Origin of the sequence: Flavobacterium sp. GSP27, assembly GCF_003970395.1 — a bacterium.
In the GTDB taxonomy this organism is placed as follows: domain Bacteria; phylum Bacteroidota; class Bacteroidia; order Flavobacteriales; family Flavobacteriaceae; genus Flavobacterium.
On sequence record NZ_RYDP01000004.1, the window covers coordinates 115,343 to 173,013 of the forward strand.

51 protein-coding genes (2 of these 51 running past the window's edge) are annotated in these 57,671 nt (G+C 35.7%); 23 read left to right on the forward strand and 28 right to left on the reverse strand.

Annotated features, from left to right (window positions below; genetic code table 11):
• On the reverse strand, window positions 1-134 hold the 5' end (the start) of the coding sequence (locus EKM05_RS05195; protein ID WP_126553947.1) for a DMT family transporter. 733 nt of this gene lie to the left of the window's left edge; the window shows 134 of its 867 coding nt (coding positions 1-134); it begins with the start codon at window positions 132-134; its stop codon lies beyond the left edge, outside the window.
• A 108-nt stretch (window positions 135-242) separates the two neighbouring features.
• Between EKM05_RS05195 and EKM05_RS05200 the strand changes: the two genes are divergently transcribed.
• Window positions 243-620, forward strand: a complete 378-nt coding sequence (locus tag EKM05_RS05200; RefSeq protein WP_126553949.1) for a heavy-metal-associated domain-containing protein — start codon at window positions 243-245, stop codon at window positions 618-620.
• Between the two features lie 193 nt (window positions 621-813).
• On the opposite strand, the gene gldD is transcribed toward EKM05_RS05200, so the two are convergent.
• From gldD to mutY, 4 genes are all read right to left on the reverse strand, one after another.
• Window positions 814-1,377 carry a gliding motility lipoprotein GldD gene (gene gldD, locus EKM05_RS05205; RefSeq protein ID WP_126553951.1) on the reverse strand — a complete coding sequence of 188 codons (564 nt, stop codon included), beginning with the start codon at window positions 1,375-1,377 and terminating at the stop codon, window positions 814-816.
• A gap of 80 nt (window positions 1,378-1,457) precedes the next feature.
• Entirely contained in the window at window positions 1,458-2,753 is a 1,296-nt protein-coding gene (locus EKM05_RS05210) for a gliding motility-associated protein GldE (protein WP_126553953.1), read from the reverse strand.
• A gap of 23 nt (window positions 2,754-2,776) precedes the next feature.
• Entirely contained in the window at window positions 2,777-3,217 is a 441-nt protein-coding gene (locus EKM05_RS05215) for a single-stranded DNA-binding protein (RefSeq protein WP_126553955.1), read from the reverse strand.
• A gap of 44 nt (window positions 3,218-3,261) precedes the next feature.
• On the reverse strand, window positions 3,262-4,299 hold the full coding sequence (gene mutY, locus EKM05_RS05220) for an A/G-specific adenine glycosylase (RefSeq protein WP_126553957.1): 1,038 nt from the start codon (window positions 4,297-4,299) through the stop codon (window positions 3,262-3,264).
• Between the two features lie 132 nt (window positions 4,300-4,431).
• On the opposite strand from mutY, the gene EKM05_RS05225 reads away from it, so the two are divergent.
• Both EKM05_RS05225 and EKM05_RS05230 read left to right on the forward strand, forming a co-directional pair.
• Window positions 4,432-4,722: an HU family DNA-binding protein gene (locus tag EKM05_RS05225; protein ID WP_016989051.1), complete on the forward strand. Its 291-nt coding sequence runs from the start codon at window positions 4,432-4,434 to the stop codon at window positions 4,720-4,722.
• Between the two features lie 315 nt (window positions 4,723-5,037).
• The gene (locus tag EKM05_RS05230) at window positions 5,038-6,582 is read left to right on the forward strand and encodes a ribonuclease E/G (protein WP_126455129.1); all 1,545 of its coding nucleotides are present in this window, start codon (window positions 5,038-5,040) and stop codon (window positions 6,580-6,582) included.
• Window positions 6,583-6,837: 255 nt separating this feature from the next.
• Here the strand turns inward: EKM05_RS05230 and EKM05_RS05235 are convergent, their stop codons facing one another.
• Window positions 6,838-7,281, reverse strand: coding sequence for a nucleoside deaminase (locus EKM05_RS05235; protein ID WP_126553959.1), 444 nt, complete (start codon window positions 7,279-7,281; stop codon window positions 6,838-6,840).
• 123 nt (window positions 7,282-7,404) lie between these two features.
• Here EKM05_RS05235 and EKM05_RS05240 point away from each other — a divergent pair, with 123 nt between their 5' ends.
• Together EKM05_RS05240 and EKM05_RS05245 are read left to right on the forward strand one after the other, a co-directional pair.
• On the forward strand, window positions 7,405-9,186 hold the full coding sequence (locus tag EKM05_RS05240) for a 1-deoxy-D-xylulose-5-phosphate synthase (RefSeq protein WP_126553961.1): 1,782 nt from the start codon (window positions 7,405-7,407) through the stop codon (window positions 9,184-9,186).
• A 39-nt stretch (window positions 9,187-9,225) separates the two neighbouring features.
• A complete protein-coding gene (locus EKM05_RS05245; protein WP_126457575.1) occupies window positions 9,226-10,260 on the forward strand; it encodes a DUF3078 domain-containing protein in 1,035 nt (344 codons plus the stop codon).
• Window positions 10,261-10,303: 43 nt separating this feature from the next.
• Here EKM05_RS05245 and EKM05_RS05250 read toward each other — a convergent pair whose 3' ends face one another.
• The 6 genes from EKM05_RS05250 to EKM05_RS05275 form a co-directional block, all read right to left on the reverse strand.
• Window positions 10,304-12,964: a T9SS-dependent M36 family metallopeptidase gene (locus EKM05_RS05250; protein WP_126553964.1), complete on the reverse strand. Its 2,661-nt coding sequence runs from the start codon at window positions 12,962-12,964 to the stop codon at window positions 10,304-10,306.
• A 90-nt stretch (window positions 12,965-13,054) separates the two neighbouring features.
• The gene (dgt, locus tag EKM05_RS05255; protein WP_126554080.1) at window positions 13,055-14,398 is read right to left on the reverse strand and encodes a dGTP triphosphohydrolase; all 1,344 of its coding nucleotides are present in this window, start codon (window positions 14,396-14,398) and stop codon (window positions 13,055-13,057) included.
• A gap of 104 nt (window positions 14,399-14,502) precedes the next feature.
• Window positions 14,503-14,979: an RDD family protein gene (locus tag EKM05_RS05260; protein WP_126457577.1), complete on the reverse strand. Its 477-nt coding sequence runs from the start codon at window positions 14,977-14,979 to the stop codon at window positions 14,503-14,505.
• Window positions 14,980-15,296: 317 nt separating this feature from the next.
• A complete protein-coding gene (locus tag EKM05_RS05265; protein WP_126553966.1) occupies window positions 15,297-17,711 on the reverse strand; it encodes a ribonucleoside-diphosphate reductase subunit alpha in 2,415 nt (804 codons plus the stop codon).
• Window positions 17,712-18,046: 335 nt separating this feature from the next.
• Complete coding sequence (locus EKM05_RS05270; RefSeq protein ID WP_126457579.1) at window positions 18,047-19,024, reverse strand: ribonucleotide-diphosphate reductase subunit beta; 978 nt, start codon at window positions 19,022-19,024, stop codon at window positions 18,047-18,049.
• Between the two features lie 261 nt (window positions 19,025-19,285).
• Window positions 19,286-19,852: a DUF3109 family protein gene (locus tag EKM05_RS05275; protein ID WP_126456402.1), complete on the reverse strand. Its 567-nt coding sequence runs from the start codon at window positions 19,850-19,852 to the stop codon at window positions 19,286-19,288.
• Window positions 19,853-20,283: 431 nt separating this feature from the next.
• Between EKM05_RS05275 and EKM05_RS05280 the strand changes: the two genes are divergently transcribed.
• The 4 genes from EKM05_RS05280 to EKM05_RS05295 all read left to right on the forward strand — a co-directional run bounded on the left by EKM05_RS05280 (window position 20,284) and on the right by EKM05_RS05295 (window position 22,615).
• Window positions 20,284-20,859, forward strand: a complete 576-nt coding sequence (locus tag EKM05_RS05280; RefSeq protein WP_126457580.1) for a MarC family protein — start codon at window positions 20,284-20,286, stop codon at window positions 20,857-20,859.
• Window positions 20,860-20,986: 127 nt separating this feature from the next.
• A complete protein-coding gene (locus EKM05_RS05285) occupies window positions 20,987-21,187 on the forward strand; it encodes a hypothetical protein (protein ID WP_126456406.1) in 201 nt (66 codons plus the stop codon).
• A 5-nt stretch (window positions 21,188-21,192) separates the two neighbouring features.
• Complete coding sequence (locus EKM05_RS05290) at window positions 21,193-21,798, forward strand: FAD-dependent oxidoreductase (RefSeq protein ID WP_126554082.1); 606 nt, start codon at window positions 21,193-21,195, stop codon at window positions 21,796-21,798.
• 232 nt (window positions 21,799-22,030) lie between these two features.
• Window positions 22,031-22,615, forward strand: coding sequence for a 1-acyl-sn-glycerol-3-phosphate acyltransferase (locus EKM05_RS05295; protein WP_158615136.1), 585 nt, complete (start codon window positions 22,031-22,033; stop codon window positions 22,613-22,615).
• Window positions 22,616-22,659: 44 nt separating this feature from the next.
• Here the strand turns inward: EKM05_RS05295 and EKM05_RS05300 are convergent, their stop codons facing one another.
• The 4 genes from EKM05_RS05300 to EKM05_RS05315 all read right to left on the reverse strand — a co-directional run bounded on the left by EKM05_RS05300 (window position 22,660) and on the right by EKM05_RS05315 (window position 25,531).
• Window positions 22,660-22,842: a hypothetical protein gene (locus EKM05_RS05300; RefSeq protein ID WP_126553971.1), complete on the reverse strand. Its 183-nt coding sequence runs from the start codon at window positions 22,840-22,842 to the stop codon at window positions 22,660-22,662.
• 20 nt (window positions 22,843-22,862) lie between these two features.
• On the reverse strand, window positions 22,863-24,434 hold the full coding sequence (locus EKM05_RS05305) for a S41 family peptidase (protein WP_126553973.1): 1,572 nt from the start codon (window positions 24,432-24,434) through the stop codon (window positions 22,863-22,865).
• A 70-nt stretch (window positions 24,435-24,504) separates the two neighbouring features.
• Window positions 24,505-24,936 carry a dCMP deaminase family protein gene (locus tag EKM05_RS05310; RefSeq protein WP_126457584.1) on the reverse strand — a complete coding sequence of 144 codons (432 nt, stop codon included), beginning with the start codon at window positions 24,934-24,936 and terminating at the stop codon, window positions 24,505-24,507.
• A 1-nt stretch (window position 24,937) separates the two neighbouring features.
• Window positions 24,938-25,531, reverse strand: coding sequence for a HupE/UreJ family protein (locus tag EKM05_RS05315; RefSeq protein ID WP_126457585.1), 594 nt, complete (start codon window positions 25,529-25,531; stop codon window positions 24,938-24,940).
• A gap of 178 nt (window positions 25,532-25,709) precedes the next feature.
• Here EKM05_RS05315 and EKM05_RS05320 point away from each other — a divergent pair, with 178 nt between their 5' ends.
• On the forward strand, window positions 25,710-26,141 hold the full coding sequence (locus EKM05_RS05320; protein WP_126457586.1) for a TerB family tellurite resistance protein: 432 nt from the start codon (window positions 25,710-25,712) through the stop codon (window positions 26,139-26,141).
• Between the two features lie 46 nt (window positions 26,142-26,187).
• On the opposite strand, the gene fbp is transcribed toward EKM05_RS05320, so the two are convergent.
• Window positions 26,188-27,207 (reverse strand): class 1 fructose-bisphosphatase, encoded by a 1,020-nt coding sequence (fbp, locus tag EKM05_RS05325; RefSeq protein ID WP_126457587.1) that lies wholly within the window; start codon window positions 27,205-27,207, stop codon window positions 26,188-26,190.
• Window positions 27,208-27,466: 259 nt separating this feature from the next.
• Here fbp and EKM05_RS05330 point away from each other — a divergent pair, with 259 nt between their 5' ends.
• The 4 genes from EKM05_RS05330 (at window position 27,467) to EKM05_RS05345 (ending at window position 34,033) form a co-directional block, all read left to right on the forward strand.
• Window positions 27,467-27,973 (forward strand): GNAT family N-acetyltransferase, encoded by a 507-nt coding sequence (locus tag EKM05_RS05330; RefSeq protein ID WP_126457588.1) that lies wholly within the window; start codon window positions 27,467-27,469, stop codon window positions 27,971-27,973.
• Window positions 27,974-27,999: 26 nt separating this feature from the next.
• Entirely contained in the window at window positions 28,000-29,256 is a 1,257-nt protein-coding gene (locus EKM05_RS05335; protein ID WP_126553975.1) for an aspartate kinase, read from the forward strand.
• A 159-nt stretch (window positions 29,257-29,415) separates the two neighbouring features.
• Window positions 29,416-32,847, forward strand: a complete 3,432-nt coding sequence (locus EKM05_RS05340; RefSeq protein WP_126553978.1) for a hypothetical protein — start codon at window positions 29,416-29,418, stop codon at window positions 32,845-32,847.
• Between the two features lie 94 nt (window positions 32,848-32,941).
• Complete coding sequence (locus EKM05_RS05345; protein WP_126553980.1) at window positions 32,942-34,033, forward strand: glycosyltransferase; 1,092 nt, start codon at window positions 32,942-32,944, stop codon at window positions 34,031-34,033.
• A gap of 71 nt (window positions 34,034-34,104) precedes the next feature.
• On the opposite strand, the gene EKM05_RS05350 is transcribed toward EKM05_RS05345, so the two are convergent.
• From EKM05_RS05350 to EKM05_RS05360, 3 genes are all read right to left on the reverse strand, one after another.
• The gene (locus tag EKM05_RS05350) at window positions 34,105-36,366 is read right to left on the reverse strand and encodes an inorganic phosphate transporter (RefSeq protein ID WP_126553982.1); all 2,262 of its coding nucleotides are present in this window, start codon (window positions 36,364-36,366) and stop codon (window positions 34,105-34,107) included.
• A gap of 362 nt (window positions 36,367-36,728) precedes the next feature.
• The gene (locus EKM05_RS05355; RefSeq protein ID WP_126457593.1) at window positions 36,729-37,781 is read right to left on the reverse strand and encodes a cell wall metabolism sensor histidine kinase WalK; all 1,053 of its coding nucleotides are present in this window, start codon (window positions 37,779-37,781) and stop codon (window positions 36,729-36,731) included.
• Window positions 37,782-38,465: a response regulator transcription factor gene (locus tag EKM05_RS05360; protein WP_126455532.1), complete on the reverse strand. Its 684-nt coding sequence runs from the start codon at window positions 38,463-38,465 to the stop codon at window positions 37,782-37,784.
• Between the two features lie 175 nt (window positions 38,466-38,640).
• On the opposite strand from EKM05_RS05360, the gene EKM05_RS05365 reads away from it, so the two are divergent.
• From EKM05_RS05365 to EKM05_RS05380, 4 genes are all read left to right on the forward strand, one after another.
• Window positions 38,641-41,421: a TonB-dependent receptor gene (locus EKM05_RS05365; protein WP_126553984.1), complete on the forward strand. Its 2,781-nt coding sequence runs from the start codon at window positions 38,641-38,643 to the stop codon at window positions 41,419-41,421.
• Between the two features lie 177 nt (window positions 41,422-41,598).
• Window positions 41,599-42,810, forward strand: a complete 1,212-nt coding sequence (locus tag EKM05_RS05370) for a hypothetical protein (RefSeq protein WP_126553986.1) — start codon at window positions 41,599-41,601, stop codon at window positions 42,808-42,810.
• 106 nt (window positions 42,811-42,916) lie between these two features.
• The gene (locus EKM05_RS05375; RefSeq protein WP_126457596.1) at window positions 42,917-43,255 is read left to right on the forward strand and encodes a T9SS type A sorting domain-containing protein; all 339 of its coding nucleotides are present in this window, start codon (window positions 42,917-42,919) and stop codon (window positions 43,253-43,255) included.
• A gap of 143 nt (window positions 43,256-43,398) precedes the next feature.
• Window positions 43,399-44,505 carry an acyl transferase gene (locus EKM05_RS05380; protein ID WP_199749577.1) on the forward strand — a complete coding sequence of 369 codons (1,107 nt, stop codon included), beginning with the start codon at window positions 43,399-43,401 and terminating at the stop codon, window positions 44,503-44,505.
• Window positions 44,506-44,556: 51 nt separating this feature from the next.
• Here the strand turns inward: EKM05_RS05380 and EKM05_RS05385 are convergent, their stop codons facing one another.
• Genes EKM05_RS05385 through tyrS form a run of 3 tightly spaced genes read right to left on the reverse strand, consistent with a single transcriptional unit; the run spans window position 44,557 to window position 46,348 of the window.
• The gene (locus tag EKM05_RS05385; RefSeq protein ID WP_126553988.1) at window positions 44,557-44,811 is read right to left on the reverse strand and encodes a type II toxin-antitoxin system RelE/ParE family toxin; all 255 of its coding nucleotides are present in this window, start codon (window positions 44,809-44,811) and stop codon (window positions 44,557-44,559) included.
• Window positions 44,811-45,017, reverse strand: coding sequence for a hypothetical protein (locus EKM05_RS05390; RefSeq protein ID WP_126553991.1), 207 nt, complete (start codon window positions 45,015-45,017; stop codon window positions 44,811-44,813). Before EKM05_RS05390 ends, EKM05_RS05385 begins: the two co-directional genes overlap by 1 nt.
• Before the next feature lie 32 nt (window positions 45,018-45,049).
• Entirely contained in the window at window positions 45,050-46,348 is a 1,299-nt protein-coding gene (gene tyrS / locus EKM05_RS05395) for a tyrosine--tRNA ligase (RefSeq protein ID WP_126553994.1), read from the reverse strand.
• Between the two features lie 96 nt (window positions 46,349-46,444).
• Between tyrS and EKM05_RS05400 the strand changes: the two genes are divergently transcribed.
• The gene (locus tag EKM05_RS05400; RefSeq protein ID WP_126553996.1) at window positions 46,445-47,446 is read left to right on the forward strand and encodes an NAD-dependent epimerase/dehydratase family protein; all 1,002 of its coding nucleotides are present in this window, start codon (window positions 46,445-46,447) and stop codon (window positions 47,444-47,446) included.
• On the opposite strand, the gene EKM05_RS05405 is transcribed toward EKM05_RS05400, so the two are convergent.
• Genes EKM05_RS05405 through EKM05_RS05415 form a run of 3 tightly spaced genes read right to left on the reverse strand, consistent with a single transcriptional unit; the run spans window position 47,443 to window position 49,976 of the window.
• Window positions 47,443-47,886: a DUF4296 domain-containing protein gene (locus EKM05_RS05405; RefSeq protein WP_126553998.1), complete on the reverse strand. Its 444-nt coding sequence runs from the start codon at window positions 47,884-47,886 to the stop codon at window positions 47,443-47,445. The genes EKM05_RS05400 and EKM05_RS05405 overlap by 4 nt on opposite strands.
• 11 nt (window positions 47,887-47,897) lie before the next feature.
• Window positions 47,898-49,238, reverse strand: a complete 1,341-nt coding sequence (locus tag EKM05_RS05410; protein ID WP_126457602.1) for a dihydroorotase — start codon at window positions 49,236-49,238, stop codon at window positions 47,898-47,900.
• Between the two features lie 12 nt (window positions 49,239-49,250).
• The gene (locus EKM05_RS05415) at window positions 49,251-49,976 is read right to left on the reverse strand and encodes a polyprenol monophosphomannose synthase (protein ID WP_126554000.1); all 726 of its coding nucleotides are present in this window, start codon (window positions 49,974-49,976) and stop codon (window positions 49,251-49,253) included.
• 103 nt (window positions 49,977-50,079) lie between these two features.
• On the opposite strand from EKM05_RS05415, the gene EKM05_RS05420 reads away from it, so the two are divergent.
• The 3 genes from EKM05_RS05420 (at window position 50,080) to EKM05_RS05430 (ending at window position 52,265) form a co-directional block, all read left to right on the forward strand.
• Window positions 50,080-50,751, forward strand: a complete 672-nt coding sequence (locus EKM05_RS05420; RefSeq protein ID WP_126457604.1) for a DUF4271 domain-containing protein — start codon at window positions 50,080-50,082, stop codon at window positions 50,749-50,751.
• A 13-nt stretch (window positions 50,752-50,764) separates the two neighbouring features.
• Window positions 50,765-51,514 carry a uroporphyrinogen-III synthase gene (locus EKM05_RS05425; RefSeq protein WP_126457605.1) on the forward strand — a complete coding sequence of 250 codons (750 nt, stop codon included), beginning with the start codon at window positions 50,765-50,767 and terminating at the stop codon, window positions 51,512-51,514.
• A gap of 280 nt (window positions 51,515-51,794) precedes the next feature.
• Window positions 51,795-52,265 carry an Lrp/AsnC ligand binding domain-containing protein gene (locus tag EKM05_RS05430; protein ID WP_126457606.1) on the forward strand — a complete coding sequence of 157 codons (471 nt, stop codon included), beginning with the start codon at window positions 51,795-51,797 and terminating at the stop codon, window positions 52,263-52,265.
• 167 nt (window positions 52,266-52,432) lie between these two features.
• On the opposite strand, the gene EKM05_RS05435 is transcribed toward EKM05_RS05430, so the two are convergent.
• Both EKM05_RS05435 and EKM05_RS05440 read right to left on the reverse strand, forming a co-directional pair.
• Window positions 52,433-53,119, reverse strand: a complete 687-nt coding sequence (locus EKM05_RS05435; protein WP_185964876.1) for a zinc metallopeptidase — start codon at window positions 53,117-53,119, stop codon at window positions 52,433-52,435.
• 161 nt (window positions 53,120-53,280) lie between these two features.
• Complete coding sequence (locus EKM05_RS05440) at window positions 53,281-56,628, reverse strand: class I tRNA ligase family protein (RefSeq protein ID WP_126554002.1); 3,348 nt, start codon at window positions 56,626-56,628, stop codon at window positions 53,281-53,283.
• 413 nt (window positions 56,629-57,041) lie between these two features.
• Here EKM05_RS05440 and EKM05_RS05445 point away from each other — a divergent pair, with 413 nt between their 5' ends.
• Window positions 57,042-57,671, forward strand: the 5' portion of a protein-coding gene (locus EKM05_RS05445; protein WP_126457611.1) for an ABC transporter permease. 246 nt of this gene lie beyond the right edge of the window; only the first 630 of its 876 coding nucleotides appear in the window; the start codon lies at window positions 57,042-57,044; the stop codon falls past the right edge of the window.

Consider the following 57,671-nt stretch of genomic DNA (forward strand, 5'->3'; position numbering starts at 1 on the left):
GCAAAAATAATTCGCAACGATCCCAATTGTAACGCTGTCAAACCTATTAATCCTTTTTTTATCAGTATAAAGGAACTTCCCCAAACCAAGGCAAGAACCAACAAATACACCCATTTTAACTGCTTCGATTCCATAAAAATAATTTTGCCCAAAATTGTAATTATTTTATGAATTAGTCCTTCTTTTTTTAATTAATTTTGTAATTCATAAAAAAGTAGTTAATCTTCAAAATATACATTATAATGAATTTCAAAAAATCAATCGCAACACTGGTACTTACATGTCTTTTATTTGTAGGTTGCAAAGAAAAAGAAACAGACATAGCTTCAAAAGAAACGGCTGAAACAACTGCTCCAAAAGTTAAAAAGGAAATTGCAGCTGCTAATCTTCAAACAGCGAGTTTCTCTGTAGAAGGAATGACGTGCGCTGTAGGCTGCGCCAAAACGATTCAAGAAGATCTAACCGCACAGGATGGTGTTCAAAAAGCAACAGTAGATTTTGATACTAAAATGGCCACTGTAACTTTTGACAAAACAGTTCAAACACCAGAAAAATTGACAACAGTGGTTGAAGCCGCTGCTGATGGCAAAACATACAAGGTTTCTAAAATGAAGTCCTAAATAGAACTTTACCTTTATCGCAACAAAACATTCTCTTTACGGGGATGTTTTTTTTTGAACCACACAAGGATGTTGAAGGTCATTAAAAAAAGCGTACAGTTAGTGTTAACAGGCTAATTTAAACTTAAAAGCCTTATTTATTCTAAAAAGAGTATTGCTTATTTTGTACTATTCCGGTAAATGGCTATTGTTGTTATTTCCACTTCAAGGTTTCCATTAGCCGCTGCATATCATTTTTGATATAACTTGCCGCTGGCATAATCGAGTCATAATTGGGTTTCGCATAAAAATAAACGGATCCCGTCAAAAAATGACTAGTGCTGTCCGTCGCATAAAACTGGGAATTCGTTGCTGCATTTCCTTCTACCTGATAAAACATACCGTACACTTTTTTATCGGGATTAAAATACGGTTGTTCCAGGATATCATCTGCTTTTATCACGTGTTCATAAGTCAATTTTTGTGCATCCCGCAACAGTTCATTAATGTTTTTAGTGACTGGTTTATAGGTGAGATAAATAGTCGCTTTCATTTTTGGATAGGTAATCGTGAAACCACAATTGGGCTCTTTCTGGATAACGGCCTCTGAATTCATATCGAAAACAAAAGGACATTCGTTTTCAAAATTCATATAACTGGCTTGCGGATAATCCAACCGCAAATAAGCGGATGGTTTTGGGATCACGGCGTCTTTGCAACTAAAACTCAACAATGATGTTAGTGCTATTACCAGAAAAGGGATTGTTTTTTTAAACATTTCTATTTTTTTTAATCTTACAAATTTTAAGAAAACGTATTCCAATGGCTCTCTTTCCTTCGCAGAGGACCATGGAAGGATTATTCAATCGTTACTTTTATCTGTTTAACTCGTTTTTTATCCACTGCTTCTATAGTAAACAGACAGTTTTCGAATACAATTTTTTGATCTTTTTTAGGGAAATTGCCTAAAATTTCCAGAATAAATCCGGCTAATGTTTCGGCTTCTCCTTTTTTAATTTCGAATAATTCTTCATTAACATCAATAATCCGATAAAAATCTCTCAGGTTTATTTTTCCTTCAAAAAGGTAATTTTTTTCATCAATTTGAGAAAAACTAATCTGCTCATCATCAAATTCATCACTGATATCCCCAACAATTTCTTCAATAACATCCTCAAGAGAAACTAACCCTGAGGTTCCTCCATATTCATCTACCACGATCGCTAAATGACTTTTCTTGTTCTGAAAATCTTTCAGCAAATTATCCAGCTTTTTGTTTTCAGGGACAAAAAAAGGTTCTCGCAGCAATGCTTTCCAGTCAAATTCATTTGTATTAATATGCGGAAGCAAGTCTTTGACAAACAAAACGCCTTCTATCTGGTCTATATTGTCTCGATATACCGGAATTCTGGAATATCCTTTTTCTATAATTTTGGGACAAATAGCAGCAAAAGATTCTTCTATTTCTAAAGCAAAAATATCGATTCGCGGACTCATTACTTGTCTGGTATCCGTATTTCCAAAACTCACAATTCCTTCTAATATTTTTTGCTCTTCGGAAGAGGTTTCATCCGAAGCCGTAAGCTCTAAAGCCTGTGATAATTGATCAACAGAAAAATTTGTTTTTTGTTTTCCTAATTTGTTATGCAAATAAATCGTTGCTGCACGCATTGGTAAACTAATAGGCGTCAAAAGCTTATCTAAAAAGAAAATAGGGTAAGCAATAAGTTTGGCAAACTTGGTATTATTTCGACTGGCATATACTTTAGGCAAGACTTCCCCAAAGAGCAAAATCAAAAAAGTGACTACCAATACTTCCAAGATGAATTTCAATACCGGTTGGGTTATCGCTGCAAACATGCTTTTTCCAGCGTATGAAAACAATATTACTATCGCTATGTTGACAAAATTATTAGCAACCAGAAGTGTGGCCAGCAGTTTTTTGGGTTTTTCTAAAAGCGCGGCAATGATTTTTCCTTTAGAATCATTCTCTTGAATGATTTCATCAATCTCTTTTTGTGACAACGAAAACAAGGCTACTTCGGCACCTGAAATTAATGCGGAACAAAACAGCAATATGATTATTACTGTAAAACCAAATGCTAAATTAGTATCTATTGCGTAAGCAAAAAGCAAACTGGGCTCTGAGTCCAAATTGGTAAGGATTAGTTAAACACTCAAAATGGCAAGTCGTTTATAGGCATGACATTCTTATCGGTGTCAAAATTAGTGTTTTTCGGGACATCAGGTACAGGAATTTGTTTATTACTTTCAGTGTCTTTCTTAGTTGACAGAAAAGTAAATTCGGTTACCTGAATTTCAGTGGTGTGTTTTGTACTTCCATCCTCTGACTGCCATTGACGGGATTTAATGCGTCCTTCCACGTAAATTTTATCGCCTTTAGAAAGGTATTTTTCACAAAGTTCCGCCGCTTTGTTGCGAACAACTAAATTGTGCCACTCCGTAGAAGTGATTTTTTCATTGGTGGTTTTGTTGATATACACTTCGTTTGTGGCCAACTGAAATCTTCCAATACAATTGCCTCCATCAAAATAATGCATTTTGATGTCGTCGCCAAGAAAACCAATTAGCATAACCTTGTTTAATGTTCCGTTCATTTTAGAATATGGTATTTTATCAAAGATACATTTTTTTAGAAACTCTATAAATCCTTTTCAATAAAATTATGAATCACAATTGGGAACGGAAAAGTTCTCAAAGTTTCAACGTCAATTCCGTTTTCAATTGTTCCTTCAATTTTCACTTTCCAAAACTTAATATGTAAATGCTGGTGTGACAATTTATGAAGGATACTTTTTTCGTTGTATTCTAACATACTTACGACAGTATTTTCTTTAAAATAATCCGCTTGAATAGCTTCGCTAACACAATCAAAATCTTCCTCTTTTTCGGTTTCTATCAAAGGGAATTCATAGAGATTGTGCCAAATTCCTTTGTCTGTTCGTTTTTGAATTATGGTGTTGTCATTTTCATCTGCAACAACCAGATAATTAAAGTAACGGCTTCTCACTTTTAGTTTTTTAGTCTTAACAGGCAACTGATTAACTTTGTTTTTTTGCAAAGCAGCGCAACTTTCGTTAAAAACACAAATACCGCAATTTGGACTTTTAGGAACACATTGCAAAGCCCCAAATTCCATAATGGCTTGATTGAAGGTTGCCGGGTTATCTTTTGGCATCAGTTCGAATGCCAAAGCAGCGAATTCTTTTTTGGCAGAAGCCTGAGCAATATCTGTATCTATATCGAAATAACGCGATAAAACTCGGAATACATTTCCATCAACAACCGGAACGGCTTCGTTATAAGAAAAAGAAGCGATGGCCGCAGCGGTATATTCCCCAATGCCTTTTAATTTTAGTAAATCCGCATAGTTATCCGGAAAACTTCCCCCTAAATCTGAGGCCACATATTGCGCCGTTTTATGCAAATTTCGCGCTCTGGAATAATATCCTAATCCCTGCCAAAGTTTCAAAACATGTTCTTCATTGGCTTTTGCTAAATCAAAAACAGTAGGAAAAGCGGCAGTAAAAGACATAAAATAAGGCATTCCTTGGGCAACGCGTGTCTGCTGCAACATGATTTCGGAGAGCCAAATAGGATACGGATCCGTAGTGTTTCGCCATGGCAAATCCCGTTTATTTTGTAAATACCATTTTATCAGCAGGTTAGAAAAATTCATTTTTAAATATTAGACTGCAAAAGTAAAAGTTTATGTGATTAAAATTTAATGAATTAGCTTGAATAATTGTTTTTTAAATTCCTATATTTGCAAACTCAAAAAAATAGTACAACATTATAAATAGGAAAGAAAATGACGAAAGCAGATATCGTAGCAAAAATTTCAGAAAAATTAGGTCTTGAAAAGGGAGATGTACAGGCAACTGTAGAGACTTTTATGAATGAAGTAAAAAATTCATTAGAAACTGGAGACAATGTTTATTTAAGAGGTTTTGGAAGCTTTATAGTGAAAACCAGAGCAGAGAAAACTGGAAGAAACATTTCTAAAAATACTACAATAAAAATTCCTGCACACAACATTCCTGCATTCAAACCTGCAAAAGTTTTTGTTGAAGGGGTGAAAATAAATAACGAAGCAAAATAATAATATTAATTAATCATAAAATCATAAGATATGCCAAGTGGTAAAAAAAGAAAGAGACATAAGGTAGCAACTCACAAACGTAAAAAAAGAGCGAGAGCTAATCGTCACAAAAAGAAAAAGTAGTTTTAAACTACTTTTTTCTTTTTAAATGTTCATTGAAATTGAAAGTTAGTAATCAGTATTCAGTTTTTAGTAGTCAGTCAACTGCGAACTTAACACTGCAAACTGCCAGCTAATTTTCCCCGGGTTCAATACCTGTTAAAAATATTGTTTAATCCATTTGTTCGCCACAGCGAATAGATAAAAATGTACAGCGTGAATAAAGAATTAATCATCCGATCTAGTTCTGAAGCCGTAGATTTTGCCTTATTAAAAGATGGAAAACTAATTGAATTACACAAAGAAGAAGAAAAAAGCAACTTCCAAGTTGGCGATATTTTTATTGCCAAAATCAGGAAACCCGTTGCCGGACTAAATGCTGCTTTTGTAAATGTTGGCTTTGAAAAAGATGCCTTTTTACATTATCATGATTTAGGACCCAATTTAGCTTCCCAACTGAAATTCATAAAACTTGTAAGCGCAGGTAAATTAAAAGATTTCTCCCTAAAAAACTTTCAGTTTGAAAAAGAAATAGACAAAGATGGTACCATTACTGATGTTTTGAGTGCCAATCAATCTGTTTTAGTACAAGTTGTCAAAGAACCTATATCTACAAAAGGACCAAGGATTAGCGCTGAGCTTTCTCTTGCCGGAAGATTTATAGTTTTGGTTCCGTTTTCTGATCGTGTTTCTATTTCTCAAAAAATAGAAGACAAAAAAGAAAAAGAACGCTTGAAACGATTAGTACAATCCATCAAACCAAAAGGATTTGGTGTTATTGTTCGCACAGTAGCCGAAGGCAAAAATACAGCCGAATTAGAAAAAGATTTGCAGAACCTGCTCAGCAGATGGACTGCAATGTGTAAAAAATTACCAACTGCTCATCATCCTTCAAAAGTATTAGGAGAACTCAATAGAGCCTCTTCGATATTAAGAGATGTATTTAATGATACCTTTAGTGGTATTCAAATTGATGATGAAGAGTTGTACAACCAAACGAAGGATTATTTGCAAGAAATTGCCCCTTCGAAACAATCAATAGTGAAGTTTTATCAATCAAATGACACACCTATTTTTGAGAAATACAACATAGAGAGACAAATCAAAACTTCTTTTGGAAAAACAGTATCCATGAGTAAAGGGGCGTATCTTATTATCGAACATACTGAAGCCTTGCACGTTATAGACGTAAACAGCGGAAACCGTTCTAATAAAGCTACCAACCAGGAAGATACAGCCATGGAAGTCAACATGATAGCAGCAGCCGAAATTGCAAGACAACTGCGTCTTCGTGATATGGGCGGAATCATTGTGGTTGATTTTATCGACATGTCGAATCCTGAAAATCGCAAAGTGTTGTTCGACTTCCTCAGGGAAGAAATGAGCGATGATAAAGCAAAACATAAGATCTTACCCCCTAGTAAATTTGGACTAGTTCAAATTACAAGACAAAGAGTAAGACCAGAAGTAAATATTAAGACCAGAGAAGAAGATCCAAACAATGAAAGTGCCGAAATTGAAGCACCAATTCAAATCATTGATAAAATCGCTTTTGATCTGGAAAGAGTATTAAAAAACCACAAAGATGTTGTGCTTAATGTACATCCGTTTGTGGCCGCATACCTTACCAAAGGTTTTCCATCATTACGTTCAAAATGGTTTCTTGAACATAAAAAGTGGGTGAAAATCATACCTCGTGATGCTTACACGTATTTAGAATATCATTTCTACGACAAAAAAGAAAATGCTGTCATAGAATAAATTATAAACCGCCTTTCGTAAGATTGGCGGTTTTTTTGTGCGTCATTGCGAGATTTTTCGAAGCAATCTGTAATTTATAATTTATTTGATTTTAGGAGCTAATCCAGCTATCCGCTCTATCTTTTGCAAAGCTTTCACCCTTCAAAAGGCTGGAAGCTTTGCAAAAGGATGCCACTACAAACGAAGTTCACTGAACTCCTATAAAAAACAAACATTAAGTGAAGTAATCTGGGCTAGGGATTTGTGTAAATAGAATTATTTTCTTCTCTCCACAAAAAACCGCTTCATCAACTCCGAAGCTTCATTAGCCAAGATACCTTTTACAACAGTTGTTTTAGGATGCAATTGTGTTCCCATTTTAACAAAACCCCTATTTTCATCAGTGGCTCCATAGACAATTCTCGAAATCTGACTCCAGTACAAAGCGCCGGCGCACATCTGGCAAGGTTCCAGTGTGACGTACAGCGTACAACCCATTAAATATTTTCCGCCAAGATAATTAGCTGCGGCAGTTATGGATTGCATTTCCGCATGAGCCGTAACATCATGAAGTAATTCGGTTAAATTATGACTTCTGGCAATAACTTTATTATCAATGACAATAATGGCACCAACCGGAATTTCGCCTTTTTCAAAAGCCATTTCGGCTTCCTGCAAAGCCTTTTTCATAAAATATTCGTCGGTGAAAGGATTTATCATAGTATAAGTCCGCGAATTCGCATATTTAAGTTCTTTGCAAATCTTCGCTTTATTTTGTGATTCTTTATAAAACAAGTTTTTTATCAAATGTAAAAATACAATTTCAAATCGTACCTTTGCTTTATGTCAGATAATTTACTTTCAACCATAAACAATCCAACCGATTTACGCCTGCTTGATGAAACCCAACTTCCTCAGGTCGCTCAAGAATTACGCAATTTCATAATTGATATTGTAGCCGCAAAAGAAGGCCATCTTGGGGCCAGTTTGGGCGTTGTTGAACTCACCATCGCTTTGCATTATGTGTTTGACACACCAAATGATTTGTTGGTCTGGGATGTAGGCCATCAGGCCTATGGACATAAAATACTCACCGGCCGAAGAGAAAATTTTCATACCAACAGGCAACTCGGCGGTATTTCCGGTTTCCCAAAAAGAAGTGAAAGTATTTACGATGCTTTTGGCGTAGGACATTCTTCGACTTCCATTTCGGCAGCATTAGGAATGGCGATTGCTTCTAATTTGAAAGGCGAATACGATAAACAACATATTGCAGTGATTGGAGATGCCTCCATCGCATCAGGAATGGCTTTTGAAGGATTAAATCACGCCGGAGTTACTGATGCTAATTTACTGGTGATCCTTAATGATAACGCCATCGGCATTGACCCGAGCGTTGGTGCGTTAAAAAAGTATCTTACTGCCGTAAAAGAAGGGAAAAATCCGAGGCAGAACAACATGATTAAATCATTGAATTTTGATTATTCGGGTCCTATTGACGGGCATAATCTTTTTGCGGTTATCAAGGAACTCAAACGCTTGCAAAAAGTAAAAGGACCAAAATTTCTCCATATCATCACCACCAAAGGTAAAGGACTGCAACAAGCCGAAGAAAATCAGGTTAAATACCATGCGCCGGGGAAATTTGACGCTACAACTGGGGAAATTCACATCAAATCAGAAGAGAATTTACCGCCGAAATACCAGGATGTTTTTGGCTTGACCGTATTGGATTTGGCCCGAAAAAATGAAAAAATAATAGGGATTACACCTGCAATGCCTTCGGGAAGTTCCCTCAAATTCATGATGGAAGCTTTCCCAAAACGCGCCTTTGATGTAGGAATCGCCGAGCAACATGCCGTTACCTTAGCGGCCGGAATGGCGGCACAAGGAATGATCGTATTTTGCAATATTTATTCTACTTTTTTGCAAAGAGCATACGACCAAGTCATTCATGACGTTGCACTGCAAAACTTACCGGTAATTTTCTGTTTAGACAGAGCGGGATTAGTGGGAGAAGACGGCGCAACGCATCACGGTGTTTTTGATCTTGCTTATTTGCGCTGTATTCCTAATATAATTATTTATTCCCCAATGAACGAAATAGCGCTTCAAAACATTCTCTATACTGCACAACTGGGATTGAATCAGCCCATCGCTATCCGTTATCCAAGAGGTCGCGGTGTGATTCAGAATTGGCAAGATCAACATCTGGGAAAGTATAAAAAAATAGCAATTGGAGAAAGCATTTGTATTAAAAAAGGAACACATATCGCAGTATTATCAAATGGAACTATTGGTCACAATGTCACTTTGGCTATAGCCAAGACAGACCATCAGGAAACCATTGCCCATTATGATTTTTCATTTGTCAAACCATTAGACGAAAAAGCACTACATACCATTTTTACTAAATTTTCAACTATAATCACGCTAGAAGACGGCGTTGTAAATGGCGGTTTTGGGAGTGCTATACTTGAATTTGCTTCCCAAAATAATTACACTTCAAAAATAAAAATATTAGGCATTCCTGACGAATTTATTGAACAGGGAACAGTGGCTGAATTACAACAATATTGCAAAATTGACGTTAAAAGTCTTGAAATCCTTTTTTCAAGCTATTAAAATAATTATTTTGCACGTTTAAATTTAATCTCCCCCGTAATGAAATTACTCCCTACTGCATTTTTACTTTTTTTATTTTCAGTTTCTATAAATAGTTTTTCCCAAGAAGCAACAGTCAGTACTATGAAAACTGCACTTGAACCTGTAACAACACTCACAAAAGTAAAGAAACCGCTGACCGTAGTAGTCAATATACGAACTAAGAAACCACATGTCCCTTTATCGTATTGGACAAAAAAAAATAGTTTAGGATTTGACATATCTGAAGTCGCTTTTATCAACTGGAGTCCCGGAGGAACAAGCTCCGTTTCCGGGTTGTTCAACGGAAAATTTCTGAGAACGTACAACCGAAGCAATTACAATTGGACCAATGAACTTTTAATCCGATATGGTTTAAACAAACAAGACCGCATCGAAGTAAGAAAAACGGATGATGCCCTTTTATTAAACTCAACATTTGGTTATCGAAAAGACACCCTTTCGAATTGGTACCATTCCGCAAAATTAAATTTCAATACGCAGTTCACTAATGGTTATTCTTATCCAAATACTCAAACTGCAATATCAAAGCCCTTTGCACCCGCTTATGCCTTCATGGGAATAGGAGCTGAGAATATAAATAAAGAGAAAAAAAGAACGTTTTATATTTCCCCATTTACATTTAAAACAACCTTGGTTTTAGATCAAAGATTAGCGAATCAAGGTGCTTTTGGTGTCACTAAAGCCATTTACGATCTGAACGGAAATTTGATCGAAAAAGGCGAAAAATCCAGAACAGAGCTCGGATTTTTATTTACGGGTCATCTGAAAAAAGAAATTTTTAAAAATATTCATTTAGAAAATCGCCTCAGTTTATATTCTGATTATGTGAATCATTTTGGCAACATAGATATCGATTACGACCTCCAATTTGAATTAGTGGTAAACCAATACGTAAAAGCGAATATTGGCGCACATATTATTTATGATGATGACATTAAATCAAAAAGAGAAATAGCGGGAATTCAAGTCACTGAAGGCCCAAAAGTACAAGTACGGCAAGCTATAGGTGTTGGAATACAATATTTGTTTTAAAAAAATCCTGAAAAATTTTTTCAGGGCTTTAAAATTTATGCTATTAATTTTTAATTATTTTTTCAACGTAATGTAAATTTTCTCCTTTTATATCCAATATATAAATCCCGGTTGCCAATGCACTTAAATCAATTGATTTTGCTCTACTGAATTCTTGGTTTTTAACATCATAAAGCACTCGTCCGTTAAGATCTATTACTTGGATATTTACCCTACCAGAATATTGATCAATTTTAATTGTTATTGGCCCTTTGGATGGGTTTGGAAATACGCGCATCACATCACTCTCAAAGTTGTCTACCGCTAAGGCGCAATTTGGTCCTGATGCAGGTCTTGTAAAATCTTCAGCTTGATCATTCCCGACATTATTGTCTCCAGCAGATGCGTTTACTCCTAGTCCTCTGGCAGCAAAAACTTCCCAAATCAAACAGAAATCCTTACCGCCTGTTATTGCCTGATCTGCAGCTATAATAGCATTTCTTGCATCTACAAAAGTAGGACTGCAAACTTGTAATTTGATTCCATCTAATACAATTCGCATGATTCTATTATTCCCGCCTGATCCTGTATATTTATTATTATCAAAATCATATTTATTGATATAAGCCCACGTTAAATCCCACAGCATAGTAGCCCAAACGGAACCTACCCCGTGTACGGAGGTTTTTGATACCATATCTGCTGCGTCAATAAACTGATAATTATTGGTAGAGGCGTATGTCATTGGATTAATCGCCCTGTCCGTAGAATACTGAAAATCTCGTATTCCCCTGCCATCTATGGCTTGTGAAGAAACAAAAGTCCCTATTCCTCTTTTGGCACCACCAGAATCTCCAGGTTTAATTTGCATCATTAATGCAAACCAATCAGACCAACCTTCTCCCATTTGATCCGCATTATTCAAACAACTGGAGTTATTGCTCCCGCCGGCCAGACGAGTAGAAATCCCATGACCATATTCGTGTGCAATAATCCCATTATCGAAATCACCATCTGAATTTATGAAAGGAGAAGCCTCTAATTGAATTTTTATATTTACGGCTTGAGTCTGCATTTGGGTTATAATATTCTCCCCAACGGACTGAGTAACACTTATGGCAGGTATGGTAATCGATTCATCAGCTCCCGACATAATTAAATCTCCATCAGCATTATTAACAACAATTACAGCAATAGCCCCAGCATTTTGCGCCGCTTTTACTTTTACTACAAACGTACAGCTCCCTCTTCTCAGCACAACGATTTTTCCACTCATTGCCGCAGCATTAGAAGGTGCTACACACCCTTGGGAGGTGCCGCCCGTACTATCTAAGTAGAGCACTACATCAGATTGCAGGAAATTGGGAGCCACAGGCAAATCAACACGTCCTGGGTTAAAGGAGTTTTGCCTTGCTACATAACTTCCAGCAATACTTGCAGGCGAATTAATTATTATTGGCTTAATTTCTGGACCTCGATCCCACAGAAACATCTGCATTCTTCCGCTACTCCCATCCACCGGAGTTGAAAAATTAGCATTATTTAAACTCATTGGTACCACTAATGATCCATCTTGTGCATCAGCATTAACATGATCCGTATCTTTCCCGCCACGATTGTAGTTATTCACTTGGAAATTTCCATTTGCTTCATCAAAACCATATTGATACCAAACATCATGCATGACATTATTCATATAAAAAAGGTTCGTAATTGCCGCATCTATATAGGTTGATGCCTGTACATTTGTACCACCATAAGGAAAATCAAAAAGTAGTGATGCTCCACCTGAAGGGCTAAAACCCGAAGTTGAATTAGTGCTGACAAAATCCTCTTTAGCCCATACATTATTTCCTCTGGTTATCGTAAATTCATGTCCCGCCACACCATCAACATCATGCCAGCCAAAAGGAGATGCATGGCTGTTCGCTGGGTTCGAAACAAGTTGAAAAGCAGAGTGGTTGGGACTTTCAAAATTGAATGGTATCACTCGGTAGGACCCACTAGTTGTTTGCGTTGGAGAGGCCGAAAAAATTTGTTTGTAACTGGAGTCAAATGAATTTGCCCAAGACTCATGAGAATGACTGATTGCTTTACTATGATCAAAACTGCAAGAAATAACAAAATCATTTTTTTCTAACAGTCCCCCATCAGTGGCATCAATTCTCACGCTCCATATATGGTCCTGAGTTGGTGTATAAATGGTAAAATCCCACGCCAAAATTAATTTACCATTACTGGCTTGATGAAAAACTAAATTAGCAGTGACTGGCTCCTGAATGCCTAACCCATTGCTTATTTTAAATTTATGAGCTTCTTTATTTTCTATAACAGTGAAAATTTCATCGGCTTTCATGCCTAAGAGCGAATACGCTTTAGTCAAAGCATCTACTGCTGATAATGAGGGTTTGGTTGTATTTACTTTTTTAGAAACACCATCCACTATTCGTTTTTGAACATCAATAACTTCACTATTCTGTATTGAAAAATTAGAAACTGCCCTAAAGATTTCAATACCTTTATAACGTTGCACTACATAACAATTTTGTATTCCGGAGCTGGTCGCTCCACCATCGCTTTGTATTACCCAATCCTTAAAATCGCTTTTCGAAACATTAATTTTAGCATTAGGAGTATTTAAATAATGTTGAATAATTAAATCGTTCGATTGTCCTAAAGCAAAAAAATGCGTTAAAAAAACTAAAAAAAGTATAATTTTTTTCATAAAAATCTAATAATTCATCAATCATAAAAGCTGAAAACAAATCTAATTTTTTTAATCTACAATAACAAATTAATGATTAGTACACAATTGTTAATTTTTAACAGCAGTAATTGTTTTATAAAACAACAACGCATTTCCATCTGTCAGTAATGAGATAAAATGACAAATATGAAGTAATCTTCCGTATAAATTTTCTTTTTCCAAATGATGCTTTTCAGGCAACATTTTCAGAATTAAAGAGTCGTAATTTGATGCATTCCCATCGAATTTATTATTGAAAGCCGTTATGAATTTATCTAACAAGGTTTGAATAATCTGGTAGCCTACAATTTCTTTCTCAATGACTTCCCGACTTTGGTAAATATTATCCACACTTATTTTGATAATATCGTCCATCTGCGCTTTGTATTTGCTCTTATCCATTATGGCATACGGGAATTTTCCGTTCAGGATCAGCACTTCATTTTCGACAAATACTTTTACGGCATCATTGATTAAACTTCCAATTGCCAAAGCGCGCAAATAACTTATTCTATCTTCTTTGGTTTCTAAGGTCTTGTATTTTGAAGTATCAATGCTGTCTTTCACCAATTTTATCAAATATTCTAAAGCAAAATCTTCGGAAACTAATCCTAAATTGATTCCGTCTTCAAAATCAATAATGGTATAACAAATATCATCAGCCGCTTCGACTAAATACGCTAAAGGATGTCTTTCAAAACCAATATCGATCCCTGTTTTATTTGGAATCAATCCCATATCAGAAGCCACATCTTGAAAAAAAGTTTTATCCGTTTGAAAGAAACCGTATTTTTTGTCGGCAATAGCTGCGGTTGGTTTCTTCGGCAAGCTTTCTTTTGGATACTTCATAAAAGCACCCAGAGTTGCAAACGAAATTCTAAGTCCTCCTTCAATTCCGGGACGACTGGCCGTCAATACCGAAAATCCATTCGCATTTCCTTCGAAATCAATTAAATCCTGCCATTCTTTTGCCGTAAGCTGGTCCTTGTATTGTTGTCCTTTCCCAATGGAAAAATATTCACCAATTGCTTTCTCACCGGAATGCCCAAAAGGCGGATTCCCAATATCATGAGCCAATGATGCAGCGGCAACTATAGCCCCAAAATCATTCATGTGATAGCCATGCACTTCTTGTAGATGCGGATATTTCTCGATGATTTTTTTACCCACCAATCGCCCTAAAGAACGCCCCACGACAGAAACTTCTAAACTGTGCGTCAATCTGGTGTGTACAAAATCAGTTTTTGATAACGGAATAACCTGCGTTTTATCTTGTAAACTTCTAAAGGCAGCCGAGAAGATAATACGGTCATAATCCACCTCAAAACCCAAACGGGTGTCGTCTTGTTCTATCCGCAATCGTTTGCCTTTGTCTCCTTGTCGTTTTAGTGATAAAAGTTGTTCCCAGTGCATCATTATATTTTTGGTTTTTACAAGGAGCGAATATAAAGAAAAGGTTGTGTTTATAAACAAAAAAGCAGTCTAAAATGACTGCTTTTTTTATCTTATCTACTGTCTTATTCTTCCGTAAATAATTTTTTCTTGGCTATAAACTCATGCTTTTTCACCACATACGTAACCGATAAAGTATCGTGCCATCCTCGCTCAGCAGTTAAAAAAGAAAAAGGCTCCAAAGGAATTAATCTGGATACCGTTCGTACAATAATGCTTTTCATATTTGGTTTTGAACCGTCATGCTTAATAACCACTGTTTTCGTGAAATACTTCCCGAAAGTTCTGGAAAAATACATTTCACTAAGTCCATAGTAAAAAAAGAGTATTACTAATCCAAAGAAAAAACTTTCAACGATCCTTAATGATGTAACCCAATTTGATGCAGTATCACTATTCGTTAAATCTCCAATTAGAATTATGGTCGTACCAATACTGATTTCGATAACATAAATTATAAATAGATCGATACTGAAATTCAGTAGACGCTGGCTTTTGGAAGCTAATAAATCATCTGTAATAGTAAATTTTTTATTTTCCATTTTTTATCGTTTTGATTATTATAAAAAAGTCTTTAAGGCTAATAACTATCTCAAATATAGTGAATTGTTTACAAATATTACTGTTAAATCTTGGTGTTTTAGCCCCGATTAAAGTGAAAATCCTTTTTATTCGCCTTTTTTTGGTGAATAAAAAGATTGCAACGGAAAGCGGGACACGAGCGAAGCGAACTGACGAAGTAGATAGCTCCAAAAAAAAAGCAGTTATCATTACAATAACTGCTTTTTTGTTTTAAAACCATTTCGTTGATGTCAACAAAATGGTTTCAAAATGAGTTTGTTTCGTTCCTCGCAATGGCCTACGACCCACACATTTCACACTCGTCCGGACCTGCATTTTTAGACAATTCGAGCATGGCTCTGTATTCATCCGAAGTCATTTCTACTGCTTCAGCGACTGCAGGAATAACGATTGATTGCTCCTTGATTTCGATTGGCTCCGCTTTTTTATCATTGTTTAATGTAAATTTAATCGCATCCACCGCAGCTTTTGTTCTTAAATAATACATTCCCGTTTTTAATCCGGATTGCCAAGCATAGAAATGCATCGATGTCAATTTAGAATAATTGGCATTTTGCATAAACAAGTTCAACGATTGTGATTGATCCACAAAATAACCACGCTGACGGGACATGTCGATAATGTCTTTCATAGACATTTCCCAAACTGTTTTGTACAATTCTTTCAGGTCTTGCGGAATATTCAGGTCTTGAACAGAACCGTTATTTCGCATTAATTCTTGTTTCAATGTTTCGTTCCACAAACCACGTTCCACTAAATCGTGTAATAAGTGTTTGTTTACCACAATAAATTCCCCCGAAAGGACTCTTCGGGTGTAAATATTAGAAGTATAAGGTTCGAATGCTTCGTTGTTCCCCAAAATTTGTGAGGTCGAAGCTGTTGGCATTGGTGCCACTAACAACGAGTTTCTCACTCCGTGTTCCATCACTTCTTTTCGTAATGAAGCCCAGTCCCAACGTCCTGACAATTCCTCATCTTTCATTCCCCACAAATTGTATTGGAATTCTCCTTGAGATATTGGCGAGCCTTTAAATGTCGAATAAGGACCTTCTTCTTTGGCCATTTCCATTGAAGCGGTTACCGCAGCAAAGTATAATGTTTCAAAAATTTCCTGATTTAGTTTTTTAGCTTCGTCGCTCGTAAACGGCAAACGCAACATAATGAAAGCATCGGCTAATCCTTGTACTCCAAGACCAATTGGCCTGTGGCGTTTATTAGAATTCTCTCCCTCGATTACCGGATAATAATTCCTATCAATTACTTTATTTAAGTTTCTAGTTACCCGTTTTGTAACGGTATACATCAATTCATGGTCAAACTTTCCATTAGAAACAAACATCGGCAAGGAAAGAGAAGCTAGATTACAAACTGCAATTTCATCTTTGGATGTAAATTCCATAATCTCGGTACACAAATTCGAAGAACGAATGGTCCCTAAATTTTTCTGGTTTGACTTTCTATTGACGGCATCTTTATACAACATGTAAGGCGTTCCAGTTTCGATTTGCGATTCCAGAATTTTCTCCCACAGTTCATGTGCTTTAATTGTTTTTCTACCTTTTCCACGTTTCTCGTAATCAATGTACATGGTTTCAAATTCTTCGCCATACACATCATACAATCCCGGACATTCATTAGGACACATCAATGTCCAATAACTGTCTTCTTGAACTCGTTTCATAAATAAATCAGACGTCCACATGGCAAAGAACAAATCTCTAGCACGCATTTCTTCTTTTCCGGTATTCTTTTTTAAGTCTAGGAATTCGAAAATATCCGCATGCCACGTTTCGATGTATATTGCAAAACTTCCTTTACGTTTTCCACCACCTTGATCTACATAACGTGCTGTATCATTAAAAACACGTAACATCGGAACAATTCCGTTTGACGTTCCATTGGTTCCACGAATATAAGAACCAGTTGCTCTTACATTGTGAATAGAAAGCCCAACACCACCTGCTGACTGAGAGATTTTTGCCGTTTGTTTCAACGTATCGTAAATCCCGTCAATACTATCGTCTTGCATCGCCAGAAGGAAACAAGAAGACATCTGAGGTTTTGGAGTACCCGCATTGAATAATGTAGGCGTTGCATGCGTAAAGAATTTTTTCGACATTAAGTCGTACGTCTCAATCACCGATTCTAAATCATCTAAGTGAATCCCAACTGAAACACGCATCAACATGTGTTGCGGACGCTCCACTATTTTGCCGTTTATTTTAAGCAAATATGATCTTTCCAAGGTTTTAAACCCAAAATAATCATAATTAAAATCTCTGTTGTATATCACATGTGAATCCAAAAATTCAGCATTTTTCATAATCACCTGGTGCACTTCTTCAGATAATAAAGGTGCATCTTGTCCATTTCTCGGGTTTACATAATGAAACATATCGTTCATTGTTTCCGAAAATGATTTTTTAGTATTGGAATGCAAATTCGAAATTGCAATTCGCGCCGCCAATTGTGCATAATCAGGATGCGCAATAGTCATTGAAGCCGCAGTTTCGGCTGCTAAATTATCTAATTCTGACGTAGAAACTCCATCATAAAGCCCTTCAATTACTCGCATTGCGACTTTCACGGCATCAACCAAATCATTCAAACCATAACATAGTTTTTTAATTCTATCTGTGATTTTGTCGAACATTACCGGCTCTTTGTGGCCGTCTCTTTTTACTACGTACATACTTTTGTTTGTTTTTTAAAACAGGAAATCCCTTTGCTGTTTTTCGTTATTTGTTAGTCATTGCGAGGAACGAAACAATCTCAATTATTGTTTCATTTGCTCAATTTTTTTTGGAGCCATATCCAGCTATCCATTTCAATCTTTCTAGTCCTGAAAAAAGTTCAGGACTAGAAAGGATTTCCATTACTATCTGGGTTAATCAGTATTAGAAACAAAAAGAAATCAGTAAATCATTTAAGATTTAAAAAATCAAAATATTTCTTTAACATTAAAATATTTAGAAAAATTAAGACAAAACTTAATCGATCTTAATTCCTTCATGGTTTGATAAAAATCTAAAAATCGGCGTCAAAAGATATTTTTTGAGCATCACCATCTGTGTTCATTACACCTGCTTTTTGATATTCAGCCACTTTCTTTTCAAAGAAATTTGTTTTCCCTTGAAGCGAAATCATATCCATAAAATCAAATGGGTTTGTAGTATTATATTCTCTGTCGCAACCTAATTCCACTAACAATCTGTCAGCAACAAATTCTAAATATTGTGTCATCAATACGGCATTCATTCCTATCAAACTTACCGGAAGTGACTCGGTGATAAATTCTCTTTCAATGTTTAAAGCATCTACAATAATGCTTCTGATTCTTTCTTTTGGCACTTTATTCACCAAGTGATGGTTGTGCAAATGCACGGCAAAATCACAGTGTACTCCTTCATCACGAGAAATCAATTCGTTAGAAAACGTCAATCCTGGCATTAAGCCACGTTTTTTTAACCAATAAATCGAGCAAAATGCTCCCGAAAAGAAAATTCCTTCCACTGCTGCAAAAGCGATCAATCGTTCTGCAAATGAATCCGATTCAATCCATTGCAAAGCCCAGTCCGCTTTTTTCTTAATCGCCGGAAAAACCTCTAAAGCATTGAATAATTCATCTTTCTCCACTTCATCTTTTACATAGGTATCAATCAATAACGAATAGGTTTCGCTGTGAATGTTTTCCATCATAATTTGAAAACCGTAAAAGAATTTCGCTTCCGCATATTGCACTTCGTTTACAAAATTTTCTGCCAGATTTTCATTTACAATGCCATCTGAAGCAGCAAAAAACGCCAAAATGTGCTTCACAAAATAACGCTCATCATCCGAGAGTTTGTTGTTCCAGTCATTTAAATCCTGTGACAAATCGATTTCTTCAGCCGTCCAGAAACTGGCTTCCATACTTTTATAAAATTCCCAAATGTCATGGTGTTTGATAGGAAAAATTACGAAACGATTTTTATTTTCTTGTAAAATTGGTTCAACTTGAGTCATTATAATTGTTTGTTTTTTTGAGGTTTTAACAAATTTTTAAGCTTTTTGAGAGATACAAAGATTGTAAAATATTGCGGTTAATAAAAGCCAAACTTATTCACAATCCCCTATAGTTTTTAACAAATAGAAAAATTAAGATATTTTTCATACAAATTTTAAAACACTTAAATTCAGTATTTTAAATAATAATTAAAGGAATGAAGCACCGTAAAATATAGTTTTTTTAAATAATTAAACAAGAAAAACAGAATTCTTATTTACTTATTTTTTCATGTCTTGCGCCACCTTTTCAAGTTCAGCATACCAGTCTTCGCCAAATTTACGAATCAGGGCTTCTTTGACAAATTTGTATACCGGAACTTCAAGTTCCTGACCTAAAGAGCAGGCGGGATCACAAATATCCCATTTGTCATAATTAACAGCGGCAAACTCCGTAAAATCTTTCACCCGAACTGGATACAAATGACAAGAAACTGGTTTTTTCCAACTAATTGCTCCTTGATTATAGGCTTGTTCAATACCACACAGAGCGGTCTTACCGTCAAATATTGCGTAGGCACAATCTTTGTCGTCAATCAGTGGCGTTTCAAGATCACCATCGGTACCTTTTACCCAAGTTCCTTGCGCTTCAATTGCAGCAATTCCTTGTTTGCGTAAAAAAGGCTTGATCTTTGGATAAATAGATTCGAGGATTTGAGTCTCCTCAAAACTCAATGGTGCACCAGCGTCACCATCTACGCAACAAGCGCCTTTACAAGCAGTCAAATTACAAACAAAATCTTTTTCGAGTAAGTCTTCTGAGACTATGGTTTTTCCTAGTTGAAACATTCTGCAAAGATATTCAAGAAATTTGAAAAAAGCACCTCAGCAACTCATAAATTCGAAAACAAAACCAAATAAAATTAAAACGAATTTACCTAATTTTATACTCCTGATTTTTTAACTTCGTTTACTTTTGTTTTCAAACTTATACAAACAATCGCATTTTTTATTTCTTTACAGTTCATCCTCTTTCACCAACCAAAAACACAGAACCATTTGAAATGGTTTTAAAAAATATTGAGTATTAATTGCCTTAGTTGTGCCCTAAAAACGATAAAAATCAAACTGTTACTTTTTTAGGACTATGAAATACAGGTCAACTATTCCCTCCTAGAAAAAAAAATCTTCTCAAAAAAAAAGGCATTAAAATTAAAAAATCTACTCCTCCAATAATCAGGGAAATTATCTACTTTTACCATAAATAAAAAAAGTCTGTTATGGAATTCGATATTCGAGAAATAATCACCGTAGGAATGGTACTTTTTGCCGTAATTGACATCGTGGGATCCATCCCGATTATCATTGATTTAAGAGCAAAACACGGACATATTGAATCCGAAAAAGCATCCATTGTAGCCGCCGTCATCATGATTGTTTTTCTTTTTGCCGGAGAAGAACTCTTAAAACTAATTGGAATCGATGTCAATTCTTTTGCTGTAGCCGGATCCTTTGTGTTGTTTTTCTTGGCATTAGAGATGATTTTAGGAATTCGGATTTACCGGGACGAAGAAGCCAGCTCTGCCTCAATTGTTCCCCTTGCCTTCCCTTTGATTGCTGGAGCCGGAACAATGACCACTTTACTCTCTTTACGCTCCCAATTTTATACCATAAATATTGTAATTGCCATTTTATTAAATATCATTTTGGTCTATATCGTTTTAAAATCATCCTCAAAAATAGAAAAATTATTAGGCGAAAACGGACTTGGTGTAATCAGAAAGACTTTTGGCGTAGTACTTCTGGCGATTGCTGTTAAATTATTCGCTGCGAATGTTAAAGGTTTGTTTGTCTAAAATATAATTTCCTAAATTTACCCTTAAATTATTGTAAAATAAAAAATCTGATTTTTTTGGAGCATTTTATTCTAAATAAATAACCCCTCCAAACATCTGCATTTTTTACCAAAAACAAAAACATCTTATGAAAATTTTCACTAACATCTTGGTATTTTTAGCAATAGCGCTAATCCTATTTAATGTTACTTTACTGGATTTCAAAAATCCATTTCAAGGAGATAGCGTAGTTGCATTTATCGGAATGGCAGCCTCTTTTTGTGCTGTATTGATTCTTCTAATATTCAGAATGTCAAAGAAAATAGAAGAAAAAACAAACGAAAAATAGCCTTGATCTTTGATGTACTTATCCTTGGCGGTGGCGTATCTAGCATGTCATGCGCTCTAGTTTTGGGTTCTGCAAACAACAAACCCTTTGTGTCTAATAAAAAAATCGGGGTGTTTACCCATCAAAAAACCTCTGCCCTTAAGGAAGCGCTATTCAATAATGTCTACGGAATCCCTGCAGGCACATTAGGCGCTGATTTATTGAAAGAAAGTACAGGACATCTTTTAGAAAAATATCCGCACATTACACAAATTCCCAACGAAAAAGTACTAAAAATTGAGGGCACCGCTCCTGAGTTTGCTGTAACTACAAATAAAAAAACCTACAAGACCCGCATAATTGTTGTAGGTGTCGGATCTGCAAATACTTTTGCTATTGAAGGTTTAATGCCATCTGTAGAACCACATCAAAAATCCCTTCCCGAAAAACAACGAATCCAACTCAAAAACAGCGATCACAAAGTCAAGGAAGGCATTTACGTGATAGGCACTTTAGCCGGATGGAGAAGCCAACTGGCCATTGCTGCAGGCAGTGGAGCTGCAGTAGCAACAGATATTCTAACTTTATGGAATGGCGGAATTCAGACTCATGCTCATGATAGCATTAGATAAATAGAATTTCATTCTGGAAAATCTCTCAAAAAATAGTGTTAGGTTTACACCTTCAATTCACTGTTTTATGGGATCATTTTTTTTGGGACTGGCAAGACTTCTGATTTTTATCGGATTTGTTTCTTTTTTTTCGATTGTGTTTTTTCTTTTTTCTTTTTTTCGAAGCAACGAAATTAACGCCCAAAAAGCTCTTATCCTGCGGGACTTTATAATTCGCACCTCAAATACCCTTTTGGGCATACGCACTATTATCTATGGCGACAAGCCGAAAGTTCAAGGACTAATCGTAGCCAATCACCGTTCCTATTTTGACCCAATTGTTATCGTAAACCAAATACATGCTTTTCCTGTAGGGAAAAAAGAAGTTGCCTCATGGCCTATGATTGGCTACATCTGCAAAATATCCGGCGTTTTATTTGTAGATAGAAAGTGTCCAAAAAGCCGACAAGAAACCGCCGAAAATATCCGAGAAGTTCTTGCCAAAGGATATTCGATCATTAATTTTCCAGAGGGAACAACAGCGGATTTGCCAACAACTCTTGATTTCAATTACGGCTCTTTTGTAATGGCTACTAAGATTAAAGCCGCCGTAATTCCTATTGCAATAGATTATAAAGAAAAAACAGACGCTTTTATTGGTGACGACACTTTCATTCCGCATTTTTTAAAATGCTTTGGAAAACGGACCACTGAAATTAAAATAACTTATTTTCCGGCTATTTATTCTGAAGATGCAGCCTGTTTATTAAGTACGTCAAAGAAAATGATAGATAACGAACTCATTCGATATAGAAAAGATTGGGACAATCAAAATTAGTTTTCTTTTTAAGGGCAAACAAAATCAAGAGTGAAATTTTCTAATTAAGCATCAAGTCCTAAGCTAATAAGCATCTCAAAAATAGAATCTTCATTTAGTGCCACTTTCTTTAAAACAGCTTTAATTTCTTCCACATTTTTTTGTTCCAGAGCATTATCAAAGTCATTTATAAGACCTCCAACATACAAACGCTCATTAACTGTCATTCCAGAAAACTTATTTTCCATACTGTGAAATATAGTGATTATTATTTTTTCAAAATTGCCTTAATCATGGCATCCTCTTTCAATATAATCTCATAATAAGACCGTTCCCCATACAATTGCCGAGCAAATTCAGCAGCCAGGTATCGTTTTACCAATGATTTGCTTTTTCCAAATTTCAAATCCAATCCGTTGCCAAAAATAAATTTCTGAAATGAATTGAAATATGCCTCTGTTTGATTCATTTTAGATTGGAACTGAGCAAAAGTGAGTCCTTTAAAGGCGCTCCGATTTTTATCCAATTGTTCGAAAACAAAATTCCCTACGATTCCCGATTGCAATAAATAAGCGGTACTTCCATTTCCATGTTCCACCTCAAGCGGTACAAAAACATCAGGAACAATACCGCCACCGCCATATACAATTTTACCTTTTTTAGTTTTGAATTGCAAGGTGTCTGAAACTTTTATACTGTCTTTTTGATATAGTTCCCCATTTTCAAAACGCGTTTCTGATTCTTTAAAATACGCTTCATTCCCTTTTGAATAGGGTTTTTGAATCGACCGGCCTGTTGGCGTATAATATCTGGCAACAGTCAAGCGAACTGCTGAACCGTCAGCAAAATCCATTTCTCGTTGCACCAATCCCTTTCCAAAAGAACGGCGGCCTACAATAGTCCCCCTATCATTATCCTGAACGGCTCCTGCAAGAATTTCACTTGCTGAAGCGCTGTTTTCATTAATTAGAATAAAAACATTTCCTTTTTCAAAACTACCTTTTTGGGTTGCAAATGTCTTGTCTATAGTACCTTTTTTGTTTTTGGTAAAAACAATCAGTTGTTTGTTTGGCAACAATTCATCCGCGATAGCAATTGCTTCTTCCATATAACCGCCACCGTTATCTCGGACATCAATAATAAGTGACTTCGCACCTCGTTGCTTAAGTGCAGACAAATTTTGCATAAACTCCTTGTAAGTAGTTTCGGCAAAACGATTTATTTTTATGTATCCTGTCGCATTACTCAAGAGCAAAGCGGCATCAACACTTTTTAAGGGAATAACATCGCGTTTTAGTTTTAGCTTGAGTTTTTTACGTTCTGATTTTCTATATATTGTAAGCTCAATATTAGAACCTACGGCCCCTTTTAATTTAGAAAACAAACTGTCTGTGGGCAACTTACGTCCGAACAATTTGGTTTTATCAGCATATAGAATCCGATCACCTGATTTTATTCCTGCTTTTGCCGAAGGTCCGTTTTCTACAGGTTTTATGACCGCTACAGAATCTTTATACATATAAAAATTCACTCCTATTCCCACAAAATTACCCTTCATGCTTTCCATTACCTGTTGCTGCTCGCTAGCGGGAATATATACGGAATGCGGATCAAGTTGCGCAAGAATATTATCAACGGTAAGATTTACAATAGAATCCGTATCAACCGCATCAACGTATTCAGTATCAATAAAATCAATGAGTGTATTCAGCTTAGTTTTAGAATTATTTTTAGCTGTGAAATCAGCTCTACCGGGAAAATGCAACATCCCGCCCAACACAACGCCAAAAGCAAGTGTTGAGAAAAGGAGTAGTGGTAAATATTTTGTATTAAATTTCATATAAAGTTATCATTAAAAAAATAATATAACCTGACGTGCATCATCGTTTTAATTTTTTTTGCACGTTCTTTTATTCCTCCAAAACTGGAATATGCTCAACCTCTACTCCGGCTTTTATCAAAAACTGAATGCCGGAATCATCGCGATAGCCATTGTGATAGACCACTCTTTTTATTCCCGACTGGTGAATCAATTTACTGCACTCCTTACAAGGTGAAAGTGTGATATACAAGGTGGCTCCTTCACAGGACTGTGTGGATCGCGCTACCTTGAGGATCGCATTTGCCTCAGCATGTAAAACATCCCAGCGGGTTAATCCTTGCTCATCTTCACAACAGTTTTCAAAACCGGAGGGCGTTCCGTTATACCCATCTGAGATTATCATTCTGTCACGCACAATAATTGCACCAACTTGTTTTCGTTTACAATAGGACAGCAAGCTCCATTCTTTGGCAATTCTAAGGTATGCTTTGTCGTATTTATTTAATTTTTTTTCGTTCATTTTATCTTATCCAGATTTCACTTTCCACAATCATTGGTATCACTACTCCTATTATAAATGCTGACATTACTAATGTCCAGTCGCGTTTTGAAAATCTAAAAACAGTCTGAACAATGTAGGCTAAAATCAAAACCAAAAAAACCACTACAATCTGGGCGGCTTCTATACCTAGTGCAAATTCTGACAGTGGCAAGACTTTAGACATAGCATTTCCTCCAAGAATCGATTTGAAATAATTTGAAAAACCCAACCCATGAATTATCCCAAAGAAAAGCGTGATAAAAAACATCAGATTGAGGCTTTCTTTCTTGCTCGATTTTCCTGCCGTAAAAAGATTAAACAATGCGGTTATCACAATTGTAATTGGGATTAACAACTCAACAATATTTACTTTTATGGCAATTATACCAAAAACAGAAAGCAGTAAAGCCATGGTATGACCAATGGTAAAAAGGGAAACCAAAAGTACAATTCGCTTCCAGTCCTTGAAAGAAAAAGGAACCGCTAGGGCGATTAAAAATAAAACATGATCATAAGCGTGAATATCCAAAACGTGTTTTAATCCTATTTGAAAGTAAATCCAAAATTCTGACATCAGTAAAGTATTAAGTTGATAAAGGGTTGTAAACTTACGATTAATTTTGAAAATGATTCATTTGAACATTCAAATAAATACAAATCAAAAGCAGGTATGTCGAAAGAAAAAATATAAAAAAAATAAAAATTAATACTTTAAAATAGATATATCTTTGTACGATACAAAAACCACAATTATGTCATTTTCAGATTTATTTGATAGCGAATTCAAACAAAGAAATAGAGGTCATTTTTCATCTATTGTCCGCGTAGCACTAACTGACGAGAAGATTTCTCCAGAAGAAAAAGCATTTGTAGATAAATTAGCCGTTCGATTAGAAATTTCTCCTGCAGAATATGAAGAAATTTTACAGGATCCGCTAAAATACCCTATCAATCCTCCTTATTTATATGAACAAAGGATAGAGCGACTGTATGATTTAGCCAGAATCGTTCATGTTGACCACCATTTAGGAGACAAACAAGAGCTGATGTTACGAAAAATTGGCATTGGAATAGGATTTGACCCTGAAAATATAAATCAAATTGTAGAAAATGCTCTTCTGCTTGTAGAAAAAGAAGTAGATTTGGATACGTTCATTACTGAAATACAAAATATCAATACGTAGATTATACCTATAAAAAAGCTTCCGCCAAGACGGAAGCTTTTTGTTTTTAGTACTTGCTTAGTTTTGCTTTAAGCATAAATTCTTCCGATTTTTCAACCATATTGTAGCTTCCACAGAAAAAAGGAACACGCTGATGCAGTTCCGTTGGTTCAATTTCCATCACCCGATCAAATCCATCCGATGCTTTTCCTCCAGCCTGTTCTGCGATAAAAGCTAATGGGTTGCATTCATACAACAATCGTAATTTCCCTTTGGATGCTTTTGAACTTGTAGGATATAAATAAATCCCTCCTTTAATCATATTGCGATGAAAGTCAGAAACTAAACTTCCGATGTATCGAGAAGTATAAGGCCTGTCTCCTTCTTCCAGCTGACAATATTTGATATAATCCTTTACTCCTTGCGGAAAATGGACATAATTACCTTCATTGATGGAATAAATATGGCCATCGGTTGGGAATTTCATTTTAGGATGAGACAAGTAAAAAGTACCAATAGCAGGATTCAGCGTAAATCCGTTCACACCGTGCCCAGTTGTATAAACTAACATAGTCGAAGTCCCGTAAATCACATAGCCTGCAGCAACCTGATTGATCCCCGGCTGTAAAAAATCTTCCAACGTAACTGGAGTTCCTATTGGGGTAATTCTCCTGTAAACCGAAAATATTGTCCCTACAGAAACATTAACATCAATATTAGACGAGCCGTCAAGGGGATCCATCAACACTACATATTTATTATTGTGGCTGTGGTCACTTCCTTCCACAGTAATGAAATCATCATTTTCTTCAGAAGCGATTCCGCATACGATCTCGCGATTAATTAATGTTTGAATAAAAACTTCATTGGCATATACATCTAGTTTTTGCTGATCTTCCCCCTGTATGTTTTGCTCTCCGGCAGCACCCACAATATCAACCAGTCCAGCTTTGTTTACTTTATAATTGACTACCTTGGCAGCCAATCGGATGGAGTTGATAATTCGAGATAATTCGCCGGACGAATATTGAAAAGCATTCTGGTTTTCAATGATAAATTCTCCAAGTGTTTTGTTGCGTTCTTCCATTAAGAAATCGTTGTAGTTGTTTTGAAGTCACAAATATCGTTTTTTTTGTGAAATTGATTTGAAAAATAGTTGCTTAGTTTAACCGTATTGTATATTTGCTGATTAAAACATAAAATTAATACGTAAAAATCTAATTTTATTGCGATATTGAAGCATTAAAATAAAAAATTATGAAATGAGCCGTATTGGAGATTGATCCAATAGCCAATCGAAAAAGCAAATTTCTTATTCAACTAAAAAACACAAATACATCCCGCACATGACGATCAGAAAAGGAAATCCTGAAGATATGGAAGCTGTTTTAGGGCTCATTCAAGAATTAGCAACATTCGAGAAAGAACCCGATGCCGTCCTTGTAACTGTTGCCGATTTAATTCGAGATGGTTTTGGCCCGGTGCCACTATTTCATGTTTTTGTTGCCGAGGTTCAAGCGGACCCGAGCAATAGCGAACAGGCAAAGCAAATCGTAGGTATCGCCTTGTACTACTACCGATTTTCTACTTGGAAAGGAAAAACAATTCACCTGGAAGATTTAGTGGTAAAAGAGACAATGCGTGGCACCGGATTAGGATATGCTTTATATTCTGAAATTATAAAACAGGGTAAAAAAGATCAGGTTCGAAGAGTAGAATGGAATGTATTGGACTGGAATACTCCAGCAATAGAATTTTATGAAAAATCAGGCGCCAAAGTACTCCGTGATTGGTATGTTGTTCACATGGACGAATTGGGAATCACCAATTTTGTAGAGAATAAATTGAAATAAAATAAAGAACAATTTTTGTTTAAAATATGAGAGTATTCAAATTTGGAGGAGCTTCTGTAAAAGATGCTGAAGGAATTAAAAACGTGTATGACGTTTTACAAAAAGTGGGCTATGAAGACGTATTGTTGGTCGTTTCTGCAATGGGAAAAACCACAAACGCGCTCGAGGTTGTCATAAAAAATTATTTCGATAAATCCGCTGAATTAAATTCATCTGTTCAAGAAGTAAAAAAGTACCACAATCAAATTTTGATAGATTTATTTGAGGACGAGAAAAACGAAGTCTTCAAAGCTGTTAACACTCAATTTTCAGATTTAGAGTATTTCCTGACCCACAATAAATCACCCAATTATAATTTTGTCTACGATCAAATTGTCAGTTATGGCGAATTAATTTCGACCACAATCCTAAGTCATTTCATGAATTTCATGGGCATAAAAACACAATGGCTGGATGTTCGGAATTTCATAAAAACCAATGCTACATATAGAGATGCAGAAGTAGATTGGGAATTGACACAGAAAAACATTGCCAAAAACGTAAAACGTAAAACACTAAACATTACACAAGGATTCTTAGGTTCTGACGAAAATAACTTTACCACCACTTTAGGCCGAGAAGGATCTGATTATACGGCTGCAATTTTTGCGTATTGCTTAAATGCCGAAAGCGTGACCATCTGGAAAGATGTTCCCGGAGTAATGAATGCCGATCCACGATATTTTGAAAATGCGAGTTTATTGAATCAGATTTCGTACCGTGAAGCCATAGAACTGGCTTTTTATGGGGCAACGGTTATTCACCCAAAAACACTACAACCCTTGCAAAAAAAGGAAATTCCGTTGTATGTAAAATCCTTTATAAATCCGTTACTAAAAGGAACGAGCGTTTCCAAAGGAGTCGACTTAGAACCTTATTTACCGTGTTTCATCGTCAAAAGAAACCAACTTTTGATTTCGCTTTCCTCTATCGATTTCTCTTTTATCATGGAAGAAAACATCAGCGAAATTTTTGCATTATTCCATCAATTCAAAATAAAAGTGAACTTGATTCAGAATTCAGCAATTAGTTTCTCCGTATGTGTAGAAGATAAATTTGACAATTTCAAAGCCCTGAATGCTATCTTGTCTAAAAAGTTTAAAGTAGAGTTTAATGAAAACGTCACCTTATACACCATCCGACATTTTAACGAAACAGCAGCCGAAACCGTTGAAAAAAACAAAGTTGTGTTATTGAAACAGGTCAGTCGGGAAACCATACAAGTGATCACAAAAGAAGTGTAACCCTTAAAAAACATGCGCAACCCAAAATATAAATGGAGATCAGAAATTGATTCTGATCTCCATTCTTTTAATACTTTAAAACCCAAACGCTAAAATCAAAACCTTTTGTAATTATCAAATTATAAATACTACTTTTGACACTTTCGAGTTATAGTATTTATGTTGAAAAAATTACTTTTTTGGACTGTAATAAGCTGTATTTCTGGGCTCCACGCACAGGAAATAAATTCGTTGTACAAAACCAAAAAAATCCCTTTTTCCCGTGACACCATTCATCTTGAAAAAGAAAGCATTAATTCCAGTTTTTTCAAATTGCTTGACGCCAATGGCAAACCCATCGAAATCACTTTTTATACGGTAAATTTCAGTGAAGGGACTTTGTTTTTAAAAGAAAACAGCGCCCAATACAACGATTCAATAACCGTACACTATTTGAAATTTCCGGAGATCCTTACTAAAGAATACCGCATTTATGATTCTGCCAAAGTAGTAAGCAACGAAGCCGGATCAGGTGATTTATATACCCTCAAAAATAAAAACCCAAATAAAAATGTGCCTTTTGACGGCTTGAACACATCCGGAAGTATTACCCGTGGCATTACCATAGGAAACAATCAAAATGCCGTTTTGAACTCCAATTTAGACTTACAAATCACAGGAAAAATCTCTGAAAAAGTAAGCTTAAGAGCCTCCATTCAAGACAGTAACATTCCGCTGCAGGATGGCGGTTATTCCCAAAAATTAGACCAGTTCGATAATGTATTCATGGAATTATTCAGTGCCGATTGGAACATTCGAGCGGGTGATATTTTTCTAGAGAACAAGAAATCCCAATTCCTGAATTTCAATAAAAAAGTGCAGGGACTCGCCACCACCTTCACCTTTGGAACCGAAGAAAACAAAACAAATGTATTTGCCTCAGCAGCGCTGGTCCGAGGACAATATGCAAAAAGCGATATCGCGGGCCAAGAAGGCAATCAGGGTCCCTATAAATTAAAAGGGCAAAATGGAGAGCTGTATGTACTCGTTATTTCAGGATCAGAGCGGGTGTATGTAAATGGCGTTTTATTAAAACGAGGCGAAAACAATGATTATACGATTGATTATAATGCGGGTGAAATCGTGTTTACCCCGCTTTTCACGATTACTTCCGAAATGCGAATTGCCATAGAATACCAATATTCAGATCGAAATTACACTCGATTTATAACCTATGCAGGCGCCACGCACGAAAATAAAAACTGGAGTTTTGGAGGCTATTTATATTCGGAAAACGACCTGAAAAACCAACCTTTACAACAAAATTTATCCCAAGAACAAGCCCAGATACTAGTTAATTCAGGAGACAATCCAGATTTAATGGTTGCCCCGTCAGCATTTGCAGATTCCTATTCTGAAAACAAGGTGCTGTACCGAAAAACAATCCTCAATGCTGTGGAAATTTTTGAGTACTCAAATGAAGCACAGCAGGAATTATTCAATGTACGATTTACTTTAGTAGGACTGAATAATGGAAATTATATTTTGACAAATTCAGCCACGATCACCCGGGTTTATGAGTATATAGCTCCCATTAACGGCGTTCCGCAAGGAAATTATGAACCCATCATACAATTGATTGCTCCTACAAAAATCCAAGTGGCCACCTTTTTAGGGAAATACAATCCCACTGAAAAAACGGTACTCGATTTTGAAATTGGTCTCAGCAATAACGACAGCAATTTATTTTCGCCCGTTGACGATGCAAACAATCAGGGCCTGGCTGCAAAAATCAATGCCAAGCAACGGCTTTTTTCAAAAAAATGGCACGTAGATGCTTTTGCGAATTATCAATTTATTCAGCGAAATTTCAGGGCTGTAGAACGGTTGTACAACATCGAATTTGACCGGGATTGGAACTTAGGAACTGCGGCTATAGGAAATCAAAGTTTGTTAATTTCCGGACTGCAATTGGATTTAAACCCTAAACCCAACTCAACAAACAAAGGACTATTGATGTATCAGTTTGAAAAACTGGATTTTTCGGGAAATTTTTCGGGAAATCGACATGTTTTAAATGGCTTGTTTCAAATAAAAAACTGGACTTTTCAAAATCAAGGCAGTTCCCTAAAAAGTGACGGAACGATTTCATCCTCTGAATTTTTAAGAAACCAATCCCAAATCCGTTTTCATTTTGACAAAAACTGGATTGGCTCTCGCTTGCGCTTAGAGGACAATCAGGAGAAAAATAAAATTTCAAATGAATTTTCGGCTTTGAGTCAAAAATTTACAGAGTCCGGATTTTTTACCGGTCGCGGAGACAGCACCAAAGTTTTTGTAGAATTGGGATACCTAAGAAGATCCAATGACAGTTTACAAAATGGACTGATCCAAAGGGTCAATTCGTCTCAGACTTTCCTTTTGAAATCAAAATTGATTCAAACTAATAAAAGCGATTTATCCCTATATGCTAATTACAGAATCTTGGATTTTGTGGATGCAACAAGAAAAAGAGAACCTACGTTAAATTCCAGAATAATTTATACGGATCGTTTTTTCAATCAATTGATACAAAGCACAACGGTTTATGAAACGAATTCCGGGACCATTCCCCAACAGGAATTCACGTATCTGGAAGTTCCTGCGGGCCAGGGAATTTACACCTGGAACGACTATAACGGCAATGGAATTCAGGAATTACAGGAGTTTGAAGTCGCCACGTTTATTGACCAGGCAAAATTCATCCGCATCTTTCTTCCCAACAGGGTTTACATAAAAACACATCAAAACAAATTCTCGCAATCCGTGACCCTGAATCCCAATCAATGGCAGAACGAAAAAGGTTTTAAGAAAATACTTTCGTATTTCTACAATCAAACCGCTTTTATAATCGACCGAAAAACTAGAAGTGAGGGTGATAATTTCGAATTAAATCCGTTCAGCAGTTCTACTGAAAATGTGTTGGGATTAAACTCGAGTTTAAGGAACAGTTTGTTTTACAATAGAGGAAAACAAAACCACTCCGCCACGTATTCCTATCTGCAAAATAAAACTAAAAACTTGTTGTCTATAGGTTCTCAAGAGGCTACCAACAATTCGCATCAATTGCAGTACAATCATTTGTACCAGAAAAGCTGGCTGCTAGGTTTTTTTGCCAAAACGATACAAACAACCATTGAATCAGAAAATTTCCCGGAGAAAAACTATGCTATAAACGGTTATCAATTAGCTCCTAAAATCAGTTATCTATTTTCTAAAAGCACGAGCTGGGACCTCTTTTATGAATTACAGAATAAAAAAAACCAAATTGGGGTTTCAGAAACGCTGCTGCAAAACCGTTTTGGAACTGCCTTTTCGTATGCAGGTACAAAAAAATTCACGATGAACGGCGAAGTCTCTTTTTACCAAAATAAATTCGAAGGAAATGAATTCTCTTCGGTTGGATTTCAAATGCTGGAAGGGCTACAAACCGGACAAAACATCACTTGGAGGCTTCTTTTACAAAAAAATATCACCCAGTTTTTAGATGTTAATTTTAATTATCAGGGTCGGAAAAGTGAAACAACCCAGGCCATACATACTGGAAATATTCAATTGAGAGCCTATTTTTAATACCACAATTTAATAGTTTGGTAATGCCCTCGCAATATTAAATACACGTTCATTGTCTATCTTTCAAATTTAAACCACTAAACTACAGAGCCACATGGATTTGAATGCCAACCAACAAACTATTTTGATTGCGCCATTAAACTGGGGCTTAGGCCATGCTACACGTTGTATTCCAATTATTAAGGCCTTATTAGAGAACAACTACATTCCTATAATTGCTTCTGATGGAATTGCATTGGCTTTGCTAAAAAAGGAATTCCCTACTGTACAAACGCTGGAACTGCCATCCTACCAGATAGAATATGCAAAAAATGGAGCTCACTTTAAATGGAAATTATTAAAAAATAGCCCAAAAATGCTTGAAGCAATTTGGGAAGAAAAAAAAATAATTAAAAAATGGATCTCAAAATATAGGATTGACGGGATTATATCCGACAACCGACTGGGTGTGTTCAGCAAAAAAATTCCTTCGGTATTTATTACCCATCAATTGAATGTAATGACTGGCAATACCACTTGGATTACCAGTAAGATCCACCAACATATTATAAAAAAATACACAGAATGCTGGGTTCCAGATCTTGCCGGATCAATTAATCTAACCGGAAAAATGGGACATGTTGACGATCCAAATCTCAAAATTAGATACATTGGTCCTTTGAGTCGATTGCAAAAAAAATTAGTCCCAAAAAAATATGATTTAATGATTATTCTTTCCGGACCAGAACCTCAGCGCGGCTTGCTGGAGGATTCCCTGAAAAAAGAAATCGCACGATACCGCGGGAATGTCATATTTATTGAAGGAAAGATTGAAGCTGAACAAATAGTAACACAAATCAATCCTGTTACCTATTATAATTACATGAATTCTTTCCAGTTAGAGCAGGCTTTTAACGAAAGTGAAATGGTGCTGTGCCGTTCCGGATACACCACAATTATGGATCTAGCCCAACTCCGTAAAAAGGCTTTTTTTATTCCAACTCCAGGCCAATACGAACAGGAATATTTAGCCAGAAAGCTAAAAAAAGAAGGGTTAGTTCCCTATGCAAATCAAGACGATTTCAAAATTGAAAATCTTAGTGAAGTAGCGTCCTACCGTGGTTTACAAACCTTGCATTGCAATATTGACTGGAAATCGCTTTTTGATATTTTCCAAAACACAAAAATAAGTACCCTTAACCCCTAAAAACCCATTCTCTCAAATGGTTTTTTTAAGATTAGTATTGAATGTTTACCAAAAAAAGAAGCACTCCTGAATTACAGATTTGTACCTTTTGAATTAGCATGGTTATTGAATTCTTTGAATAATTCGAGTAAGTGCATCGTTGCTTTTATCAAATCATTAGTTTCTAAAAGTAACGCGAAATACAACTTGCTGTTTTTAGGACTGGTTTCTACCGTTCTAATTCTTTCAATTTGTTTTTTAATTAATTTAGATACTTGATCGTAAATCTCCATTTTGGTTTCTAAAAGAACATCAATTTTGTCAAACGAACCTTCTTGAAAAATAACAATAATATCTTCAAATAATTTTTCAAGCTTATTGTCTAAGCTTTTCAAATCCCTAATTTGATTGAATTTTAATTGTTTGTGATTGTTATTGATATGTGCATAGCTGTTTTGTGAGATGAATCCAAGGGACTGAATCATGTCTTGAAGATAACCCAAAATCATGACATAAAACATACTGCCCTCGGCCGAGGTTTCATCCAGATTCTTTATAAAATAGTATACATTACTCTTTAATTCATCGACTTCTTTTTCGAGTTTTTTGAGGTCTTTTTTATTCTCCTTTAACTTCCCTAAATCCTGAAGGCTAAGATTTTCGATAACCTCTCTATAAATCGTGTTTGAACCGCTTATCACTCTGGAAATCTGAATGGTACACTCCCTAATAACTTCATTTATGGTAACAATATCTTCTCTTTTCAAGAGCAATAATTCTTGCTGGGCTTTTATGGTTTTAGTATGCTTTCTTGAACTTCGATACAAAAGAATTCCTAATCCAACCAGCAATCCGATGAAAGCATATACTTGACCTACTTTGAGGAAATACGCAAAGATAAAGGCCGAAACAAATGCAACAATTGCTGTTACAAACCATCCCCCAATCACATTAAAAACCCCTGCAATACGATACACTGCGCTTTCGCGGTCCCAAGCTCGATCTGCAAATGAAGTTCCCATGGCCACCATAAAAGTAACATAAGTTGTAGAAAGTGGCAACTTTAAAGAAGTCCCTATCGATATCAAAATACTGGCTACCATCAAATTTACAGCCGCACGAACCATATCAAAAGCAGGTTCGTCTTTTCGTTTTTTTCCTTTGACTTCCGGTTTCTCAAATTGCTTATCAATTTTGATTTGGATTGATTTTGGTAAAAAATAATTAATTCCCAGTCCGATATAAACACCAAATCGCACAATATATCTGGATAACATATTGGGTGAAAAACGCTCTACGCCATCACCCTGTCTGGATAAATTAAGGCCGGTCTCGATGACAGTTTTGGCTTTTTTTGAAGTCCAAAGTGTTATAACCATAACCACTCCTGCAAAAACTAAAAAATAAAATGGCGCCACAATATTATCATTAGCCAAAGCTCCCATCATAAATTGATCTCCAGAAATTCCTGAACCATTGAAAATTTCATAGGAATTATAGGCCGCAATAGGAACGCCGATAAAGTTAACCAAATCATTCCCGGCAAAAGCTAAAGCCAAAGCAAAAGTCCCCACTATGATGATTACTCGGAGAATATTTATTTTGAAGAAAGTCATCAACACTTGAGAAAGCAGTGTAAAAAAAACAAAATTTACTCCTATTATCAGTAATTGATTGCTTTTTATCCAGACATGAGTAGCTTGATCGATGAAAGAAACTCCTTTCAATCCTTTAATCAGGATAAAAAAAGTAATCGCAGTAATGGCTAATCCTCCAAAAACTGCACCTATATATTTGACTCTTTTTTCATATTGAAAAGTAAAAATTAGTCGAGAAACATATTGCACAAAACTTCCAAGAGTGAAAGAAAGAATGACAGACAGTAGGATACTAAAAACAATTTGTGATGCTTTTTCAGTGTTGATATAATCACTTAAAGTATCAAAACTATCATCCAAAACATAAATTTTATAGACTGCCAAACAGAGCGCTGCCCCTAAAAGTTCAAAAATAATGGATACTGTTGTCGAAGTTGGTAATCCTATTGAGTTAAAAACATCTAATAATATAATATCTGAGATCATTACGGCCAGGAAAATAATCATAACATCATTAAAACTAAACATGCCGGGAACAAAAATACCACTTCGGGCAATTTCCATCATACCACTGGAAAATAGCGCTCCTACTAAAATACCTAGACTGGCCACAATCATAATAGTACGAAACGACACTGCTTTAGAACCAATTGCCGAATTTAAGAAATTTACTGCGTCATTACTAACCCCGACAACTAGATCAATTATTGCCAAAATGCCTAAAACCACAAGCATTACTATATATATTTGTTCCATATCTGTATTTAAAGTGAAAGGTGAAATTTTGTTTGCTCTGATGGAATTAGTTGGCCTTCAAAACAACTGTCTCATTGTACGACAACCTCATGATGATTTATGCCTGAGTGTTGCTTTATACTTAAAAAAAGAGTCGTGATGGTACGGTTACAATTGGATGTCATCATAAATATACCACAACAAACTTCCGGTGTCTTTTGCAAATATGACCCTCGAAAGTAAGACTGCCGTTACTAAATTATTATTTTGACATCAACTTAATAACATCAATAACACAAGTGAATGATCCTAAAATAATTGTGCTTATTAGGTAAAGGATATTATTAATTCTATTTGACCTGAAGGAATTTAGATGGCCGTACTTATTCCCCTGACTTGGATTTTTCCAGGGTAAATGAAAACTCAGATCCAACATGATACGTGCTGTCTACATAAATTTTCTCGTCATGTGCTTCGATAATATGTTTTACTATGGACAATCCCAGCCCAGAGCCTCCCTCTGTTCTTGCTCCGCTTTTATCTACTCTATAAAAACGTTCAAAAAGTCTTGGGATATTTTTTTTCTCAATTCCTTCTCCGTTATCGGTGACACGAACGATGACTTTTTCTGCTGTCAAATCCTCAATACTTACTTCGGTAGAACCCTTTAATTTTCCGTATTTGATTGAGTTTACAATAAGGTTCATCACCACTTGTTGTATTTTTTCCTGATCTCCAATGACCATAACGGGTTTGTTGTATTTCATGTCAAACATCAACAAAATATCTTTTTTAGATGCTTTCATTTCGAGCAAATCAAATACATTCTGAACGAGTTTAACGATGTCAAACTCGACAATTTCCAGATGCAAATCCCCTATTTCGAGTTTGGTAATCATGTCCAGATCCTGCACAATGTAGATCAGTCTTTCGACTCCTTTTTCGGCGCGTTCCAGGTATTTTTTTCGGATTGTTTTGTCATTCATGGCTCCGTCAAGTAAGGTTGACAGATAGCCCTGAACCATAAAAAGAGGTGTTTTTAGTTCGTGAGAGACATTGCCTAGAAATTCTCTCCGGTATTCCTCCCGAACTTTTAAGGTTTCAATTTCCAGCTTTTTGTCAGTAGCAAACTTCTTGACTTCCCTTGTAAGAGTCGCCATGTCCGTTGTTATGGGCTGGTTTCTGAAGGTGCTAGATTCTAATAAAGAAACGTCATCGTATATTTTTTTTACCTTTTTATAAATAAAACGCTCCACCCGATATTGAATCACTATAAATGAAAAAGTAGCAATTGAAATGGCAAAAATCAGGCTAAACTGGTAGGAAAAAGTAAAAAAAAGGTAAATCAGCAAACTAACCAATGCAGTAGAAAAAAGGGTAATATACAGGGCCGACTTTACGGCAAAACGATATGTTTTTTTAAAATTTATTGTCATTTATACTTCAAACTTATATCCCACTCCTTTTATTGTTTTGAACAACTCTTCGCCAATTTTTTCACGTAATTTTCTGATGTGAACATCTATAGTTCTACCACCAACAACTACTTCATTGCCCCACACTTTATCCAGAATTTCATCTCTTTTGAAAACTTTTCCCGGTTTTGAAGCCAATAAATAAAACAATTCAAATTCTTTTCTGGGTAAGGCAATTTCGATATTATCTTTTACAATTTTGTATTCCTCCCGATTGATTTCGATTCCACCAACATTAAGAGTTTCGCTATTTTGTTCTTTTTCTTTTAATCGGCGCAGTAAGGCTTTTACTTTACTGACTAATAATTTAGGCTTTATTGGTTTAGTGATGTAATCATCAGCTCCGGCATCAAAGCCCGCAACTTGAGAGTAATCTTCGCTTCTGGCGGTTAAAAAAGTTATGATTACATTACTGAGTTCCGGTATTTTTCTGATGTTCTCGCAAGCTTCCATGCCATCCATTTCCGGCATCATTACATCCATTATAATTAGGTCCGGCAATTCTTTTTTAGCGATTGCTATAGCCTCTTTCCCGTTTGTGGCAGTACTGATTTGATATCCCTCTTGAGCGAGATTATACCCTACAATTTCTAAGATATCCGGTTCATCGTCTACTAGTAGAATTTTAGTATTTTTTTTCTTCATAAAGCACCAAAAATTATTTTGAATTGTAAATGTAATCATAAATGAGCTATTGAAAAGCTGTTAACGGTAATTTAATATTGAGGCCTCTTTATGATGTAAAATAAAACATAATCATAACAAACCAATAACTTACATTTTACATTTCGGCTGTTACTTTGCAAAAAATTTAAACCAGATGAAATTCAAATTATTATTTTTAACGTTATTTATAACCGCTGTTTCTTTTTCACAGAGCAAAGGAACTATAGCAGGTGTCTTGACAGATAAGGATACTAACAACCAATCATTACCATTTGCTAACGTTCTCATTAAAGGAACTAATATAGGAACAAATACTGATATTGATGGTAAATATGCCATAACAATACTTCCCGGAAAATATACTTTACAGTTTAGTTTTGTAGGATATGAATCTGTAGAAGTTCCTGTAACAGTAGTTGCTAATCAAACTGTAACATTAAACAAAACTTTAGGTTCCGGAAGCTACAAACTAGAAGATGTAGTGGTGCGATCTACTGTAAATAGAGAAAAGGAAACCGCTCTTTTATTAGATCAAAAACAAGCGGTCGTGATAAAACAAAGTATCGGTTCACAAGAAATGGCTCGTAAAGGGGTAAGCGATGTTGAGGAAGGATTAACGAAAATTACCGGAATTACAAAAGTAGACGGAAGAGGTTTATTTATTAGAGGTTTAGAAGACCGTTATAATAACTTGTTGATAAACGATCTACAATCCCCTTCTAATAGTCCTTTCAAAAAAATTATTCCTTTGGATTTATTTCCTACTGACGTTGTAGGAGTTTTAAATGTATACAAAACATTCAATCCTAATATTTCAGGAGATTTTGCTGGAGCGACTGTCAATATTGAAACACCTCAGCCGAAAAATATCACAAAATTGAATATTGGTTTTGGTTATACCACAAACAACAATCTTGAAGCATTTTTGCTGTCCAATGATGCAAATTCTACTAAAGGGTCTTTAGGAATGCTTGGGAATGACAGAGCACTTCCTAGTGCTTTTGGTTCTGTTCCTAACGGTGCAGAACTTTCTCCTTCAGAATATGAAAATGGTTTTGGTAAAAAATCATGGGACGTTAACAATACTAAAAGCCCCTTGAATTCAAGCATTGGATTTTTACATGCTCAAAAATTCAATCTTAAAAACGAAAGTAATATAAGTTACATTATGTCTTTCAATTTTGATAATAAATACTCTTACAGAGAAGGTGTAGACAGAACCTTCAACCTTGGACAGAGTAATTACGATAATAATTTATACAACAAGCAATATAGTTATCAGACTACTTTTTCTGGATTAGCTGGAATGAAATACAAAACAAACCGATTCAACTTAAACTTCAATACTTTTTTAATTAAAGCGACTGACAGTAAAATTCAAGATCAAATAGGATATGTTAATAGTGCTGCCAATATTACTGATAATCTAATACGAATGAACCAATATGAGGAATCTAAGTATTGGAATACACAATTATTTGGAGACTATAAGTTAACTGAAGATGGCAAACATTCCCTTAAAGCTGGAGGTTCTTATGTAAAGACTTCATTCCAACAGCCCGACCGAAAATTCATTACAGGACGAATAAATGACAATCAAATTGACATGATATACGGTGGTAATAATTTAAACCGTCAATATCTAGACGTAAAAGGAAACTTTTATTATTCGTCTCTCTTAGAATATAATTTAAAATTTGGAAATGAAGAAGAATCCAATAAATTATCAATAGGATATAATAGCTCCCTAAATGACATGCAGTCTACTTATCGCTTCTTTTCAGGGAAAAGCAGAACTAATACACAACCTTACACTGCAAATGTCAACACTGTTAGTGAGAATATTAATCAAGACATAAACAATGGAATTGTATATGTTAAAGAGGAATCCAATGGTGATTATAAAGTCAAATTAAATCAGTTCGTTAATGCGGGATACTTCAATTTGTTCATGAATATTGGAGAAAAATGGGATTTAAATGCTGGAATTAGAGCAGAAAGCTCTACTCGTGAAATAAAATATAGAGAGCAAGGCGATCCTTTTGGAAGCGCTTATCGCAAAAAAACTGATGATAAACTTGATATCTTACCGTCAGTAAATGCAAAACGTATTTTGAATGAAAACAGCAACCTTAGACTTTCATTAGCAAAAACAATCACTAGACCTGTAGCTGTGGAATTGTTACCAATAAATTACATTAATGCTGACGGAACCTCTGAAAGTGGAAATAAAGATTTGAAGGATAGCGAAAACTACAACGTAGATTTTAAATACGAATTATTTCCTAATAATAAAGAAATGTTTGCAATAGGAGTATTTGGAAAAATGATTAATAATCCAATTGAAAGAGTATTCAAACCTACTGCGAATAGTGGTGGTCAGATTACTACTTTTAAAAACTCGCAGCAAGCCGTTATTTATGGTGCCGAAATAGAAATGCTAATCCAATTGAGCAGAATAAACGAATCGCTTTCTAATTTCTCTCTAGGTTTCAACACATCATTAATGAGTACTGATGTTAAAATTGATCTTAAAAAACAAGGAAATGAATTAGAAAACAGTACCAACCGTAAATTACAAGGTGCTTCAAGCTGGTTAATTAATTCTGATTTAAAGTATGATTTCATTCTTAACAAAGATTGGAAAAACTCTATGACCTTAGTGTATAACGTTTATGGAGATAGAATCTTTGCTGTAGGTTCTTCAGGAATTGATCATATCTACGAGAAATCTTTTAGTAAATTAGATTTTGTCTGGACAAATTCTATTTCTAAAAGTATTGAACTTAAATTTGGAATAGACAATATACTAAATCCAAGCTATAAAAAAGAGTTAGGAAGGAAAAGCACTTTGAACATTACTGAAGACTCTCTAGTTTTAAGAGAATTCAAAAAGGGTGTTGGGTTCTCCTTTACTATAGGGTATACGTTTTAAAAACCAAAAAAAGAGCTGTAACGGCTCTTTTTTTGGTTTTTATATAACGTAAACTTTACATCAAATTGATTGTTATATAATACTTTAGTAACAATTACATAACTAAATTACAAAAACTCTAGAGTAATTTTGATTAAAATAATAAACAAAAAAACTTATAATTTTAAATTATTAAAAATGAAAAAATTAGTATTTAGTCTTGCATTACTTACCTTGGTTTTTACAAGTTGCACATCAAGTGATAATGAAACAGTAACAACTACACCAACTGCAACAGGCGATATCACAGGTGACGTTACAACATCAAAAACCTACACTAAAGGTACTTACAAATTGATTGGAGCCGTAAGAATTAAAAGTGGTGCAACACTAACTTTTGAAGCGGGCTCAGTAATTACTGCTGACGTTACGGATGGTTCTGATGTTCTATTAGTAGAAAATGGAGGGAAATTAAATATTTCAGGTACAGCTGCAGAGCCTGTTGTCTTTACTGAAAAATCAAAAACTGCAGGTTCTTGGGGTGGTATTATCATGTTTGGTGATGCTCCAATTGTATCAGGAAAAACAAGTGATGGAACTCCGATTACAACAGCAACTTCTGAAGATGGTACAAATATTGTTTACGGAGGTACAAATGCATCACATAATGGTGGTTCATTAAAATATGTACGAGTAGAATACGCTGGTAAAAAGATTCTTGATGGAAATTCTGAGATGAATGGATTTTCATTTTATTCAGTAGGTTCCGGAACAGTTTTAGAAAATCTTGTAGCTTATAAAGGAGCCGATGACGGTTTTGAGTTTTATGGAGGAACTGTAAGCGCTAAAAATCTTATTTCATACGGTAATACAGATGATTCTTTTGACTGGCAAGATGGATGGCAAGGTCAAGCAAATACTAACTGGTATGCTTATCAAACTGGAGCTGGAAATTACGGAATGGAAATCGAATCGAAAAGTGTAAATAATTCATTTGGTCCTAAAGTATCAAACATCACTTTAAGAAGAGCCGCTGGAACTGTAACAGAGTCTGGCAATCCTACAGAAATAGATGCATTCCAATTTAAAAAAGAGGGAAATGGAGAATATTCTAATGTCGTAATTTCAGGATATACAAATACTGTAACTTCTGGAACTACAACAACAAATGCCGTTGCCGTTAGAATTCAAGATGCCAATACGAACACAAATCAAGTTCTTTCAGGTAAAATAAAAATGTTGAATGTTAAAATTTCTGATAATACTCCATTATCTGGAGCTGGTGCAAGTACATTTACTGTAGCTTTCCCATCTGCAAACTACACAACAAGCACTTCAGCAACTGGAGCGGCATTAACTCCTGGAACATGGGCAATTGTTGATGGCGTTAATTTGTTAGGGAATTTGTAATTAACAATCCAATCGATTTATATCAAACATCCTGAAAATTCAGGATGTTTTTTTTTGGTATGCTTTTTGAAATATATTTTGTATATTTACTATTCAAATTAATCTAATGGCAAAAAACTACTTTTATACTATTACTTTATTGGTTTTTTTATTTTCCCTTGGCATTAGTGCTCAGGAAACTAAGCAACAATCAAAGACACAAGAAAACGTCTCAATTGAAGGATTAAGCTTGTACCCGAACCCTGTGAGTAATGGTAGAGTGTACATTTCTACAAAAAACGATTTTGATAAAGAAATTATCATCTTTGATGTTTTAGGAAAAAAAGTACTTCAAACCATATTGAGCTCAAAAGAACTAAATGTCTCTAATCTAACCTCTGGTGTTTACATCATCAAGATCAATGAAAAAGAAGCATCAGCGACCAGAAAATTAATCATCCGATAATTTCAAAAATACATCATAAAAGCTCCAATCCTGTTGGGGCTTTTTTGTATAATGCTTAAACCAAATCAACTCCCAGATTCAAGTTTATACCATTCCGTTATTGGTTTGCCTTTAAATTTTTGATTACTTTTGCAAAAAAAATATTGATCACATCTTCCGATATATTTGCCATTTCCAGTCAAAAACAGTTTGAGAAAATTGCTTTGAAAGTGTTTCGTTTCCAATACGAAAACAACTTGGTCTATCAGGAATTTTGCGATTTTTTAAAAACAGATCCTCACAAAGTAAAATCGCTACAACAAATTCCATTTTTACCGATTCAGTTTTTTAAGAGTCATGAAGTGGTTTCGAATACCAATCCCATTCAGGAAACTTTTACCAGCAGCGGAACCACAAGCCCCGTAGCCCATAAAGGGGGAAATTTGGATAAAAAAGTAATTCCCATAACTAGCAAACATTTAGTTACGGACGTCACTCTGTATGAAGAAAGTTACCGCAAAGGGTTTTCCGAATTTTATGGCAATATTGAAGATTATGTTGTTTTGGCCTTGCTTCCTTCCTATCTGGAACGGGAAGGATCTTCCTTAATTTACATGGTCAAGGATTTAATTGAACTTTCCAATCATCCTGAGAGTGGTTTTTACCTGCACAATCACGACGAACTGATTGCCAAGCTTATCGCTTTAGATCTAGCGGGTCAAAATGTAATCCTGATTGGGGTTACTTTTGCTTTATTGGACTTAATTGAAACCTTCAACGAAAAAAGTTCTTTTTTAGATAAAAAAAAGAAGGTTCGTGATGACCTTGGGCAAACAACTGAACTTTCAGAAAAAAAACATTCGTTTCAACTGCAGCACACCATTATCATGGAAACAGGCGGCATGAAAGGAAAACGTAAAGAAATGATTCGAGAAGAACTACACGAACAATTGTGTAAAGGATTTGGCGTTTCAGCCATACATTCTGAATATGGAATGACCGAGTTGCTTTCGCAAGCGTATTCCTTAGGAAACGGCGTATTTGAATGCCCATCTTGGATGCAAATCCTAGTTCGCGATACTGAAGATGCGTTGACTTACATTCCAGACGGAAAAACGGGCGGTATCAACGTGATTGATTTAGCTAACATCAATTCCTGTTCCTTTATTGCTACGCAGGATTTGGGCAAAAAAAATCCCAACAACTCTTTTGAAGTATTGGGACGTTTTGATAATTCTGATATTCGAGGTTGTAATTTGATGATCTTGTAAAAAGGTTAATCGTTAATTTATTTCATCGGTTAACCAAATTAACGAGCAAAATTATTCATAAATATCTTTTCTGTGACCTAAGTCGATAACATCAATTAGCAAAATATCATCGAAAATTTCATAAATAATTCTGTAATCTCCAACGCGAATTCTATATCCTTTTCTTCCTTTCAATTTTCTATACCCTTGCGGCCGTGGATTTTCAGCTAAATCATAGATTTGCTTTTTGATTGCTGAATAGTGAGGCTCATTAATTTTGATTAAAGCTTTCAAAACTTTATTTCGAAATTCGATAGCATAAGCCATTACTTCGCTAATTTGCGCTTTTCTTCAATAATTTTAAAAGCTTCGTCTATAGAAATTCGATAACCGTCATCCTCTTTTTTGGCTTCATCATAAAGACGTACACCTTCTAAATCTTCCAATTTTTCAATCAATTTATTATATTTCTTGATAGGCAATACAACTGCGGTTCTATTTCCTTTTTCGTCAGTTAAAAATTGAGTTTCCATAGCTTTTCGTTATTTCAAGTAAAGTTATACAATTATTTAACCCGAAGCACAAAATAATTTTTCTTACCGCTTTGCAATAATACAAATTGATTGTTGATTAAATCTTTGTTCGAAAGCGAGAATTCTTCGGTTACTTTTTCTTTATTTACTGAAATAGAATTAGCTGTCAAAGCGCGTCTTGCTTCGCCATTCGATTTTAGAAATCCTGTTTTTTCGTTTAGAACATCAACAATATTAATTCCAGCCTCAATCTCGGCTCTGCTGATTTCTGCTTGAGGAACACCGTCAAAAACATCTAAGAAAGTAGCTTCGTTCAATTGCTTCAAATCATCTGAAGTAGAATTTCCGAACAAAATATTCGATGCTTTTATGGCGTTTTCTAAGTCTTCTTTGGAATGCACAAAAACGGTAAGCTCTTCGGCCAATCTTCTTTGCAAGACTCTTAAATGCGGTGCCGTTTTATGCTCTACTATTAATGTGTCTATTGTTGCTGCATCTAAAAAAGTAAAAATCTTAATGTATTTTTCCGCATCCACATCGGTGGTATTCAACCAAAACTGATAAAATTTATAAACCGATGTTTTATCAGCCGTCAACCAAACATTTCCTCCTTCGGATTTTCCAAACTTGGTTCCGTCCGCTTTTGTGATTAACGGACAAGTCATCGCGTATGCTTTGGCCTCTTCACCTACATTCATCCGACGCACTAATTCAGTTCCAGTTGTAATATTTCCCCATTGATCAGAACCTCCCATTTGCAACAAACAATTGTATTCTTTGTGCAAATGGTAAAAATCATATCCTTGAATTAATTGGTACGTAAACTCCGTAAAAGACATTCCTTCGCCTTCACCGGACAATCTTTTCTTTACAGAATCTTTGGCCATCATGTAATTCACCGTGATTCGTTTGCCCACGTCACGAGCAAAATTAATGAATGACAAATTCTTCATCCAATCGTAATTATTTACCAGAACTGGCGCATTTATTTCGCTTGAATTAAAATCTAAAAAACGGGATAAAACACTTTTTATCCCCTCCACATTATAATTTAAAGTCGCTTCATCCAAGAGATTTCTCTCATCCGATTTCCCAGATGGATCCCCTATCATTCCTGTTGCTCCACCCACTAATGCAATTGGTTTATGTCCGAAATTTTTCAAGTGAACCAAAAGAATTATAGGTACTAAGCTTCCAATATGTAAGGAATCCGATGTTGGATCAAATCCTATATATGTAGTTGTCATTTCTTTTAGAAGTTGCTCTTCGGTTCCAGGCATGATGTCGTGAACTAAGCCGCGCCATTGTAATTCGGAAATAATATTTTTCATTGTATAAAAATCAATTTCCACAAAGATAAAATTTATTGTGGATTCGGTTATTTGTTTAATAGGTTATTCAAAAAAAATTATTCGTATTTTCGTAGCATGATTTTAGTCACAGGAGGAACGGGTTTAGTAGGCACGCATTTATTGCTTCATTTAATTGAAAATGGAGAAAAAGTACGTGCTATTTATCGAAGCATTGCTTCAATGGAGAAAACGAAATCCCTATTTGTCATCTACAAAAAGGAATCGTTATTCGAGCAAATCGAATGGATTCCCGCAGATATTACCGAAATCCCTTCGTTAGAAATCGCCTTCCAGAATATTAATTCCGTCTACCATTGTGCCGCTTTGATTTCTTTTGATCCAAAAGATGAAGATGCTTTGCGAAAAACAAACATTGAAGGCACCGCAAATATTGTGAATTTTTGTATCGCTTATAAAATAAAAAAACTGTGTTTTGTAAGTTCCATTGCCACTTTGGGTGATTTGCTGCCTCATGAAAAATTCATCACCGAAGAAACCGAATGGAATCCGGAAAAGTACCATACTGATTATGCTATTTCTAAATATGGTGCCGAAATGGAAATCTGGCGCGGACAACAAGAAGGTTTAGATGTGATAATTGTAAATCCAGGCATCATTCTCGGGCCTGTCCCGAAGTTTCGGGATTGGGAGCAAGGAAGCGGACAACTTTTTACGAAAGTAAAAAAGGGACTGCAATTTTACACGCTAGGTTCAACCGGATTTGTTGCCGTTACTGATGTGGTCCGAATTGCACATCAATTGATGCAAAGCGAAATCAAGAATGAACGCTTTACCTTGATTGCAGAAAACAGTGTTTACCGGGACATCCTGAATACTATGGCGGATGCATTGGGCGTGAAACGACCTGAAACTCATGCAAAACCCTTTTTCATGGAAATTCTCTGGAGATTGGATTGGTGCGTTTCTACTATTTTTCAACAAAAGAGAAAATTATCGCACGCTACCGCAAAAGCTTCCTACTCGAAAAACAGGTATTCCAATGAAAAGATTAAAAACAGATTAAAAACAGATTTTACAAATATCACCGACTACATAAAAGACATTTCAGCGCTTTAAAAGGGCGCTTCATTCTGTTTTAATCGCGAAGTATCCTTAACAATTACAGGCGTTTTTTTCTTTTTCAAAAGAAGGGATTTCTTTTTCTTTTTATCTATGGTAAGTAAAGAATCAACTTGTTTTTTGTTATCCTCCAATCGTTGGGTCATTTGCTCAAACATCACTTTGTAACCCTCATAATCGGACGCATAATAAATATTACTTTTGGCAAACTGCAGGCTGTCAATTTTATATTTTTTATAAATATATTGTGTAGGATTTATTTTGAACGTGTCCAGGGAGGCTGGATTTTGGTATTTTATCGCTTCTAAAACAGACAAATCATACATCACATTTATCATAACGTCTTTATCAATAAGCCGTTTCGGTTTTTTGACTACTTCCTCTTTACAACCTAATAAGAGAGTCCCGATCGCTAAAAATGCTATAATTTTTTTCATTTATCAAAAATTTATCTTTCAAACAACAACCGTTTGCCCACACGAATGTCTTTTACCTTAAATGCGTTATATACTAATTGTCCATTTACAAAAGTATGGGTAATTCTGGACTTAAAAGTAAAACCTTCAAATGGTGACCACCCACATTTAGCCATAATATTTTCTTTCTTAACACTCCACGGCAAACCTGAATTTACGATCACTAAATCCGCATAATAGCCTTCTTTAATGAAACCACGTTTTTCTATTTTGAAAATCTTTGCCGGATTATGACACATTTTTTCCACAATTTTCTCCACGCTAATTTTACCTTGATGAAAGGCTTCAAACATAGCCACAACAGCGTGTTGAACCAGAGGCCCACCGGAAGGCGCATTCAAATACGATTGTTTTTTTTCTTTTAATGTGTGTGGCGCATGATCTGTGGCAATCACATCGATTCTATCATCCAGCAAGGCTTCCCAAAGTACTTTCCGGTCATTCGCAGTTTTTACCGCGGGATTCCACTTGATCAGATTGCCTTTGGTTGCATAATCATCATTGGTAAACCACAAATGATGGATACAAACCTCAGCTGTGATTTTCTTGTCTTCCAATGGAATTTTATTGGTAAACAAATCCATTTCTTTAGCAGTTGAAAGGTGAAAAACATGCAAACGCGCTCCTGTTTTCTTCGCCAGCGCAACCGCTTTGGAAGACGAAATATAACACGCTTCCTCACTGCGGATCAGGTGATGTGCGGTAATGGGAACATCTTCTCCATACTCTGCTTTGTATTTTGCTAAATTATTTTGGATAGTCGTTTCATCCTCGCAATGTACCGCGATAAGCAGTGGTGTACTGGAAAATATTTTTTCTAAAGTGGCTTCATTATCCACCAGCATATTTCCGGTTGAGGATCCTAAAAATATTTTGATTCCGGCAACATTCTTTGGATTTGTTTTTAGAACCTCTTCTAAATTATCATTGGTTGCACCCATCATAAACGAATAATTCGCATACGATTTTTGGGCAGCCAACTCGTATTTTTGTTCTAATATTTCTTGGGTAACCGCATTCGGAACCGTGTTCGGCTGTTCAATAAAGGAGGTAATTCCCCCTGCAATTGCGGCCTTAGATTCGGATTCGATGTCGCCTTTGTGCGTGAGTCCTGGCTCTCTAAAATGCACCTGATCATCAATGGCTCCGGGAATTAAATAATTTCCCTCGGCATCAATGATTTTACATTCAGAGGATTTAGCGCTGATGCTTTCTGCAATTTCAACAATAAGGTCATTCTCAATTAACAAATCACCTTCAAAAATGACTCCTTCATTTACTATTTTGGCATTCTTTATTAAAACCCTGTTCATCGTATTTTTTTCTTATAATGTATTGAAAAGTCTTTTTAATCTAAGCGAAATAACTCCAAAAACGGCTTCAATAATTATTGAATTACTCATTTTGGATTGCCCCTTGGTTCTATCAGTGAAAATAATTGGAACCTCTACGATTTGAAAATTCTTACAATATGTTCTATATTTCATTTCAATTTGAAAGGCATACCCAACGAATTTAATGGAATTTAAATGGATTTCTTCTAAAACTTTTCTTTTGTAACAGACAAACCCAGCGGTAGCATCATGAATTTTCATTCCGGTAATCATGCGCACATAAACAGAGGCAAAATATGACATTAGCACCCGGCTTAAAGGCCAGTTCACCACATTGACACCGGTTACATATCTAGATCCAATTGCTAAATCAGCATCCCCAAAATGACAGGCACTGTACAATTTTTCTAAATCATTGGGATTATGAGAAAAATCGGCATCCATTTCAAAAATATATTCATATCGGCGCTCCAATGCCCATCTGAATCCATGTACATAAGCCGTTCCCAAACCTGATTTCTTTTTTCTTTTCTCTAAAAACAACCTGCCTGCAAATTCTCTCTGAAGCAAAACAACCTTATCAGCAGTGTGATCTGGTGAATTATCATCAATAATAAGCACATGAAAGGGTTTGTGTTGAGAAAGCACCGATCGGATAATGCTTTCTATATTTTCAATTTCGTTATAGGTAGGAATTATAACAATACAATCATTCATATTTAGGCTAATTTCACCGCAAAAGTAAACTTTTTATGCCACTTGATCCTTAATAAAATTATAATAAAAAGAATGGCATAAAAATTAGTAATTTTGCACTGTTATGATAGAAACCATACTTCATCCAAGAATAACAGAGAACAAAGACTGGGCGACCGTACTTTTTGTGCTGTCATTTGCTATTATTGCTATTACTAGATCCATTTTCGAAAATCGTTTTGGTGATTTTGCGAACCTTATTTTCTCCAATAAATACACCAAAGTATACCGTGACAGCAGTCATCTCAAAAGCGGATTCACTGTTGCTTTATTTTTGGTTCAAATCATCTCCCTTGCGTTCTTCATCCAAATTGCATTGAGCTATTTTGGCCCTGTTTCAAAAACGGACTGGTTGCTTTATATTCAAATATTTACGTTCTTGATCTTCTTCGTTTTAGCAAAGTATTTAATCGAAAAAATAATTGCAACCTCATTCAATATTGAAGAATTTATGGAGCAGTTCAACCTTCAAAAGGTAACTTACAGGACCTATATTGGATTAATCATACTGCCATTCAATATTATTTTGTTTTATAACGACACAATCTCAATAAATATTCCATTATTAATTATAGGCATTATATTGACAATCAATGTTATAACTTATTTTATTTCAATAAAAAATTATCAAAATTTAATAATCGGTAAGTTGTTTTATTTTATTTTATATCTTTGCGCTCTCGAAATAGCTCCCTATTATTTCATGTATTATTGGTTCACAAAAGGGAGTGCTTAGAAAACGTTAAAATATGAAAGTGAAAACAATTTTGGTATCACAACCAGAGCCTAAAGTGGAAAATTCCCCATACTTTGAACTTCAACAAAAGCATAAAGTAAAAATTGATTTCAGGCCTTTTATTCATGTAGAAGGAGTTAATGCAAAAGAGATCCGCCTTCAAAAAATTGATCTTAATCATTACACCGCAATTATTTTAACCAGTAGAAATGCAGTAGACCACTTTTTCAGAGTGGCCGAAGAAATGCGATTTAAAGTACCCGAGGGATTAAAATATTTCTGCCAATCAGAAGCAGTCGCTTTTTACCTGCAAAAATATGTGGTATATCGAAAACGGAAAATTTACGTTGGACCAAAAGACTTTGCCGATTTATCCCCACTGATTAAAAAATACAAAGACGAAAAATTCTTATTACCTGCTTCAGATCAACTCAATGCGGATGCTCCAATAACGCTGGACGCCTTAAAAGTAGACTGGACTCCCGCTATTTTTTACAAAACAGTGATGAGCGATTTGTCTGATTTAGCCGATGTATATTATGATGTTTTGGCCTTCTTTAGTCCAACCGGAATAAAATCATTGTTCATGAATTTTCCAGAATTTGAGCAAAACAATACTCGAATTGCTGTTTTTGGCAGTACCACCCAAAAAGAAGCTTTGGATCATGGCTTAAGAATCGATATTCTTGCACCAACCCCGGAAACTCCCTCGATGACAATGGCTTTAGAGAAATATGTTATGGAAGCCAACAAAGGAAAATAAAAAATTACTTTTCGAAATAAAATCAAAAAAGCCATTCGCAATCCGAATGGCTTTTTTGATAATACAAAATCTAAAATTCCGTTGTGGTTCTTTATCGTGTATTACTGATACATATAAATTAGTACTACTGTCAGTTCGAGCACAGTCGAAAATCATTTTAGCATCCAGACTGCGCTCAATATCACATAAAACTCAACAAATACTAAATTTAATCGTTTTTTTTTTAAATTTGATTTTCAATTCAAACTAAATTTAATAGTTTAGTTTAAAACAACAACCTATGAAAATCAATTCACTAGTAGTAGAAATTGACGGTATCGATAAAGAAATCTTGCGCGACTTGATGGAAGATGCCCGAAAGCCAATTCTTCAAATCGCCAATAAAATTGGAATTTCCGGAGCTGCGATTCATCAACGTTTGCGAAAACTGGAACAATCCGGCGTTATTTCGGGATCAAAATTTACGGTAAACAATAAAATTTTGGGCTATAACACGATGGCTTTTGTTGGAATTTATCTGGACAAAGCGGCTAGAAATCCAGAGGCAGTACGTGATCTAAAAAAAATTCCTGAAGTACTAGAATGCCATTATACGACAGGAAACTGGTCTATTCTTATTAAAATAATTTGTCGGGATAACGAACATTTAATGCAATTACTCAATACCAAAATCCAAGCGATAGAAGGCGTTTCCAGAACAGAAACCTTTATTTCTCTGGACCAACAAATTGAAAGACAAATTCAATTGTAGCACCACTTTTATCTCTTTGTGACTCCATGAACCTTGTCATTTCTGCGTAGGATAAATCACATACTCCGAATAACTTGATGAGATTTCTTCTCCGTAAAGATGAAATAGAGGCAAAAAAATCCGTCTTGTTCTTACACAAGACGGATTTGTATTTTTTTAGCAAACATCTAATTCCTTCTTCCTCCCATATAAATCGAAACATAATACAAGAGTGTCGCGATGGATCCTAAAGCAGCCACAACATACGTTCTAGCAGCCCATTTAAGCGAATCTTTGGCTCCCGCTTGTTCTTGCTGTGTCAGCATTCTTTTGTTTTCTAACCAAGCCAACGCCCGATTACTCGCATCATATTCGACCGGCAAAGTAACTATAGAGAATAAAGTAGTTGCTGCAAAAATGATAATTCCCACCAGTAGTAATTGCGGAAAAGTCTTCATCATCAAGATTCCTCCTAGCAAGATCCACTGCATATACGTAGAGGCTACATTTACCACCGGCACTAATTTAGATCGCATTGTCAGCCACTGATACCCTACAGCGTGTTGCACCGCATGTCCACATTCGTGAGCCGCAACAGCTGCCGCAGCCGCATTTCTTTGGTTGTAAACGGCCTCGCTTAAATTCACAGTTTTGTCAGATGGATTATAATGATCCGTCAAACGTCCCGGTGTAGAGATTACTCGTACATCACGAATCCCGTTATCGGCAAGCATTTTCTCGGCGATTTCAGCACCGGACATTCCGTTTTGCAATTGCAATTTAGAATAATGTTCAAATTTGCTTTTTAGTCTTGAACTAACTAACCAGCTGAAAAGCATGATTGCTCCGGCAAGAATCAAATAACCCATTCCCATATTTTTGTTTTTTAATTTATTATTTAAAGTTACAAAAGAATTATCAAAATCTGAACCATTTTTTTATTGCGTCAATTTGGCATTCCTAAAAATGGAACGCAGATTACGCGGATGAAAAGGATATGCGCAGATTTATACGGATTAGTATGTTTGTTAAAAATTTACCCCACTAAATTAATAATTTTTCCCGGAACAATTATTACCTTGTTTGGCGTTCTTCCTTCTAATTGTTTGATGGTTCTTTCATCTTTCATTACAATTTTCTCGATTTGCTCCTTGGTTAAATCCAAAGGCAAAACCATCGTGAAACGCATTTTTCCATTGAAAGAAACCGGATATTCCTTTTCACTTTCTACTAAATATTTAGCTTCAAAAACAGGAAAAGCAACTGTTGCAATCGAACCTTTATTTCCTAGCAACGACCATAATTCTTCGGCGATGTGTGGTGCATACGGCGAAATCACAATCGCTAAAGGCTCCAAGATTGCACGAGAATGACAATTCTGCGTTGACAATTCATTCACACAAATCATAAATTGTGAAACCGAAGTATTAAATGAAAAACCTTCGATATCTTCTGCTACTTTCTTGATAGTTTTGTGCAATGATTTTAGATTCTCCCCCAACCCCTCCGAAGAAGGGGAGTCAGAAACGTAGAAAGAGTCGTCTGGTCCAGTATGATACAAACGCCATAATTTTTTCAAGAAACCAAAAACTCCTGATATTCCTGCTGTATTCCAAGGTTTTGCTTGTTCCAATGGACCTAAGAACATTTCATACAAACGCAATGTATCAGCTCCATATTCGTTACAAATATCGTCTGGCGTTACTACATTGTATTTGGATTTCGACATTTTTTCGATTTCGCGACCTACAATGTATTTTCCGTTTTCATCTAAAATAAATTCCGCATCTGCATAATCTTCTCTCCAAGCTTTGAATCTTTCAATATCTAATTCATCAGAAGAATTAACCATTGAAACGTCAACATGAATTGGCTGCACGTTTTGTCCACCGATTTTATTTTTAGAAACATACGTATTTGTTCCGTCTAGTCTATAAACAAATGCACTCATTCCCAAAATCATTCCCTGATTGATCAGTTTTTTGAATGGTTCTTCGGTTGGAGCAAAACCTTTATCTTTCAAGAATTTGTTCCAAAAACGGGAATACAATAAATGTCCGGTGGCATGTTCGCTTCCGCCAATATATAAATCTACGCTTTCCCAATATGCCAATGCGTCTTTACTTGCAAATTCGCTTTCGTTCTTCGCATCCATATAACGCATCCAATACCATGAACTTCCCGCCCAACCTGGCATCGTGTTCAATTCTAATGGGAATATAGTTTCCTCCCCCAACCCCTCCGAAGGAGGGGAGAGAAGCTCATTCGAAACCACTTTATTATTTACACTGTCCCAAGCCCAAACCAAAGCGTTACCTAAAGGCGGTTGCCCGTCTTCGGTTGGTAAGTATTTCTCTACTTCCGGCAAGATGATTGGTAAATGTTTTGCGGCAATCATTTGCGGCAAGCCATTCACATAATATACCGGAAACGGCTCTCCCCAATAGCGCTGGCGCGAGAAAACAGCATCACGCAAACGGTAATTGATTTTTCCTTTTCCTTGGTTTAGTTTTTCTAATTCTTCTATCGCTTTTTTAGTCGCTTCTTTGTACGTTAATCCGTTTAGGAAATCAGAATTGGCGATAATCACATTGTCTTTCGAAACGTATGCAGCTTCAGAAATATCTACATTGGCAAAAATATTTTTGATTTCTTGCATGCCTTGTTGCCCTTTGAAGAAATTCGTAAAAGCATAATCTCTTTCGTCGCCACAAGGAACCGCCATAACCGCGCCTGTCCCGTAACCTGCCAAAACATAATCCCCAATCCAAACCGGAATTGGTTCTTTCGTAAAAGGATGCTCTACGTAAGCACCAGTAAATACTCCAGAAATGGTTTTAACATCGGCCATACGTTCTCTTTCGGAACGTTTTGACGTTTTTTCTACATACGCATTGACTGCCGCTTTTTGTTCCTCAGTTGTTATTTCTTGAACCAAAGGATGCTCTGGAGCCAATGTCATGAATGTAACTCCAAAGATGGTGTCGGGCCGAGTGGTGAAAATCCCCACCCCAACCCTCCCCGAAGGGGAGGGAGCCGAAGCTGAATTCGTAATATCTTCTCGTTTTCTATTATTTAATTCAGTTTGAATTTTAGACAAAACTGCTTCAATATCTTTTTTTACCTCATCATTTGAAAATCGAATAACTTTGAATCTGTGTTTTTGTTCTAATTCAAAAGTCCTTTCTTCATCAAGTTCTATTTGTTCAGGAGTATTATGATATTCTCCATCAACTTCAACAACCAATCTACTTTCCAAACAAACAAAATCAGCAATGTAATTACCAATTAAATGTTGTCTTCTAAACTTACTGTCTAATTTTTTATTCCGAACAGCATCCCACAATAACGCTTCAGCAAATGTTGGTTCTTTTCGCATTTCCTTGGCATTAACCAATAAATGTTTAGCATTCTGAGAATCCCCTGTCATGTACCCAGGCTCGGCTCCCCCTCTTTTGGAGGCGGCTGGGGGGAGGAGATTAAAGGTTACCATCGCCCCAACACTTTTCCCAATCCAGTTTCTCTGACTTTCCTTAATGCTTTCGCTCCAGTCAATATCGTTTAAGCCTTGCAGTAAACGTTCTGCATAAGCCGAAATTCGCATGCTCCATTGTGTCATTTTCTTGCGCACCACTGTAAAACCGCCACGCTCTGAAACACCATTTACGATTTCGTCATTTGCTAAAACCGTTCCCAATCCCGGACACCAGTTTACTTCAGTCTCGGCCAAATAGGTCAATCTGTATTGCAATAAAATTCGCTCCTGTTGCTCTTTTGCGAAAGCGTTCCATTCATTTGCTAAAAAAACTTCACTATTTTCATCGCAAACCGCATTGACATTTGCATTTCCTTCTTTTTGGAAAATCGAAACCAAAGTCGAAATATCTTCGGCTTTGTCGCTGTTTTTATTGTACCATGAATTGAATAATTGAATGAAAATCCATTGTGTGTGTTTGTAATAATCGGGATTTGAAGTACGCACTTCTCGACTCCAGTCGAAAGAGAATCCAATTTTGTCCAATTGCTTTCTGTATCCTGCAATTTTATTTCCTTCTTTATCCGTTCCGCCGTCAATATTTACCGAAGTAGTATCCTCAGGACGCTGACCAGTCTGTATGGCATATTGCTCAGCAGGCAAACCAAAACTGTCATAGCCCATAGGATGCAACACGTTAAAACCTTGGTGTCTTTTGTATCTGGAATACACGTCAGAGGCAATGTATCCCAGCGGATGTCCTACGTGCAATCCTGCTCCAGATGGATAAGGAAACATATCCAGTACGTAATATTTAGGTTTTGTTGCGTTATTTTCAGCTTTAAATGTTTCGTTTTCTAACCAATATTGCTGCCATTTGGTCTCTATTTCGTTCGGATTGTATTTCATTCCTCTTTTTTATTGTTTTTTAATGGAGTCATGCTGTCGCGCACTCAAGTCATTCCTCTTTTTTATTGTTTTTTAATGGAGTCATGCTGTCGCGCACTCAAGTCATTCCTCTTTTTTATTGTTTTTTAATGGAGTCATGCTGTCGCGCACTCAAGTCCTTTNNNGGAGTCATGCTGTCGCGCACTCAAGTCATTCCTCTTTTTTATTGTTTTTTAATGGAGTCATGCTGTCGCGCACTCAAGTCCTTTTTATAAGGTTCTGAACAAATGAGCAACTGAGGTTCTACCTTTTATTACGATGACTATTTTTAGGTCGCAAATTTACGTTTATTGTACGAAAGTTGAAACTTTGAGCGTTATTAACTTTAAATAAAGAAATTCTTTGTTATTTTTACCCAATAATTTCAGTAAACTATGAGTTCTTCCTTTGATAATTTTCAAAAACGCCGTTTAATTTCCTCTTATTTCTCAGTAGTGCTAAGTGTATTCTTGGTCTTGTTTCTACTTGGAATATTGGGTCTTTTCATTATAAATTCTAAAAAATTAGCGAACGATTTCAAAGAAAATATTGCCATGACCGTTTTTTTCAAAAACGAAGCCAATGACACGATATTAAAAGCTTTTGGAACTGAATTAAAAGCAAGTCACTTTGTAAAATCATACGATTATGTAACCAAAGAAGCTGCAGCAAAACAACATACCGATATTATTGGGGAGGATTTCCTGGTATTTCTGGGAGAAAACCCGTTGCAAAACTCGTATGACATTCACCTGAAAGGAGATTATGTAGTAAAGGACAGCATAACAAAAATTGAAGCTAGCTTACGCAAAAACGCTATGATTTCCGATATTGTGTATGACAAACAATTAGTAAATCTGGTGAACGACAACATCAAAAAAGTAAGCATGTGGATTTTGATAATCAGCGGTTTTTTATCTTTTATTGCCGTATTACTGATCAATAGTTCGTTGCGTTTGTCCATACATTCTAACAGATTCATCATTAAGACCATGCAAATGGTAGGTGCTACCAAATCATTTATC

Excerpts from the sequence above, each read along its gene's own strand:
- EKM05_RS05305 (WP_126553973.1), bottom strand. The coding sequence starts at position 24,434 with ATGAAATTTAATACAAAATATTTACCACTACTCCTTTTCTCAACACTT.
- EKM05_RS05245 (WP_126457575.1), top strand. The coding sequence starts at position 9,226 with ATGAAATTACTCCCTACTGCATTTTTACTTTTTTTATTTTCAGTTTCT.
- EKM05_RS05345 (WP_126553980.1), top strand. The coding sequence starts at position 32,942 with ATGGATTTGAATGCCAACCAACAAACTATTTTGATTGCGCCATTAAAC.
- EKM05_RS05375 (WP_126457596.1), top strand. The coding sequence starts at position 42,917 with ATGGCAAAAAACTACTTTTATACTATTACTTTATTGGTTTTTTTATTT.
- EKM05_RS05260 (WP_126457577.1), bottom strand. The coding sequence starts at position 14,979 with ATGGAAAATAAAAAATTTACTATTACAGATGATTTATTAGCTTCCAAA.
- EKM05_RS05405 (WP_126553998.1), bottom strand. The coding sequence starts at position 47,886 with ATGAAAAAAATTATAGCATTTTTAGCGATCGGGACTCTCTTATTAGGT.
- EKM05_RS05390 (WP_126553991.1), bottom strand. The coding sequence starts at position 45,017 with ATGGAAACTCAATTTTTAACTGACGAAAAAGGAAATAGAACCGCAGTT.
- EKM05_RS05300 (WP_126553971.1), bottom strand. The coding sequence starts at position 22,842 with ATGGAAAATAAGTTTTCTGGAATGACAGTTAATGAGCGTTTGTATGTT.
- EKM05_RS05215 (WP_126553955.1), bottom strand. The coding sequence starts at position 3,217 with ATGAACGGAACATTAAACAAGGTTATGCTAATTGGTTTTCTTGGCGAC.
- EKM05_RS05240 (WP_126553961.1), top strand. The coding sequence starts at position 7,405 with ATGTCAGATAATTTACTTTCAACCATAAACAATCCAACCGATTTACGC.
- EKM05_RS05365 (WP_126553984.1), top strand. The coding sequence starts at position 38,641 with ATGAAATTCAAATTATTATTTTTAACGTTATTTATAACCGCTGTTTCT.
- EKM05_RS05385 (WP_126553988.1), bottom strand. The coding sequence starts at position 44,811 with ATGGCTTATGCTATCGAATTTCGAAATAAAGTTTTGAAAGCTTTAATC.
- EKM05_RS05370 (WP_126553986.1), top strand. The coding sequence starts at position 41,599 with ATGAAAAAATTAGTATTTAGTCTTGCATTACTTACCTTGGTTTTTACA.
- EKM05_RS05235 (WP_126553959.1), bottom strand. The coding sequence starts at position 7,281 with ATGATAAATCCTTTCACCGACGAATATTTTATGAAAAAGGCTTTGCAG.
- EKM05_RS05280 (WP_126457580.1), top strand. The coding sequence starts at position 20,284 with ATGGAATTCGATATTCGAGAAATAATCACCGTAGGAATGGTACTTTTT.
- EKM05_RS05200 (WP_126553949.1), top strand. The coding sequence starts at position 243 with ATGAATTTCAAAAAATCAATCGCAACACTGGTACTTACATGTCTTTTA.
- fbp (WP_126457587.1), bottom strand. The coding sequence starts at position 27,207 with ATGGAAGAACGCAACAAAACACTTGGAGAATTTATCATTGAAAACCAG.
- EKM05_RS05430 (WP_126457606.1), top strand. The coding sequence starts at position 51,795 with ATGAAAATCAATTCACTAGTAGTAGAAATTGACGGTATCGATAAAGAA.
- EKM05_RS05355 (WP_126457593.1), bottom strand. The coding sequence starts at position 37,781 with ATGACAATAAATTTTAAAAAAACATATCGTTTTGCCGTAAAGTCGGCC.
- EKM05_RS05315 (WP_126457585.1), bottom strand. The coding sequence starts at position 25,531 with ATGTCAGAATTTTGGATTTACTTTCAAATAGGATTAAAACACGTTTTG.
- EKM05_RS05250 (WP_126553964.1), bottom strand. The coding sequence starts at position 12,964 with ATGAAAAAAATTATACTTTTTTTAGTTTTTTTAACGCATTTTTTTGCT.
- EKM05_RS05310 (WP_126457584.1), bottom strand. The coding sequence starts at position 24,936 with ATGAACGAAAAAAAATTAAATAAATACGACAAAGCATACCTTAGAATT.
- EKM05_RS05435 (WP_185964876.1), bottom strand. The coding sequence starts at position 53,119 with ATGGGAATGGGTTATTTGATTCTTGCCGGAGCAATCATGCTTTTCAGC.
- EKM05_RS05335 (WP_126553975.1), top strand. The coding sequence starts at position 28,000 with ATGAGAGTATTCAAATTTGGAGGAGCTTCTGTAAAAGATGCTGAAGGA.
- EKM05_RS05440 (WP_126554002.1), bottom strand. The coding sequence starts at position 56,628 with ATGAAATACAATCCGAACGAAATAGAGACCAAATGGCAGCAATATTGG.
- EKM05_RS05420 (WP_126457604.1), top strand. The coding sequence starts at position 50,080 with ATGATAGAAACCATACTTCATCCAAGAATAACAGAGAACAAAGACTGG.
- EKM05_RS05320 (WP_126457586.1), top strand. The coding sequence starts at position 25,710 with ATGTCATTTTCAGATTTATTTGATAGCGAATTCAAACAAAGAAATAGA.
- EKM05_RS05265 (WP_126553966.1), bottom strand. The coding sequence starts at position 17,711 with ATGTACGTAGTAAAAAGAGACGGCCACAAAGAGCCGGTAATGTTCGAC.
- gldD (WP_126553951.1), bottom strand. The coding sequence starts at position 1,377 with ATGTTTAAAAAAACAATCCCTTTTCTGGTAATAGCACTAACATCATTG.
- EKM05_RS05330 (WP_126457588.1), top strand. The coding sequence starts at position 27,467 with ATGACGATCAGAAAAGGAAATCCTGAAGATATGGAAGCTGTTTTAGGG.
- tyrS (WP_126553994.1), bottom strand. The coding sequence starts at position 46,348 with ATGAAAAATATTATTTCCGAATTACAATGGCGCGGCTTAGTTCACGAC.
- EKM05_RS05270 (WP_126457579.1), bottom strand. The coding sequence starts at position 19,024 with ATGACTCAAGTTGAACCAATTTTACAAGAAAATAAAAATCGTTTCGTA.
- EKM05_RS05340 (WP_126553978.1), top strand. The coding sequence starts at position 29,416 with ATGTTGAAAAAATTACTTTTTTGGACTGTAATAAGCTGTATTTCTGGG.
- mutY (WP_126553957.1), bottom strand. The coding sequence starts at position 4,299 with ATGAATTTTTCTAACCTGCTGATAAAATGGTATTTACAAAATAAACGG.
- EKM05_RS05225 (WP_016989051.1), top strand. The coding sequence starts at position 4,432 with ATGACGAAAGCAGATATCGTAGCAAAAATTTCAGAAAAATTAGGTCTT.
- EKM05_RS05285 (WP_126456406.1), top strand. The coding sequence starts at position 20,987 with ATGAAAATTTTCACTAACATCTTGGTATTTTTAGCAATAGCGCTAATC.
- EKM05_RS05415 (WP_126554000.1), bottom strand. The coding sequence starts at position 49,976 with ATGAATGATTGTATTGTTATAATTCCTACCTATAACGAAATTGAAAAT.
- EKM05_RS05410 (WP_126457602.1), bottom strand. The coding sequence starts at position 49,238 with ATGAACAGGGTTTTAATAAAGAATGCCAAAATAGTAAATGAAGGAGTC.
- EKM05_RS05350 (WP_126553982.1), bottom strand. The coding sequence starts at position 36,366 with ATGGAACAAATATATATAGTAATGCTTGTGGTTTTAGGCATTTTGGCA.
- dgt (WP_126554080.1), bottom strand. The coding sequence starts at position 14,398 with ATGCACTGGGAACAACTTTTATCACTAAAACGACAAGGAGACAAAGGC.
- EKM05_RS05275 (WP_126456402.1), bottom strand. The coding sequence starts at position 19,852 with ATGTTTCAACTAGGAAAAACCATAGTCTCAGAAGACTTACTCGAAAAA.
- EKM05_RS05360 (WP_126455532.1), bottom strand. The coding sequence starts at position 38,465 with ATGAAGAAAAAAAATACTAAAATTCTACTAGTAGACGATGAACCGGAT.
- EKM05_RS05425 (WP_126457605.1), top strand. The coding sequence starts at position 50,765 with ATGAAAGTGAAAACAATTTTGGTATCACAACCAGAGCCTAAAGTGGAA.
- EKM05_RS05400 (WP_126553996.1), top strand. The coding sequence starts at position 46,445 with ATGATTTTAGTCACAGGAGGAACGGGTTTAGTAGGCACGCATTTATTG.